Origin of the sequence: Devosia sp., assembly GCF_035944845.1 — a bacterium.
In the GTDB taxonomy this organism is placed as follows: Bacteria; Pseudomonadota; Alphaproteobacteria; order Rhizobiales; family Devosiaceae; genus Devosia_A.
Genome location: NZ_DASZAW010000062.1, coordinates 1 through 57,225, shown reverse-complemented (window position 1 = coordinate 57,225; position 57,225 = coordinate 1). Strand labels below are relative to the sequence as shown.

Here is a 57,225-nt window from a genome sequence, read left to right as displayed (position 1 = left end):
GTAAGCGAAGCGGTGACGCCGCCGTCAGTGGTGCCGGTCACCGTGCCCTCGAGAAAGTTCATGCGCGGCGAGCCGATGAAGCCGGCGACGAACACGTTATCCGGATCGTCGTAGAGTTCGATCGGCGTGCCCTGTTGCTCGATCTTGCCGGCGCGCAGCACCACGATGCGGTCGGCCAGCGTCATGGCCTCGACCTGGTCGTGCGTCACGTAGACCATGGTGGCGCCGAGCTGCTGGTGGAGCTTGGCGATTTCGATGCGCATCTGCACCCGCAGCTCGGCATCGAGATTGGAGAGCGGCTCGTCGAACAGGAAGGCCTTGGGCTGGCGGACGATGGCGCGGCCGATGGCGACGCGCTGGCGCTGGCCGCCCGAAAGCTGGCGCGGTTTGCGGGCCAGGAGCTCGGTCAGCTCCAGCGTGCCGGCTGCATTGGCGACGCGCTGGGCGACCTGGTCGGCGGGCATGCCGCCCATCCGGAGGCCGAAGCCGAGGTTCTGTTCCACCGTCATGTGCGGATAGAGCGCATAGCTCTGGAACACCATGGCGACGCCACGCTCGGACGGGTCGTAATCGGTGACGTCCTCGCCGCCGATCAGCACCTGGCCCGAGCTCGGTTCTTCGAGGCCGGAAATGGTGCGCAGCAGGGTGGATTTGCCGCAACCCGAGGGGCCGACGAACACCACGAACTCGCCATCGCCGATATCGAGATCGACATCGTGGATGACCTTGATGGCGCCGAAGCTCTTGTTGATGCCGCGTAGCTGCAGTTCGGCCATCTGATCCCCCTACTGCCGTGCCGCCCAGAGCGCGCCGCGCTCGAACATGGTCGCCATCTGAGGCACCGCGAACTCATCGGCCACGTGCCCCAGCGACGAATAGAACACCCGGCCCTTGCCGAAGCGCCGCTTCCAGGCGACCGGCATCACCACGCCTTCGAGTTCATCGAACAGATCGCCCTTGAAGGTGGTGGTCGCCAGCACTTCGTTGGAGGGGTCGACATGCATGTAGTACTGCTCGGAGCGGTAGGGGAAATCGGTGATTCCCTGCATGATCGGATCGTCGGGCCGGCTCACCTCTACCGTGTAGTCGATGATGTTTCCGGGATGGGCGACCCATTGGCCGCCAGTCATGAACTGGTAGTCCGGCTCGTTGCGGAAGCTGTCGCACATCAGCCCGTGGAACCCCGCGAGCCCGGTGCCGGCCCGCACGCTGGCGATGAGGTTGGTGAGCTCCTCCTTCTCGATCCGCGACATGGTGATGACGGGGACGATCAGGTCGTTTTCACCCAGCCGCTCGTCGGCAAACGCCTCGGTGGTGGAATCGATCGTCACGTCGAAATCATGCCGCCCGAGCAGGTCCGCGACGATGCCGGCAGATCGCTCCGGGGTGTGCCCGTCCCATCCGCCCCAAACGATCAAGGCCTTCTTGCCCATCAGAACTCTCCCTTATGCGGCCGTCCAAGGCGCGCTGTAGATGTCGCGCAGCATGAGGGCGGCCGCACCGCGGGCCCACATCTGGTCGTCGAGCGTGTGAAAGATCAACTTGGTCGCCGCCCAATGGGCGGGAAAGCTGTTGGCGGCGAGGCTGTCGCGCAGCGCCGGCTCGAGCAATTGCCCGTAGCGCGGCATATCCACGGCGACGATGATCTTCTGAGGGTTGATGAGGTTGACCACATGGCTCAAGCCGAGGCCGAGTTTTTCGGCGTGCAAGGCGAGGATCCGCGCGGCTGCCGCGTCGCCGGCATCCACCTCTTCGGCGAGGCTCGCAAGCATCGCGGCGCCATTGCGCGCCGGTTCGACCCGAAGCCCGCCAACCGTCTCCAGCTCGGGTATGGTCAGGTAGGTATTCAGGCAGTCGGTCTGCCCGCAACTGCACGGGCGCCCCTCGTTGCCGACCTTGGTATGGCCGAAGGCCGGCCCGAGGCCGCTGGCGCCGCGGTGGATTTCGTCCTCGATCCAGAGCCCGAGGCCCGCCGTTCGGTCGAGCGTGACCACGGCGAAGCTGTGGTCTTTCTGGGCGTAGCCGAACCAGCTCTCGGCCAGCGCCACCAGATGCGCCGATTTGTCGATCTTGACCGGCATCCCCATGCGGGCTTCGAGCATCTGGGCCAGCGGCACTTCGCGTTCGCCGAACACCGGACTGGCGTGGCTGCGGCCGGAGCGCGGGTCGACGATGCCATGCACGCCGATACCGACACCCTTGATGCGGGCGACGTCGACGCCGCTGCGGGCGATGCAGTCGCGCAGCGCATCTTCGATCAGGTCGGCGATCACCTCCGGCGCCTGGCGGGCGAGGCGGATCGGCAGTTGCAGCGCGGCAACCGTCTCGCCGCGAAAATCGGCGATGGCGGCAGTCATCTGGGTTTCGGAGATCTTGACCCCCGCGACATAGGCGGCGTCGGCAACGAGGCCGAGCAGCACCCGGGGGCGACCGCGCTGGCTGTCATTGGTGGGGGCGGTGTGGATGGCCTCGATCAGGCCTTCCTCGATCAGCGCCGCGGTGATGGCCGATACCGTGGTGCCGCTGAGCAGGGTGCGTTCGGAGATCTCGACCCGCGAAATCTGGCCATGGCACCGGATCGTCTCCAGCACATGGTACTTATTGATTTCCCGCATCAGCAGCGGATCTGCGATCTTTACGGTCACGAACTCGCCCCGGGCGTCTGGTCAGTCAATTGCTTTGTAACCCGTACAAAAGGCGCGAACGGCACGATCGTCGAATAGCCGATACTCAGCGGCAGAGTATCGAAAAACAGGTCGCCCTCAAGCGTCTATCCGCAGACCGAGCTGTTTATGCGGTGCTGAGGTACGTGCCTCTTGCTTCCTTTAATAAGGGATGCTTAGAAAGTAGCAAGTGGTGATTGCGGTAGGGACCGCGTCTGCCGCTGCGGCCGACTGCGCCAGAGCGCCCGGCTGCCCAGAGGAGGAGGAAACCCATGAAGCGAATTGCGCTTGCCGCAATGCTCGGCCTGATGGCGCTCGCGCCGGTGCAGGCCCAAACAGTGGTGAAGTACCTGAACATCGCGTCCATCCCGGACGAGGTGAAACTGATGACCGAGGCGGTGGCCGAGTACGAGGCTGCCAATCCGGGCGTGAAGATCGAGCTGCCGTTCCTCGAGAACGAGGCATTCAAGGCCAAGCTGACGACGCTGCTGCAATCTGCCGATGCGCCCGATGTGTTCCACTCATGGGGCGGTGGGGTGTTCTACGAGCAGGCCAAGGCCGGCGTGCTGCGGCCGATCGAGGGCGTCCTGTCGCAGGAAGCCAAGGATGCCCAGGGTACGGCGGGCGTGGCAGCCTTCACTGCGCCTGACGGCCATATCTACGGTATCGCCCGCGACGTGGCCGAAGTGGTGCTGTGGTACAACAAGGCATTGTTCACCCAGGCCGGCGTCGACCCCGAGAGCCTCAAGACCTGGGACGGGTTCCTCGCTGCCGTGCAGAAGTTCAAGGATGCCGGCATCACCCCGCTGGCGATGGGTGGCAAGGACAAGTGGCCGGCGCACTTCTGGTGGAGCAAGCTGGTGGTGCGTCTGGCCGGGCAGGACGGCTTCAACGCCGCGGCGCGCGGCGAGGGCGACGGCTTTGCCGGCGAAGATTTCGTCAAGGCCGGTCAGCTCTTCCTGCAGCTTGCTCAGCTCGAGCCGTGGCAGGAGGGCTTCCAGGCCGCGACCTATGGCGATGCCTCGGGCTATTTCGGCGACGGCAAGGCCGCGATGCACCTGATGGGCGACTGGGACTACGGCGCCATGAAGGACAACTCGGCGACCAAGCAGGGTATCCCTGATGACCAGCTCGGTATCCTGCCGTTCCCGACCATCGACGGGGGCAAGGGCGACCCGACCGACACGCTGGGCGGCCTGTCGGGCTACCTGTTCTCCAAGAACGCCTCCGACGACGCGGTCAAGTTCATCGAGTGGTACAACGCCAAGCCGGTGCAGTCCCGCTTCGCCAATGCCGGCTACTACATCCCGATCGTCAACGGGGCGGCCGACGGCATGACCAACCCGTTCAAGGTGATGGTGGCGCAGGATATCAACAAGGCCCACTGGCATGCCTTGTTCTTCGACCAGGCGCTCGGGCCGGCCGTCGGTGGTGTGGTGAACGATGTGTCGGCGGATCTCGCCGCCAACGCGATCAGCGCCGAAGACGCCGCCCAGCAGGTCAAGGAAGCCGTGGACGACGCGGCCAACTAAGGCGTTGGCCTTGAGGCCGGCGGGGCAACGATTGCCCCGCCGACCGCATCTGCCTCGAAGGGAAGCGAGTATGGCAAGCATCACGACCGGAGTTGCCGCGGGCACAGGTGTCGCCGTCCGCCGGCGCCGCTACATGGATCGAAAGAGCCTGGTCCCGCTGCTGATCTTCCTGCCACCCTCGCTGATCCTGTTCACCGTGTTCGTCGTCCTGCCGATGGTCGATGCCGGTACTTTCTCGTTCTTTCAGTGGAACGGTTACGGGCCGATCACCGATTTCGTCGGCTTCGAAAACTACGCCGACGTGATCAACCATCGCAATTTCGGCACCGCGGTGCGCAACAGCCTGATCGTGGTGGCCGTCTCGCTGCTGATCCAGTTGCCGCTCGCCATGTGGTGCGCCATCGCCCTGTCGGAGCGCTCGGTCAGCATCAACATTCTGCGGACGATCTTCTTTTTGCCCTTCATGCTGGCCGAGGTGGCGGCGGGGCTGATCTGGAAGTTCGTCTACGACGGCAATTACGGGCTCCTGCCGATCATCGGCGACACGCTCGGCACCAAGATGCCGTTCGTCCTGGCCGACAAGTTCTGGGTCATTCCGGCGATCATGCTGGTCATCACCTGGAAGTATTTCGGCTTTCACATGATGATCTTCATTGCCGGCCTGCAGTCGATCCCCAACGAGGTGGTCGAGGCGGCGCGGCTCGATGGCGTCAAGAAGTGGCAGATCGTGCGCCACATCAAAATCCCGATGATCCGCTCGGCCATCGTGGTCTCGGTGTTCTTCGCCATCACCGGTGCGCTGCAGCTGTTCGACATCATCATCCCGCTCACCAATGGCGGCCCCTCGCATTCGAGCCACACCATCGTGACCTTCCTCTACCAGTTCGGCATCCTGCGCATGAAACTGGGTTTTGGTGGTGCGGTGAGCGTGCTGCTGTTCATCGCCTGCGTGATCGTGGCGCTCGCCTATCGGCGCATTCTCTTCAGGGTGGAGCAGAACTGATGGCCACGGCATCGAGGAAACGTCGCCCGGCCATCTCTGTCGTGCAATGGATCACGCTATTGGTGGTCGCCGCCTTCGTGATCGTGCCGTTCTACACCACGGCGCTGGGCGGCTTCAAAGAGATCGGCGAATTGCGCGTCAATCCGTTCGGGCTGCCGCAGAGTTGGGACCCGGTGCGCTTCGCCGAGATCATCGGCGGGCCGCGCTATGTGTCCTCGCTGCTCAACTCGCTGCTCGTGGCGCTGGGCTCGGTGGTGCTGTCGACGCTGCTCGCCTCGATGACGGCTTTCGCCTTCGCCCACATCAAGTTCTTCGGCAGCCGGTTCCTGATGAGCTACCTGATGCTGGGGCTGCTGTTTCCATCGGCCACCGCGATCCTGCCGCTGTTCATCAAGATGCGCGACCTGGGGCTGCTCGACAGCCACCTGGGTATCATCATCGCGCAGGTGGCGTTCTCCATCTCGTTCTCGGTGCTGCTGTTCTACAACTTCTTCAAGGAGTTGCCCAAGGAACTGATCGATGCGGCGCGCATGGACAATTGCGGCTATATCCGCATCTACTGGTACGTCACGCTGCCGCTCTGCCTGCCGATCATCGCCACGGTCGGGGTGTTCAATTTCGTCGGCAGCTGGAACAGCTTCCTGTTGCCGCTTATCGTGCTCAACTCCGATGCCAAATACACCTGGCCGCTGGGGATCATGCAGTTCCAGGGCCAGTACGGTTCGGACTGGCCGCGCATCCTGGCGTTCCTCACCCTCTCGATCCTGCCGGCCATCGCGTTCTTCCTCCTCGCCCAGCGCTACGTGATCTCCGGGCTGACCGGTGGCGCGGTGAAGGGCTGACGCGGCCGAACGCCGACTTCGCGATCTCCAAGCCGACTGCTCGTCTCGATGGGCTGCTCTTCCGGTGCGGTCCTCAACTCACCGCAACGTGGCATGCGTAGTTCGAGAAATCGGGCCGTCATGCTCGTCCGACAATGGCATTGGCGGTTGCCTTGGGGACGACGGCGCCATCCGGGCGGCGCGGGACGGCGGCTTCGACCTCTGCCCTGAGTATGGCCATCAGCGCCTCGGGGACACGCTGCAGGGCGGCGGCGATACGGGGGGACGTGACGGCGGTGCGCCAGTAGTCGTCGAAGTCGACGAACTGCCGGGTCACCGTCAGTGCGCGTTGTCGGATGTCGGCCAATCCGGCAAGCTCCCATGTCTGTCTGAGTTCCCTGGGATCGGCGGCCGCGGGGCTGGGTGGAGCGGGCGGTGGGTAGCCGGACGATGCCATGCGCGAATACAGATCGTCGTATGGGAAGCCGCCACCGAGCAGGTCCCACGAATAGGCGGCGACCAGCCCGCCCGGCTTTGTCGCGCGCGCCATCTCCCGGACACCGGCGGCAGGATCGGGCATGAAGTGCACCACCAGAGCCGCAACCGCGATATCGAACGTGCGGTCAGCCACCGGCAGCGAGGTGGCATCGCCGGGCTCGAACCGCGCCAGCGGCGGAAGGCCACGCCCGCGGGCGAAGTCGAGCTGGGCATGCGAGGGATCGACCCCCAGCACCGAGGCCGGGGCGCAGGTTTCAACGACGAGGCTGGTGAACGCGCCGCTGCCGCAACCGACATCGATCCAATCGAGGTCGGCCGCAGGGTCAAGCCAGTCCAGGAACAGTTCGCCGACGCTGCGGCTCCATGGCCCCATCATCAGGTCATAGCTGGCCCCGTCGCTGAACCTTACCTCTGCCACAACTATGCCCCGACGCTATCTCGCGAGAAGCAGCGTCGGCCTCGTGGCGGGCGAGGTCAAGCCGTCGCTGGCCTCTGGCCCCAGAGCGTGACGAAAATTGCCCCGATCGCAATCGTGGTCGCGACAAGGAAGGTCGCCCTCATGCCAGCCTCTGCGCCGCCCGGCAACTGTGACGCGCCAGCAAAGACTGCGCCCATCACCGATGCGCCGGTGATCAATCCGAGGTTCCGCGCCAGGCCAAGCAGGCCCGAAATGGCGCCTCGCCTTCCACCTGCCGCGCTGGTCATGACCGAGGTATTGTTCGCCGACTGGAACAACGCGTAGCCGGCGGTGATCGCCGACAGGCTGGCGAGGTAGCCGGGGATGCCGGCGCCGGACGGCAGGAGGGCCATCAGCATGGCGCCGATTGCCACACTGGCCAGGCCGATGAGGGCAACCCGCCGGGCGCCGATGCGATCGACAAGCCGCCCGGCCGGTACGCCGGCCATGGCGGCAACGGCCGGTCCCACCGACATGATCAGGCCAGTCGCCAGGGGATCCAGCGCGAGGCTGTGCGATAGGTAGAAGGGACCGACCACCAGCGTCGACATCATGATGACCGAGACCAATCCGATGGAGACGAGGCCGGCAGCGAGTTCGCCATTGCGAAGTTCTCCGAACTGGACGAGCGGTGCGGCCGCAGCCCGCTCGATCAAGACGAATGCGGCGAAGGCGGCGAGCGAGACGGCGGCGAGGAGGGCGCTGGTCTGGAGATCGGTTTTGACCGTGGTCGCCAGGGCGTAGGCCCCCAGGGCGATGGCCAGCGTGCCGATGCCCGGAATATCCAGTCCGATGCGCGGGCCCGCGGTTTCCCCATCGCGGGGCAGCACCAGCAGCCCGAGACCGAGCGTGACGGCGCCGAGGGTCGCAAGGAACGCGAAGACCGCCTGCCAACCCCAGACAGCGATGAGGGCACCGCCAAGCGATGGGCCCAAGGCCGTGCCGATCGCCGAGACACTGCCGAGCATTCCCATTGCGGCGCCGGCCCGCTCTCGAGGCATCAAATCGCCTATGGCGGCGACGGCCAGCGCCATCATGGCGGAGGCGCCGAGCCCCTGGACCGCGCGGGCGAGGACCAGCAGCCAGAGGGAGGGCGCCAGCATGGCTGCGACAGATGCAGATGTGAAGACGGCGACGCCCAGCAGCAGGACGCGACGGCGGCCGAGCATATCGCCGAGGCGGCCCGCAGCGACGATCAGCGTGGTGGTGGCGAGCAGGTAGGCGATCACCACCCACTGCACGTCCTGGCTGCCCGCGCCGAAGGCGGTCGCCAATGTCGGCAGGGCGACATTGGCGATGCTTGTTCCTGCCGAGGGCAGCAGCATGGCGAAGCCGAGAGCTGCCAGCCGCCAGCTTTGGCCGGTGGTGGAGAGTGTTGTCATTCTCGATCAGTTCGCGCGGGCAGCCGGCGCCTTGACAAGGAGGCCGACGAGGCGCCGGGCGATAGGCGCGACGACGAGGACCACCGGGAAGGCGATCAGCCAGGACGGCAGCCAGGCGCCGACCCAGATGCTGAGGAAATCGTCGACGAAGCCGGCATTGCGCAAGGTCGCGATGCCCGAAACCAGCAAGGACATCAGTGCGGAAAGGATGAAGCCGAAGAGGACGGGGGCGAAACGGGCAGGCATTGGAAACTCCTGTTGTTTGGAGCCTCTCACCTATGGGCTTGCCGACTATTGCGGAACGCGCACCGTTCGCATCATATTCGTGCATGTGACGCTATGTACCAGAGCCATCCGATGCCCGACTTCAACCTTCTGGTGACCCTCGATGTCCTGCTTGCCGAGGGCAGCGTCGCTGGAGCGGCGCGACGCCTGAGGCTCAGCCCCTCGGCAATGAGCCGCGCCCTGACGCGGCTGCGCGAGGTGACCGGCGATCCGCTGCTGGTGCGGGCAGGGCGCGGGCTTGTCCCCACGCCGCGGGCGCTGGAACTGAGGGGGCAGGTCGGACCCCTGGTGGACAGTGCCAATTCCATCCTGCGGCCGGCGGAGAAGCTGGACCTCAAGACCCTCAACCGGCGGTTCACATTGCGAACCAGCGAGGGGTTCGCCGAGACATTCGGGCCACGCCTTATCGCCGAAGTGGGCAAGGACGCGCCGGGGGTGTTGTTGCACTTCCTCGGCAAGCCGGACAAGGAAAGCGCGCCCCTACGCGAGGGCGAGGTGGATATCGAGACCGGCGTGATCGACCAGACGACGGCACCCGAAATGCGAGCATTCCCGCTGTTCGATGACCGCTGGGTCGGCGTGGTGCGGGACGGCCATGCCTTGCCGCGGACGCGCGTGGCGGTGGAGAAATACGCCGCGGCAGATCACATCCAGATCCTGCGACGCGGCCTCCATAGCTCCGAAATCGACGAGGCCATAGAGGCCGCGGGCCACGAACGGCGGATCGCCGCAATCGTCAGCGGCTTCGCCACGGCAATTGCCCTGGCGCGCGACACCGACCTCGTCGCAACCGTCCCCGAGCGGCACACCGAGGGGTTGCGGCAGGGCGTCCGCACCTTCCCACTGCCGTTCGATGTCCCGCGCTTCACAATATCGATGCTGTGGCACCCACGGCTCGATGGCGACCTGGCGCATCGCTGGCTGCGGTCGTGCCTCCGCACTGTGTGCTCACGAACATCCTGACATAGCGTCTGGTGCACGGATGAAGTGCAGATGCTGCGCGTTCCGCAACATTTGCCGGTGTCCTACCAAGGTGGCGTTCGCAACCACCAACCCATGAGGGCACTAGATGACTACGATCACTACGTCGGCCCCTGCCGTCGACATCTTCTCCGCACCTGCCGCCGTCTCCGGACGGAGCGCCGCCAAGGACGCCCAGCTGCTTGGCCGGCTCACCGGCCTGTTCTTCCTCCTCACCTACGCCACGTCCATTCCGCCCGTGCTCACGCTCTATGTCCCGGCACTGAGCGATCCGGCCTTCGTACTGGGCGGTCCGTTCGATGCGGGTGTTTCGTGGGGGGCCATTCTCGAGCTGCTGCTCATCGCCGCCAACATCGCTTCGGCGCTCACGCTCTACCCGGTGCTCAAGCGGCGTTTCCCCGTCCTGAGCCTTGGCTTCGTCGCGGCGCGTATCATGGAGAGCGCCTTCATCGCGATGGGCATCATCTCGGTTCTCGCTCTCGTCACGTTGCGGGCGACTGCCGGAGACGCCGACCCAGCCGCGCTTGCCGTGGTCGGGCAGGCGCTGGTCGCCGTTCATGACTGGACGTTCAAGATGGGGCCCGGTGTCGTGGTCGGCGTCGGCAATGGCCTGATCCTGGGGTACATGATGTGGAAGACCCGGCTGCTGCCGCGCTTCCTCTCGATCCTCGGTCTCATCGGCGGCCCGGCTCTCCTGCTCGGCAGCTGTGGCGTGATGTTCGGCCACTTCGACTTCGGCTCGACCGCCCATAGCCTTTCCGTTGCCCCGGAGTTCTTCTGGGAACTGCTCCTTGGCATCTGGCTGCTGGTCCGTGGGTTCAACCCCGCGGCGCTGGCGGCCCTCGATGCCCGGCAGTCGTGAGGTCGGCCAGCGCGACATCACCATCCGACGGCCAGCGATGTCGCGTCTCGTCGTAGCGAGGCATCGCCGACCAAACGACTGGAAGGGGAGGGCAAGCGTCCTCCCCTTCGACATTGAGCGAGGCGCAAGGCTTGCTTTCTACAGTGGCCCCAAGTCAGAGTTGTCCTATGGTTGGGCCGCTAATCGCAACGAAACTGCACGTTCCGGCCGCACGACCAGGCGTCGTGGAGCGCTCGCGCCTGCGCAAGATGCTCGATCGGGCATGGGACACCAGACTGACGATCCTGTCGGCGCCGGCCGGGTTCGGAAAGACCACTTTGCTTGCCGAGTGGCTGGCACGCTCGTCGCGTACAGGCCGGGCAGTCGCCTGGCTGTCGCTCGATCAGACGGATAACGAGGCAACATCCTTCTGGGCGCATTTGGTTGCCGCCATTCGAAAGGCAGTCCCGGCTGTTGGCAACGCCGCCCTCCAGGTTCTGGAGTCGGGCCAACAGCCCGACGACGACATCCTCGTCGAGCTGCTCAACGAGCTTGGGTTGAGCGAGCAAGAATTCTACATTGTTCTCGACGACTATCATGTCATCGACCTCCCGGTGGTGCATGCCACGATGGCGTTCTTCGTGGAGCATTTGCCGCCCAACCTGCATCTGGTGATCAGCACGCGGGCAGATCCGGCGCTGCCGTTGCCGCGCCTGCGGGCGCGAGGAGAGCTCTGCGAGATCCGGTCTGCAGACCTGCGGTTCACCGACGAAGAGATCTCAGCCTATCTCTTGGGTGCCGTGGACACAGCCCTGACCGAGCGAGACATTGCAGTCCTTGGGGACCGAACCGAAGGCTGGATCGCCGCGCTGCAGTTGACGGCGCTCTCGATGAAGGGGCGAACCGATGTCGCCGCTTTCATTGCGAGCTTCGAGGGCAGCGATCGCTACATAGTGGACTATCTGGTTGAGGAGGTGCTGCAGCGCCAATCGACCGAGACTCGCACCTTCCTGTTGCAGACCTGCTTTCTTGAGAGGCTGTGTGGATCGCTGTGCCGGACCGTGACCGGCTCAAGAGCCGCCGGTGAGATGCTGCGGTCACTGGATAGGAGCAACCTGTTCCTCGTGCCGCTCGACGATCGCCGCGAGTGGTACAGGTACCACCATCTCTTTGCCGATGTACTGCTGACGCACTTCTCCGATGAGCTGCAAGAGTTGCTGCCGGGGCTGCATCGTCGTGCCAGCGCCTGGTTCGAGCAGAATGGTGACCGTCGCGAAGCGATACGTCATGCCTTGGCCGGCGGGGACTTTGAAAGTGCCGCGGGGCTGATCGAACTCGCCATTCCCGAATTGCGCATGCACCGGCAGGATGCGGCAATGGCAAAGATGATCCTGGCGCTTCCCGTCGATCTTGTGAAGCGGCGGCCGGTGCTGAGCGTCGGCCTTGCCGGTGCACTGGTGTCGGTGGGTGGGTTCGGCGAAGTCGATGCGCTTCTGCGGGATGCCGAGCATTGTTTGACAGCTGGACAAGGCTCGGTGGGATCCGCGATCTTCACTGACCGGGATCAATTCGAGCAACTACCTGGCGCCATTGCGCTCTTCCGATCGGCGTTGGCTCAGATGCGCGGCGACATGGATGTTGTCATCGCGCAGTCACAGCGTGTGCTCGCGGTAGCCCCATCCGAGGATCACCTCACCCGCGCCGGAGCTTCGGGATTTCTTGGCATTGCGTTCTGGACGCGGGGCGACCTCGCCTCGTCGATTAGGGCATGGAGCCACTGCCTGGCCGGGCTGCGGCGAGTCGGGCACGTCGCCGATGTGCTCGCCTCGAGTGTCGCACCGGTCGATATCTGCATCGCACAGGGGCGGCTCGATGAAGCGTTCAGGCTTTGTGGGGCCGCGCTGGACCTGGTTGTGGACGGCACGCCCGTGACGCGCGGCATCGCGGATGTTCACGTTGCGCTCGCAGAACTGCATGGGTTGCGCGGCGACCTCGCTTCGGCCCGGAGGCATCTGCTCGCGAGCGAGGACTTCGGTGAGCGGGGCGCCACGCCACGCTACCCGGCCCGCTTCCGCATTGCCAAGGCGCAGCTTGCTCGCGCGGAGGGAGACGGGCAGGGGGCGATTGCCCTGCTTGCCGAGGCGGAGCGGGTCTACGTTGCCGATTTCTATCCTGATGTCCGGCCGATCAGCGCGATGATTGCGCGGGCCGCGATCATGCAGGGACAGCTGGCAGAGGCATCTCATTGGGTGGCGGCTGCCGGGATCAGCGCCGATGACGAGTTGAGCTACCTGCGAGAGTTCCAGCACATCACACTCGCCAGACTGATGCTGGCGGAAGGCAAGACGGGCTCGGCGACGATCGATTTCCTCGACCGCCTGCTGCAAGCCGCCGAAAGTGGTGGGCGAATCGGAAGCGTCATAGAGCTCCTGATGCTCAGGGCGCTGGCTTGCCAGGGTACCGGCGATATGGCCGGTGCAATTGCCACTCTGGGACGCGCGCTGGCCTTGACCGAGCCGCAGGGTTACGCCCGGGTCTTCATCGACGAGGGTGAAGCGATGGCGACACTTCTCAAGTCCGCGATCAAGCACCGCATCGCGCCGCAATACGCCAGGAGACTGCTCAAGGCGCTGGGTCCGCGGGAGCTGGAGCCCACAACGCATCCTGACCTGCTCGAACCGCTGAGCGAGCGCGAACTCGACGTGCTCCGGCTGTTCCGCGGCGATCTGGGCGGGCCGGAAATTGCCCGTGAGCTCGGGATTTCGCTGAACACGCTGCGCACACACACCAAGAATCTTTTCGAGAAGCTGGACGTGAACAATCGCCGCGCCGCCGTACGCCGGGCAGAAGAACTCGGCCTGCAGCGCCGCTAACCTACAAGAAAATCGTCCGAGCTCACCACATGTGGTGAGCCGGTCTCACCACATCGGCGCTCATGAGTGTCCGCGGCGAACGACCTCGCCCGAACACAAGAGCCGACGATGAGCGACCAACCAGCCAAGCCCGCAGCCAAGCACGAGTCCGGGACCTACGAGATCCGTCTCGGTGGCCATCTCGACGCGCGCTGGGCGGAGCGGCTGGGTGTGCCGAACCTCACCCATGAAGCCGCAGGAACGACGCTCCTGCACGGCATCGTGGCGGACCAAGCAGCCCTGCATGGGCTTCTGCAACGCATTCGTGACCTCGGGCTGCCGCTGATCTCGGTCGTTCGTATCGACGCCAAAGCACACACGCACTGATCCATCGCAACCAAGGGAGATATCCATGGCCATCAACGGCAAACAGTCCCAACCCAACGCCGCTTCCATCATCCGCTGGTCCGGCCTTGCCGCGATCGCCGGCGGTCTGATCTTCGCCGGCATCCAGCCAATCCATCCCGCCGACTACCTGACATCGGTCACGACCGGCACCTGGGCGGCCTTCATGTATGCCAAGCTCGCAATGTGCTTGTTCTTCCTCGTCGGGATCACCGGGATCTACGGCCGCCAGGCGAACCGCGCCGGCTGGCTCGGCCTCGCGGGCTTCGCGCTGCTGATCGTCACGTGGTTCCTGCAGGCTGTCTTCATCTTCACCGAGGGGTTCATCCTGCCGATCGCAGCCGGCGTCGCGCCGCAGCTCGTTGAGAGCTTCCTCACGCTCGCCAATGGCACACAGCCGACCATGGATATCGGCCCGGCGGGAGCCGTCTATAGCATTGCCGGCCTCTGCTACATGCTCGGCGGCCTGCTGTTCGGCATTGCGACCGTGCGAGCCGGCATCCTACCAAAATGGGCCGCCATCCTTCTCGCCGTCGCCGCTGTGGTTACGCCTGCGGCCGCCTTGCTGCCGCATGAATTGCAGCGCCTTGCCGGTATCCCGGTCGGCCTGGCCGTCGCCTGGCTCGGCTACGGCGTGTGGTCCTTGCGGCAGTCCGTATTGGCCCACGCTTCGGCAGAAGCCGGCCTCGGCCAGGCCGTCCGGTAACACCGGGCACCCCATGTCACAGGCGACCCTCGGGCCACCTGTGACCTTCCTCTGGAGGAAAGAATGGGCCTGGAGCAATCGAAGATGAGAACTGCGCCCTGGTTGGTCGCCCTTTCTCTGATGCTCGTGTCCGCCATCCCGATCGCAGTTGGCATTTACGTCATCGTCGAGTTGGCAGCCGGTCGCGTCAGGCCCGTAACCATCCGGCATATCGCTTCGCCCAGTCCGGTCGTCCTTCATGTGCTGGCGGCCGCCGCCTTCGCCACCCTCGGCGCTCTTCAGTTCGTAGCTGCATTCCGGCGCCAGTCTCCCGGTTGGCATCGCGGCGTCGGTCGGGTGCTGATGATGTGCGGACTGATCGCCGGGCTTTCTGGCATGTGGATGACCCTGTTCCATCAGCGTCTCCCCGATACCAACGATCTTCTGTTTGCGATCCGCCTCGTGTTCTCCAGCGCCATGCTCGTGTTCATTGTGCTGGGGTTCGCGGCCATCCGGCGCCGCAACGTCCCCCAGCATCGTGCCTGGATGATGCGCGCTTATGCCATTGGCTTGGGTGCCGGCACTCAGGCGCTCGTGTCCATGGCCGCCGAGGGCGTGGCAGGGGCTCCCGATCAAATGGGCAAGGCGCTTCTGATGGGCACAGCCTGGCTGATCAATCTGGCCATAGCGGAGCTCGTCGTCCGGCGAGCCCGGCAATGGCATCCCGTGCAGGAATTGAGTGCAAATGCTGCGCATTCCGCGCTCGCGAGTCGAAATCTATCCTCACCCAACTCGGCCCTACCAAACCAGCAAGGACCAACACTATGAGCGACCTCTTCGAGACCATTGCCATCATCGTCATCCACACGCCGCTTTGGGTCTGGCCGCTATACGCACTCCTGATTTTCCTCGGCTTCCAGCGCACTCGCGACCGCACCTTGCCCCTCTGGCGTGAGCTGATCCTGCCTCTGGTCGTTACGATCCTCGCAATCCTTAACATCATCGCCACCGGGCCAAGCTCGCTGCCCGCCGCAGTACTGGTGCTGGTCATCGGCAGCGCTGCGGCCTGGCGGCTTGAGCGACCTGACGCCACCCGGCGTCTGCCGGATGGCTCGATCTGGCTGCGTGGCGAATGGTGGTCACTGGTCCAGATCGTGTTGGTTCTGGTGTTCCGCTACGCCACCAGTATCGTCTCGGCCATGGCCCCTGCGCTCAACGCAGACATGACTTGGCATCTGGGAACCCTATTCACCTCCGCGCTGCTCTCGGGACTCTTTCTCGGCCGCACCGCGGCAAGGCTGCGGGTATACTTTTCAACCTCGCGAGAAATTGGCATGCACCTTAGCTAGGACGATTGGCCCGTCGCATAACGAGTGAAGCGTTCTTGGACTACGCATCGATTTAACCGGCGCAGAAGCGCTAGGTGCCGCGGCGGTCGAAATCAGCAAGACACTTGGGGCGGGTTGACGGCGCTTCGCACCGACCTGGAAATTGCGCTGCCTGATTTCGCAGAGCCCTCAATCCCGTCCTTGGAGTTAAGTCCCGCCTTCTAGCACGACAAGCTTCTGACGCTAGAAGTGCTCCGCGGTGTTGATGAGGATACTGGTGTAGCTCCCAGCTACAAGCCGTACGAGGTCGAGGCTCTCGCGGCCTAACGGGGAACGTCCTAATCCGGGCGGGCTGGCGTGTGGTTGGCTGGCCTCAATTTCGATCAGTCAAAGCAGCGCAAAACAAGGCTCAGCCGTCCACACATGGCCCAATCCGGCCACTCAATCCGGTGCAACGCTCGCAGGCCTTTCCGCTCCCGGCATTACCGCCTTACGAAATCGGCTCGAAGCCAGTGCCGCCGCCGATATGAGTATGATTGCGCCACCGATCCCCAGTGCGACACGATCACCGAAGGCGTAAGCCAGCCAACCACCAAGCGGCGCCGCGACCGCCATCAACCCCCAGTTGAATGACCGGATTGTCGTGTTCATCCGACCGCGCAGTTGCGGCGGGGTCACGGCATTGCGGAAGCTTCCCGACAGCGGGCCGGTGGCACCGAAGCCGACACCATAGAGGACCTGTCCGGCACAGATCACCCACAGCGCAGTGTCGCCAACTGGTGCGATCGCAATGAGGAGCCAACCGAGGCCGGTGCAGAAGTCGGAAACCGCTACAACAACACCCAGTCCCAGCCAGGTCGCAGTCTTCTCTGCCATGGCCGCGCCAAGTAGTCCGGCCACACCCGCACAGGCCAGTGTCAGGCCAATCGTCGCGCTGTCCAGCCCGATCGAAGCGGCACGGAACACGAATACCGTGCCGGCGACGCTGTTACCGATGAACCAGGTGTGCAGACTCAGCGCGTATGGCGCCAACGTGGGGTGGCGGTAGACATAGCTGAAGCCCTCCCTGAGGTCAGACAGCACCGACTGCCGCGTCGGCACCCGCTGGCTGTCCACGTCCGGCACACGCAACATCAATAGCGCTGAAAGGGCATAGGAGATGGCGTTTGCCACCATGGTGAAAGGCGCTCCTACAAGGCGCACCAACAAGCCGCCAATGACGGGGCCCAACGTCTGCGCGACAGTATAGCTTTGGCTCAGAACCACGTTGCCTTTGGTGAGCAGGTGCGCTGGCAGAAGGTCCGCCACGAAAGACTGATGTGTGCCTCCGTTCAACACGGTCACCAAGCCCAGGGCGAATACCAACACCATCAATACGGGCACCGTAAGGACGCCGCCGATGGCCAACCCTGCGATCAGGAAGATAAGGATCGAGCTAGAGATATCCGTCCCCACCAGCAAATGCTTGCGCTGGACACGATCAGCGATCACACCAGCAATGAGGCCGAACAGCAGGAACGGCAGCCACTGTGCCGAGCGGACCATTCCGATCTCGATCTGGTTGCACCAATCACGTCGATTAACAGAAACTGCAGGGCCAGAGAGAACGTGAATACACCTAGATTAGAAAGGCCGTCGGCGATCCAAAGTGGTAGGAATCCAGGCTGACGTATCAGCGCTCTGAACCCGACATGTTCGGTCACGACCGTCCCCCCACACCGTTGAGGCTTATGCCACAAGACTTAGGTTCGAACCATCTTCGTCAGAGTGCCGGCAGGGAGAGTGCGTCCACTTTCGGCGCGATCGCACACCGGCAATGACGGCTTGTGGCACTAGGCCGCCATTGGCGCTGCCGCTTCCAGAAGAGCGCCGATAGACCCCGATTGACATTCCCTCCGATCGGAGCAATGACGCGGCAAGCTGGAGCAGGTTCTCTCCGGTTGCACCGAAGACTTCGGGTCCCTTGGTAACGGACAGTGGTCGTCGTCAGACATTGGCATCGTTACACCGCGCGCTCTCGACAAGCGCTGCTGATGGCCAAACGCATCTGCGATGCTCAACTCACACCAAGGAAATCAAATGTCGACGTCCGTCGCCAAACTCGAGACTCATCGTTTTTTTGCCCGAGCCACCTCCACCGAGGTCGAGTACAAGACACTTGTGCCGGCTCATATCCCCGCGGCGCAACCGCTACCGCTAATTCTCCATCTGCACGGCGCAATGTCGTCCGCCGCGTCACTGGAAATGGCTCGAACGGCATACGAAGCCGCTTGGGTTGCCGGATACTTGCCCCCAGTGATTGTTGCCTGTGCCTCAACGCCAACCCAAGGTGGTTTCTACATCGACTATCCTGGCGGGCCGCTGTGGGAATCTATGGTGGCGTGCGAGTTGCCGGAGCATCTGGCAGAACGTCACCGGCTCGCTTCCCACAGGGCCGCCATCGGTTTCTCAATGGGCGGTTACGGAGCACTTAAGATCGCTCTGAGGCGTCCGAACGCCTATCAAGCGGTAGCCGCGCTTTGTCCAACTGTGTTTCCAGCTGAGGATTTGGAGAGTGTGCCAGCGCGGAACCGGTCGGCGGTTCTCGATGAGCTAAATCGGGCCATGGGGTCAGGTGGCTACGAAACATGCAGTGTCTACGGCATTCTGCGCAACAACCTCGTTGCGCTACGCGCTGCGGACGTTGGCATTTTCATTGATTGCGGTGAGTTGGACGAGTTTGCGCTGTATGACGGCGCAAGGTACCTGCATCGTGTGCTAACGGAACTTTCTGTGCCACACGAGTTTCGTCCGATCCCCGGCGCAGGCCATGCTGACGCCCACGCGGCAGAGCGCCAGGCTGCAGCAATCAGGTTCATCGGCAATGCGCTACGCGTGGCAGCCTGACCTTTGCTTGGCTGCTGTTAAGCGAGCGCGCTCGTAACGGCAGCTTACAAACCAACACCCGCGCCCCTTGAAATGGGCGTGGGTGTTCCAAAAGTCGCGCGGAATCTCGTCTGCGACCGCGCCGGATAGGATGGACGTCCGCTGGTGGCGCTGCGCGGTCATTGAGCGCCGCCGGCAGACGAGCAGCTGCAAGCTGGGCAAACTACCCTGCGCCCCCCGTTCCCGAGGTCGAGCGGATCAGCGTCTGCTTGGCCGGGCGCGGTGCTTGCGGCAGGGGGCGATGGCGGGTCGGGAGCGGCTCAGGAGTGCGTCGATACAGGTGAGGTGCTCGCGGATGGCGGCTTCGTTGCGCTCGCGCTCGTCGCGCTTGTTCCACTGGGGGTGGTCGTGAAAGAACAGGGGGGCGGTATCGTAGAAAGCCGTCGATGAGCGGGTAGCCGGAACCGGTAACATTCCCCACCTCCCGTTGAGAGCGACTGGACGGAGAGTGCTCGGCCACCGGCGCACTCTGCCTTCTGTTCGCTGGGCGCGTGCTACGGACGACTGCCTGTGGCCAGATTCGACTTTGGAGGTTACCCCTTCAGTCGAAGCAGCGTCGAAGCAATTGCAGGCCCGGCTCGATGTCGGCCACTGCGATGCCGCCGCAACCTAGAACGATGCCGGCCTGAGGGGGGCGGCCGAACTCGAACGAAGACAACTGGTTGATCTCGACGCCCAGGGCGGCGGCCCGAGAGGCGGTGACAGCGAGCTGCTGAACGTTCGCGGATTTCGCCAAGGCGGTGAGGGTCAGCCCGGTGTGCGAGGGGACCAGTTCGAGGTGGTCCAAAAAGTCGCGGCGGATAATTTCGGCAATAAGCCGATGTCGTGCCCGGTAAGCGCCGCTCAACCTGCGGACATGCCGAGCGAAACTTCCACTCTCGATGTATTCGGCCAGCACGGATTGCTCCAGCAGCGGGCCGTGCCAGTTACTGACATACTTGGCCTTCCGGATCGCCGTCCGCAGGGTTGGGGGCACCAGCACAAATCCCAAACGCAGGGCCGGCAGCAGTGTCTTTGAGAAGGAGCCGACGTAGATGACGCGACCGTGGCTATCGAGCGTTTGCAGAGCTTCAAGAGGGCGCCCCTCGAAGCGAAACTCGCCGTCATAGTCGTCTTCGATAATTGCTGCGCCGTGCAAATCAGCCCAGTCAAGCAGTGCCCGCCTGCGTGACATCGACATAGTGACCGTCATTGGATATTGGTGCGAGGGCGTCACGTAGATCGCCCGAACGTCGCGGGGAATTGCTTCCACCACGATGCCCTCATCATCTACCGGAACGCCGACCACGTCCGCGCCGGCGGCTTCGAATGACCGTCGCGTTGCCTCGTAACCAGGTGTCTCCACCGCCACGCGATCTCCCGGCTCCAACAAGACGCGAGAGACCAGGTCGATTGCCTGCTGTGTACCGCTGGTAATGACCAGATCGTCCTCACTCGCCGTGATGCCGCGCGACACGCCGATGTGTCGCGCAATCGCCGAACGGAGGCGCGGATGTCCGGCAGGGGTGTCATATTTCCCCTGCGGGTTAATCTCGGCGATGCGCAGAGCTCTATTTACGAGACGTCGCCATTGACGGTGCGGAAACAGCGACGCGTCCGGCAGGCCCGTACGAAAATCATAACGTGCCTCGGCGTCGAACGCAGTCGGCAATGAGATGGCGTTCCAAATCGAGCGTGGCTGGAGTGCCTGCTGCCTCTCCCTCTCGTCTGACTTACGAGCATCTGGCTTGGACCAGGTGTTCACAAACGTGCCGGCGCCCTGGCGCGACTGCAGAAAACCTTCTGCGGTCAGCCGCTCGTAAGCGGTAACCACAGTCGCTCGGGCTACGACGAGTGTGCGGGCCAACTCCCGACTGGCCGGTAACCGATCGCCGGGACGAAGAACGCCATCAACAACGCCTCGGCGGATCTGACGATAGATGGCACCGCCAAGATCGTCGTTTTCGGCAAGGCTGATGTGAAACATTCCGACGCCTCGAAGTGGTCTGGTCAACTTCTCCAGAATTGGACCTGTCTGTAGTCCAATCGGGCCCCTATCACCAGAAGCAATACGATGCCGGTGGAGTTAGAGGTGATAGAAGGTCAGCGCCCTGGCCAGGCGGCGAAACTGTATGGCGGAGAGCAACGACACACTGCAAACCTGCCGAGGACTCGAGCGACATACTCGTGGCGCCCGCCTTTTGAGGGGGTATCACGCACCCAGCCCAACAGGCTCGAGGTGGTCTTTTCTCACCATGACCTCGTAGCGGTCGAGCAATGCGGAAAGACGTATGACGTGGTCGCGCGGCCAGGCGCGTTCTACGTGGTTGGCGAAGAGCCCATGACCCTACTCAGGGTGCGCGAACACAGCGACACCTTGGAAATCTATCCAGACATGGACTTCATCGAAGCCTCTGTCGGTCGCAGAGTGATCCTTGAGCCTACCTTGGGACGTACAGGAGGGCTCCAGCAATTCTGCACCCATGGGGCTATGTTGGGTATCGCACACGTCCTGCGCGAGGTGTGCTTGGGTGTGCGCGAACTCACGCCGATAGAGTCGAGCAGCCTGGAGCACGCAATTGCCAATCAGCTTGCCGGTCGTGGCGGGTCCCGGCGCCTCACTGTCCTGTCCAGCGCTGCCATCCGGCGCACCACCAGCTACGTCGAAGAAATGCTGGACCAACCCATCACCCTGGAGGCGCTAGCGTCGCAGGCTCGTTTGAGCCAGTTCCACTTCGCCCGTGCGTTCAAGCACACGGTTGGTCTTCCACCGCATCGCTACGTCATTGCCCGAAAGCTGGAGCGGGTGAAAAACCGGATTCTGACGAGCCGAGATCCAATAGCCGATATCGCGATTTCCGCAGGCTTCGAGAACCTTCACCACTTCCGGCGGCTTTTCCAGAGACAGTTTGGCGTGCGGCCCGCGGAAATGCGCGCAGCGGCCATGTCGTCGCCCTTCATATCGATCAGCTCGCCTCGCGCAGCCTGAGCGCACCATTCAAACTGAGAGACAGAAAATGGCCAGTACCGTGTTCCGACGCCTGCATTGGGCCTGGGCGATACCTATTGGCCTTCTCCTGGCTGCTGCCGCAGCCAAGGGCATCATGATGCTGCTGCCCGTGCCCGCAAATCTCGATCTTTCAACCACTCGGGTCAGCGAGCGCGGCACTTTCACCGCCACGGTCGTGACCGGTCCCGTTGTCGTGGGGGAACCGATGAGTTGGGCCTTCAAGCTGAAAGCAAGTGATGGATCGGTGATCGATCCCTCGACACTCTCGCTCGACGGCGGCATGCCACAGCACGGCCACGGTCTGCCGCGTGCGCCGAGTCAGGCGAGTGCGACGAATAACGGCACATTCGTGTTCTCTGGAATAGAATTCAGTATGAGGGGCTGGTGGGTGATCAATATTCACCGAACTACCGCTTCGGGGGCGGACCAGGCAGTTTTCAACTTCCAGCTCTGATCGATCCTTTCTTGGTCACTTTCGGACCGACGGGAGATCATAGTGCAATCGTGTGAGGCGCCTGGGCGCAAATGTGGGCCAGCAAGTCCACTGATCAGCACCTTCAGATGATGGTCCAGAGCGACGTACACGCACCCGGTGTGTACCGCGCCGTCGCAGCGCTTCAACACGTCGACGCCTTCTATGAGGCCTTCGACATCAAGGAAGGCGACCCCATGTGGCTGGCGCCTGAGAAGCGGGTGACAGCTTGGTAGGCCAGCCGTCCGTCGCCGTGATCAGGCGGATCATCCGCTTGAGCAGACGCGAGAGCAGCAGTCCGGCGAGCCAGGAGAGCGCGAGGATGATCAGCGCGCCGAGACTTTCCGACAGTTAACTTGCTTCCTGCCCTGATCCCGGCGATCGTGTTTGCCGCATGCCCCGGCATAGTAAGCAGAAGACCTTGATTGACTTACCTCGTGGATTTTGCGCCGGGCGGCCCGGGAATTCCCTCCCGTTGGACCTCCAGTGCCAAGAGTGGCGTAGGGACGGCGCTATCGGCGGAGTCGCCGGTATGGTTCACGCTCAGCCACGGGATACTCAACGAGGTCTACTACCCGCGGGTCGACAGTGCCTGCACGCGCGACATGGGCCTGTTGATCACCGGGCCCGACGGCTACTTCTCCGAACAGAAGCGCGATTGCACCTCGGTCACGCGCCATGTCGAGCCCGGCATTCCCGCCTTCCACGTCGTCAGCACGGCGCGGGACGGACGCTACCGCCTCGAAAAGCAGATCATCTCCGATCCGACCCGTCCGACCGTGCTGCAGCGCATCACCTTTACCCCACTCGTTGGCACGATGGCCGACTACAGGGTCTACGCGCTGCTCGCGCCGCATCTGGTCAATGCCGGGATGAACAATGCCGGCTGGATCGGCGAGCATGCCGATGCGACACTGCTCTTTGCCAGTGGCCGCTCCCGCTATCTGGCCCTGGCATCCTCGCTCGGCTGGTCGAGCCTGTCGGTCGGCTTTGTCGGATCTTCCGACGGATACCAGCAGCTGGCCCATGATGGCAGGCTCTCTTCGCAATACCAGTGGGCCGACGACGGCAATGTCGCCCTCACCGGCCTGATCGCGTTCTCGGACACAACACCCTCGGCCGTGCTGGCGCTGGGCTTCGGCCAGTCGGAAACCGAAGCGGGCGCTCATGTTCTGGGCAGCCTCGAGGACGGTTTCGATACGGCTCTCAAGGCCTATTGCGCCAACTGGCAGCGATGGCAGCAGCGCCTCCATCCACTCGATCAGGTGTCGCCAGGCGGCGGCGATGCCTATCGCGTCTCGACCGCGGTGCTGGCGTCGCACCGCGCGGCAGACCGACCGGGGGCAGTTGTGGCGAGCCTTTCCATTCCATGGGGCGCCGCCAAGGGCGACGATGACCTGGGCGGCTACCACCTGGTGTGGCCGCGCGACCTGGTCGAGACAGCCGGCGGCTTTCTTGCTGCCGGAGAGCCCGCGGAGGCGCTGGCCATTCTCGATTATCTCCGTCAGGTGCAGCTTGCCTCCGGTCGTTGGCCGCAAAATCTCTGGCTCGACGGCCGGCCTTATTGGCTTGGCGTGCAAATGGACGAGTGCGCCTTTCCGATCCTCCTCGCCGACCTGCTGCACCGCCATGGACAGCTCGACGCGCTGCTCGTCCGGTATCTGCCGATGATCCGCCGGGCCGCCGGATATCTTGTCGCGAACGGTCCGGCGACCAGCCAGGACCGCTGGGAAGAAGACGGCGGCTATTCGCCGTTCACCTTGGCCGTGGAAATCGCGGCCCTGCTGGCAGCTGCCGATCTGCTCGACATCGAGGGGGATAGGGGCGCGGCGCAGCACCTGCGGGAGACGGCCGATTGCTGGAACGAGCAGATCGAGAACTGGACATTCGCCGGTGACCCGGACATCTGCGCGGCCGCAGGTGTGCAAGGCTATTATGTGCGGATCGGCAGCAATGCGGCCACCGATCTCGCCAGCGCCCGCGTTGGCGAGACGGCCATTCGGAACCAAGTTGCCAGCAAGTCCCTGCTTCCGACCCGCGACGTGCTCAGTCCGGATGCACTGGCGCTGGTCCGTTTCGGCCTCCGCTCGGCCGACGATCCGCGCATTGTGGACACGATCAAGGCCATCGATCACACGCTCAAGGTAGAGCTGCCGCAGGGGCCGCTCTGGTATCGCTATACCGGGGATGGCTATGGTGAACATGCCGATGGCAGCGCGTTCGACGGAGTCGGCAAGGGCCGCGCCTGGCCCTTGCTGGCGGGCGAGCGGGCACACTACGAACTCGCCGCCGGCAACAAAGAGCAGGCGATGGCGCTGCTGCAAACCCTCGAGGCCTCGGCCGGCGCCGAAGGACTTCTCCCCGAGCAGAGCTGGGACGCTCCCGACATGCCGGAGCGCGAACTGTTCTTTGGCCGGCCGGCCGGCAGCGCCATGCCGCTGGTCTGGGCGCATGCCGAACACATCAAGCTGCTGCGCTCGATCGCGGATGGGGCGGTGTTCGACATGCCGCCGCAAACGGTGGCGCGCTATGTCACCAGCAAGACGCCATCGGCGCTACGGATCTGGCGCCTGAACAACCGGCTCACCACGATTCCGCGGGGCAAGATGCTGCGCCTGGAGTTACCCGCGGCTGGCGTGGTCCACTGGACGTTCAGCCAGTGGCAGGATGCGGCCGACAGCGACACGCACGACAGCGGCCTGGGCACGCACTTCGTCGACCTCGATACCTCGTCCCTCGACGCCGGGAGGTCGGTGGTCTTTACAGTCTTCTGGAAGGACGGCGAGCGGTGGGAGCACACCGATTTCACCGTCAAGGTCGTCGCATAGAAGTCGCAGCGGCATCACATAAAGGTGGACGTACAGGAAACGGGAAACGCGAATGCAACTGGGGATGATCGGGCTTGGGCGCATGGGCGCCGACATGGTGCGGCGCGACAATGATGAGTTCGCCAACAAGCTGCTCTCGGCCATGCGCTATTGCTTCGGCGGGCACGTCGAACAGCCGGAGCAGAAGCCAGGGGAGCAGTCGTCGTGACCACGGCGCAATCGGATGCGCTGGTGGTGTTCGGTGTCACCGGCGATCTCGCGCACAAGATGATCCTGCCATCGCTCTACCAGATGGTCCGGCGCGGCCATCTCGATACGCCGGTCATCGGGGTGGCGCTCGACGACTGGAGCGTCGAGCAGCTCGCGGCTCGCGCCCGGGACGCCATTGTCGGCAAGTTCGGCAACATAGACGAAGCGGTCTTCGCGAGGCTCAGGGCACTGTTGCGCTATGTCAGCGGCGACTACCAAAGCGCCGCGACCTTCGAACGGTTGCGGGCCGAGCTCGGCGTGGCGCGCCAGCCGCTCTACTACCTCGCCATTCCGCCATCGCTGTTCGGAACCGTCATCAAGGCGCTCGATGCTGCCGGGATCGCCCAGGGCGGACGGCTGATGGTCGAAAAACCGTTTGGCCACGACTTTGCATCGGCGCAACGCCTGAACGGCGTGCTGCACACCGTTTTCGAAGAAGCGGCGGTGTTCCGGATCGATCACTTCCTCGGCAAGGAAGCCATCCAGAACCTGATCTATTTCCGCTTTGCCAATGCTTTCCTCGAGCCGGTCTGGAATCGCACCTATGTGGAAAGCGTCCAGATCACCATGGCCGAGAACTTCGGCATTGCCGGGCGCGGACGGTTCTATGACGAGGTCGGCTGCATTCGTGACGTGATCCAGAACCATCTGCTCAACGTGCTGCTGCTGCTCGCCATGGAGCCGCCGGTCAGCAGCGGGGCGGAGGACCTGAGCGATGAAAAGGTCCAAATCCTCAAGGCCATGCGGCCGCTTGCCAAAGCCGAAGTGATCCGCGGACAGTTCGAAGGCTACGACGATGAACCCGGCGTCGCCCCGGGGTCGAGGGTTGAGACTTTCGCGGCGATGCGGCTGTTTGTGGATACCTGGCGCTGGAAGGATGTGCCGTTCTACATTCGGGCGGGTAAACACCTTCCGGTGCAGGCAACTGAAGTCGTTGTCCGCTTCCGGCGTCCGCCGCTGATGCTGTTCGACAAGATCGCCGCGGCCGACGGCAACTATCTGCGTTTCCGTGTCGGCCCGCAGGTGGCCATCGGCATCGGCGCGCGACGCAAGGCGGCGGGCGGCGACATGACGGGCGAGGACGTCGAACTGGCTGCTGTCGACGACACCACCGACGACATGATGCCCTATGAGCGGCTGATCGGCGACGCCATGGCGGGGCGACGCCAGCTCTTCACCCGACAGGATGCCTCAGAACTGGCGTGGCGGGTGTTCGATCCGATCCTGGCACAGACCGATCAGCCCGAGCCTTACGCGCCTGGGACGTGGGGACCGGTCGACGCCATGGTCGGCTTCGCTCCGGCGGGCGGCTGGGTCGATCCGAAAGCGTGAAGGAAACGGCGATGACCGGCGAAGCCCAAACCGTTCTTGCGATCGACATCGGCGGGTCGCACGTCAAGATCATGACCAGCAACGGGCAGGAGGAGCGGAGAGCCGCGTCCGGGCCCGGAATGGATGCCGCGGCGATGGCCGACGCCGTCGAGAAGCTGGCCGACGGCATCGCGTATGACGTCATTGCCATTGGCTATCCCGGCCCGGTGATCCACAACCGCATCTTCGCCGAGCCGCACAACCTCGCCAAAGGCTGGGTCGGCTTCGATTTCGCCAAACGCTTCGGCAAACCAGTCCGCATCGTCAATGATGCCTTGATGCAGGCCATCGGCAGCTACGAGGGCGGCCGCATGCTGTTTCTCGGACTGGGCACCGGACTTGGCGCGGCGATGATCGTTGATAACGTGGCCCAGCCGATGGAACTCGCGCATCTGCCCTACCGCAAGGGACATAGCTTCGAGGATTATCTGGGCGAGGCCAGCCTCGAAAAGCGGGGGCGCGCCAAGTGGGAAAAGCACGTTCTCGATGCCGTGGCCCAGCTCAGCGCCGCGCTTGAGCCAGACTATGTGGTGATCGGCGGCGGCAATGTCGCAAAGCTCAAGAGCCTGCCCCCCAACGCCCGCCGCGGCGACAACGCCAACGCCTTCAAGGGCGGCTTCGCCCTGTGGCTGGATCCGAATATCGTGTTCTAGATCAGCCCCCCTGTCGCCGAACAGGTGACGGCATCTGGCGCGAAGCGGTCGCTACCAACTGTCTGCTTCTGGCCCAAAGCGGACGCTTGGGTGCTCTACGCTTCCACGATGAACCCGAATATCTCCGCGTTATCGATCTCGAAGACGAGCTTGCGATACTGGTCGGGCACAGCGGCTGGCATGATGTCGTTACCCGTCCAGCGGCAATTCTGGCGGATTGCATCACCGGTGAATGGGACACTGTCCTCGATGCCGAAGCCGGGCAGCGGGGCGCCGCTGGCATCTGCTAGACCGACACGAATGCTGCCGTTGCCGCGGACCCGGGCATTGATGAGCAGCGTGCCGCCATCGAAGCTCAGCGGTCGCGTAACCAGACGTCCCGCGCGCGGCGGTACTGCGTCGATCGACACCACGCCCTCGTAGCGCAAGGCCGCAACGCCGAGGCCAAAGCGAACTTCGGTGCGCGGATCTCGGGCCTCGTCGTGGTCCAACTCATGCGGGCCAGCCCACCAGTAGTCGTGATGAGCCCACGAGCCACCATGGTAGAAGTACCACTGGTCCCCGACCCGCACCGGCGGACTGACGATCGACACCATGTGGCGGTCCCAGTTCTGGCCGCGGCGTGGCGCGAGAAAGGCTCGCCCGGCGTCCGTCGGCTGCCAGTTGACCCCGTCGTTGCTGGTGATTAGCCGCACTTCCATTTCGTTGTCGACGTAGTTGAGCACTCCCAGTGTGCCGAAATGCCTCGCCCCGATGCGGAACTGGCCGACGCCATAGTGGGCGCTGTCGAGGTTGTCGAAGGTCTCGTCCGGGGTGGAGATCGGGATGAGATCTTCCCAGTGGATGAAATCGGCCGAGACGGTCCGGAACACCCGCCGCTTGTTCATCAGGTCCGGGCGACCGGGGAAATAGGTGTTGAAGCGCGCGCCCTCCGTCGAGCGTCGTCCGGGCGATGCGGGAGGGATACCGGCACTCATCATCCGGCCATGGCGGGTATATTGCAGGAACAGCCGCGAGCCCGGATCGTAGGTGATGGTCGACACGTCCGACAGGTGCCCGCCGGCTATGCCGAAGCTCGGCTGTTCGTCATAGGGCGCCCAGGTGATGCCGTCGGCCGAATAGGCACACTGGATGCGGTGCCCTCCGGCGGCTCCGGCGCGCGAGAAGAGCATGCGGTAGCGCTGGTCGATGCTGTCGGGCCGGATGACCACCGCGGCCGAATGTACGCCGATATCGGCCCACGGATAGGATGCGTCCGACGCCATGCCCTCGACATAGCCGGCAAAGATGTTGGTGTCGTGCCCATCGATGCGGACCTTGCCCAGCCCCGGCTTTTCGAAGTCCACGCCGTTACTGCTCACGGCATAGAGCATGCGGTTCTTCCACGGGTGGCGCTGGTGTGGCGAGAGCGGGCCGAGGTCCTCGTACCAGCACTTGATCAGCCCGTCCGTCGGGTCCTTGAGCACGTTGAAGTTGGAGTAGGTGAAGTACGGGGTGTGCTCCCATGGGCGGTCGGCGCGGAGCACTGGTTCGGGCGTCACCCGCTGCGGCTTGTGCCAGCGGCGGGTCAGGCTGTCGGTCTGCTCGATCAGGCTGTTGTCGACAAAGACCTGCGAATTCCTGCCGATCTGAAGCATCGTGGCGTCGTACATCGTGGCTATCCTATGGGGGCAGGGGTTATTTCTCGGCGCCGCTGGCGAGGCCGGAGACCAGGTATTCCTGGGCAAGGTAGGCGATGATGACGGGAGCGGTGGACATCACCGAGGCTGCGAAGGCGTAGTGATACTGAGTGGTATCGGTGCCGAAAAAGCTGAACAGCCCGACGCTCATCACCGCTACCTCGCGCGAGTTGGCGAGCACCAGCGGGATCAGGAACTCCCCCCAGGCGGCAAGGAAAATCAGAAAGCCCGCGGCCGACAGGCCCGGCAGGCTCAGCGGCAGGATGATGCTCCAGAACACCCGGAACATCGAGCAGCCGTCGATCACCGCCGCCTCGTCGAGGCTGCGGGGCAGGGTGTCGAAGAAGCCCTTCATGATCCAGATGGCGAAGGGAATGTGGCTGGCGGTGTAGATGATGATGAGCGCTGCATGGGTGTTCAGCAGATGCAGCCAGTTCATCATCATGCAGTAAGGCACGATGTTGACCGTGCTGGGGATCAGCTGCAGCACCAGCAACAGCACGAGGATGGTATCCTTGAACCGGAAGTCCCACCGCGAGAAGCCGTAGGCGGCAACCGTCGCGAAGCCGAGCGACAGCACCAGCGTGAAGCCCGTCACGATGAAGGTGTTGAACAGGTAGGTCGGCAGCGCGGTGCGGCGGATGACATCGCCGTAATTGGTCCAGGTGAACTCGCGCGGCCAGAAGCTGGTCGGGTAGGCAAAGATCTCGGACGGGTTCTTGAACGAGCCCAGCAGCACCCAGGCAAGCGGCAACAGCACGATCAGCGAGAGCAGTGCGTAAAGGCCGTAGGTGATCAGCCGGTCGGCGGCGCGGCCGGCCCGAAAACGCACGCGACTGCGGTTGATGTTGTTCGGCAGCGAGGCAGCCCCCCGGTCAGGTGCGGACATTCTGGCGGCTCCTCAGGAGGCGAAGGTAGGCGATGGTCAGGACGAGGTTGATCACCAGGATCACCGTCGCGATGGTTGAGGCGTAGGCCGCGTCAAGCTGCTGGAACCCCTGCTTGTACAGGCTCAGGGCCAGCACTTCGGTGGCGCGGCCGGGGCCTCCGCCGGTCAGCGCGATCGGGATGTCGACATGGTTCAGCGTGCCGGCCGTCGCGAGAATGGCATTGATCAGCAGTATGGGCTTGAGCTGCGGAATGGTGATGTAACGCAGCACCTGCCAGCGTGAGGCGCCGTCGATGGCGGCTGCCTCGTAGAGATCCTTGCCGATCGTCTGCAGGCCACCCAGTTGCAGGATGATCGAGAGCGGCACCCCGCGCCAGACCAGCGACAGGATCATCACCACCATGGCTTCGCTGGGGTTGGCGAGCCACGACCGGCTATCGTACCCGAAATAGCCGATCAGCGTATTCATGATGCCCAGCCGGCTGCCGCTGAACAGTTGCTGGAACATCAGCCCGATGATTACAGCCGGGATCACCCAGGGCAGGATGGCGATCGAGCGCATCAGCCGGCGCCCGAAGATGGCGCGGTTGAGCAGCAGCGCGATCAGCAGCCCCAGGCCGAGCTGCAGCACCACCACCGAGCCGACGAACACCACGGTGTTCGTCGCCACCTGCGGCAGGGCATTCCAGGTGAAAAAGTGCACGTAGTTGGCAAAGCCGACGAACTTCCAGTCGGGGTAGGCGAAGTGCATGTTGGTGAAGCTGATCACGACGCCGTAGAGCGCGGGATAGGCGGTGAACGCCAGGACCACCGCGATCGCCGGTCCGATGAACAGCACGAATTGGTGGCGCGTCAGCCAGCCGGAGATGTTCGTCCGTGCCATGATGGCTCCGTTGGAGTGCCGGGGAGGCGGCAGACCACCTCCCCGAAAGGCTTCAGCGCGTGCTCAGCCGGTCGTACTCGGTCATCACCTGGTCGCGGGCATTGTCGACCGCCTGCGCCGGAGTGATGTTGCCGGCCAGCACGTCGGCCATCTGCTGCGCCCAGGCGCCGGTGATGCTGGGATAGATTGGAACGGCCGGACGGGCACGCATGCCGCCGGTATCGAAGATGCCCTTGAACTGCAGCATCAGCGGGTCGGTCTTGTAGAAGTCCTGGTCCCAGATCGACTGGATGACGGGCAGGTGGCCGGCGGCGGCATTGAGCTTGCCCAGGTTCTCGGGCTGCAGCACGAAGTCGACGAACTTCCAGGCGGCGGCCTTGCGCTCCGGGTCATCGGTGAAGATGCCGTAGGTCCAGCCCACCAGGATCGGGGTTGCCGTGGCGCCGCCCGGCAGCGGGTAGTTGAAGGCGCCCAGGTTCCCCTTTAGGTCCGGCACGTCCGCATACATCTGGGTCACGGCCGATGAGGATTGCGCCGTGAGCGCGTTCTCGCCCGAATAGAAGAACGGCCGGATCGCCGCCTCGTCCATGGTCGACACGTCGAGCGGCATATAGCCTTTCTCGACCAGTTCGCGGTACATCGAATAGACCTGCTCGAGCGCCGTGCGATTGGCGCCGTCGAAGAATACCGGCTTGCCGGTGTCGTCGACCAGGTTGCCGCCGAGCCCCCAGTACATCGACAGCATGTGCAGCGCCGTCAGTTCGGTGCCCGAACCGGGGAACATCACTGCGCTCATGCCCGCCGCCTTAGCCTTTTCGGCATAGGCGAGGAACTCGTCCCAGCCGGCTGGCGGCGTAGTGTAGCCCAGCTTGGCCAACGTATCCTTGCGGTAGTAGAGGCCGCGCCAGGCGTTGTGGAACCAGGCGGCGTAGATCTTGCCGTCGAAGGTCACCGCGTCGAGGACCTCCTTGTAGAATTTCGACCGCTCGGCTTCCGGCCACAGCTCGTCGAGCGGCTGCAGCTTGCCGGTTTCTTTCAGCCGCGCGATCCAGAAGCCGTCCAGCACCGCGAGGTCCGGCAGGTTGCCGGCGTTGGCGGCCGTGAGGATCTGCGTCAGCGCCTCGGTGCCGCCCGGCAGCACCTCGAACTTCAGCGTAATATCCGGGTTCGCCTGCTGAAACCGCGTGTAGAGGTCCTGGTAGGCGTCGGCGATCGCCGGCAGGCCGGCCTGCGGCGTGAACGAGGGCGGCGCCCACAGGGTGAGCTCCACCGCGCCGGCCACATTTGCGAGCATGGCGAACGAACTCGCCAACACGGTTGTCTTCATTAGCCGCGTCATGGCGGACGCGAGCCACAGGCCCTTCGGCCTGGCGGTGATGTGCATGGATGTCTCCTCCCAGCCGAGGCCAAGCCCTCGACGCTTGCCCAATACTCGTTCTCACAATCGGCCAGAGTCAAGCGATTTTGCGAAACGTTTTTCAGGGGTGGATTGACCTAAATTGTAGCATATGCTGTATGCTTCTGGGATATGCAGCTACGAACCAGTGAAACGTTTCTCGAATCGACGGCCGTCGCCCGTCTGTCGGCCGCTGCTTTGAGGAGTTCGACGCCGTATGCCGAGGTCAGTTCCCACCATCAAGGATGTGGCCCGCGAGGCGGGGGTCTCGATCTCGACCGTGTCCTCGGTGGTGAACGGCAACAAACCGGTGTCGGAGGCGCTGGCGGCGCGGGTCCGCGAGGCGATTGAGAAACTCGAGTTTCATCCCAACCACATGGCGCAGTCGCTGCATGCGAGGCGCACCCGAACCCTGGCCTACCTGACGCCGGACGTGACCAACGTCTCCATCCTGCGGACCTTCAAGGCGGTGGAAGCGGCGGCGCGTGCCCGCGGTTATGCGGTGTTCCTGCTTAGCACCGACGGTTCAGTCGAAACGACGCGCGAGGCAATCGACCGGGTCATCGGCCTCAGGATGGATGGCGCGTTCCTGTCGCTGAGTTGGGTCATGACCCGGCCCGAGATCCGGCTCGACCGACTAACCGAGCGCGGCATCGCGATGGTTGGCCTGGCGGGTTCATACGATATCCCCGGCATCGACTGTTTCCTTCACGACGAGGAGGGCGGTGGCCGGCAGATCGGCAGCTATCTCCATCGCCTGGGCCACCGGGGGGTGGTTTGCGTCGGACCAACCAACAGCCGCGCCGCCGAGACGCGCTGGAGCGGTTTGCGGGCTTCCTACGCTGAAGCGGGGGCGGGCAGCGATGGCGACATCGAGACGATCGTCACCACCGGCTATACCGCCGGTGCCGCCTACGACGCAGTGCAGGCTATGCTCGGGGCCGGGAGGGGCAGCTTCACCGCGATGGTTACCTTCAACGACGCCGTGGCAACGGGAGCGTTGGCGGCGCTCTCCGACAACGGCCTGTCGGTCCCCGATGACGTCTCGTTGGTCTCGTTCGGCAGCGGCCATCGTGACTTTGCCCGCCCCCAAATCACATCGGTGACCTTCGACGAAGAGCGGATCGCCGCGTTGGCAGCCAATAGGCTCGTCGATCGCATCGAAGGTGCCAACTCCGAGGCGCCAGGAAATGAGTATTTACCCCTAACACTGGCGGTACGGGCATCCTCAAGACGCCTGTTGTGACACGAGCTCGACCTGCTCTGGGGAGCGTCCGCTTTTGATGCTGTGGACGGCTCCTCCGCCGGCATCGCGATGTGCCACGTTGCGGTGTCCTGAGGACCGCACGGAGAGGAGCCGCCCATGGAGGACGCGCATTCTTGTGGACGTTCATTCGGGGAGCTCCGCTGAGCGTTGGTTGGCTTTGCAACCCCAGCTTCTCAGTCCCTCCTCGAATGAACAACCTTCATAGCTTCCACACCTAGCGCACCGACAACACCCCGAATGACCACTATTGGCGCTATGCGGACCTTGAGCGCCGCCGGCAGGTGGGCATCGTCAATTGGAGCAACTACCCCTCCGCCCCCGTTCCGGAGGTCGAGCGGATCAGGGTTTGCTTGGCCGAGGCGAGGTGCTTGCGGCAGGCGGTGGCGATGGCGGGGCGGGAGCGGCTCAGGAGCGCGTCGATATAGGTGAGGTGCTCGCGGATGGCGACTTCGTTGCGCTCGCGCTCGTCGCGTTTGTTCCACTGGTAGTGGTAGTGAAAGATCAGGGTGATGATGTCGTAGAAGCCGTCGATGAAGCGGTTGGGCGCCGCGGCATTGACGAGGCGATGGAAGCGGCTGTCGAGGTGGGAGAAATCCTGGAAGCGCGCGTCGAGTTCGCCCAAGAGGTCGACATGGGCTGCGCGCAGTTCACGCAGTTCGTGCCAGAGCGGCGAGGTCTCCGGCAGATCGGCGAAGGCTTTGGCTGAGCGCAGTTCGAACATTTCGCGGATCTCGATCAGCTCGAGCGCGAAGCTGCTGGTAAAGCCCTGCAGCACCCAGCCGCCACTGGGGCGACGCTCGATCAGCCCGAAGCGGTGGAAGCTGTTGAGGAACTCGCGAATGACGGTCGTTGCGACACCGAACTGGCGGGCAAGCTCGAGCTCGTTGATCAGCGAGCCGGCCTTGGCGTCGCCGCGCAGCATCCATTCCATGAACTGCTTTTCCACCTGAACCGAAGCGGGAACCGTTTCGGCCTGGGGGAACGGCGCCGCGGCAGCGGTGGCGATCCGGACGAAGCGCTGCCGGCCGCCGCCGCCCACCACCCCCTGATCGGCCAGAGCCGCGAGGATCTTGCGCACCGTCGTGCGACTGACCGCAAGGCGGGCGGCGAGCAGGGTCTCGGAGGGGATCGGTTCGCCCTCCTGCAGTTCGGCGGTCAACAGCAGCGCATCATTGTAGGCCCGCTTGAACAAAGCATCCGTCTTCACTGGCTGGTCCCCGCTGCAGTCACTGTTCTGTAACCGATAAAAAACAATTTGACGATCTGCGGCAATGAAGGTTTTTTGTACATAAGGGACTGCAGGGAGGGGGCGGTGCTGGTGGACGGACAGCCAGATACAGGTGGAGCTGAGGTACGTGCCCGGTCGCGGGACGGCTCGATGCTGGGTATCGCACTGCGGCTGCTCAGTGTCGGGCCGCTGCTCATCCTGATCGTCCTCGTGGCCGGGATCAGCCTCGCCACGCCCAATTTCCTGAAGCCGGTCAATATCGGCAACATCCTGGCGCAGACCGCGGTGATCGCCATCGTCGCCATCGGGCAGCACCTGGTGATCCTGACCCGCGGCATCGATCTTTCGGTCGGCGCCAACCTGGCGCTGGCCACGGTGGTGGGTGGGCTGGCCTACCGCATGGCGGACTCGGCGCCGCTGGTGATGGCGGCCATGCTGCTCAGCGGCGGGCTGGTCGGCGCGGTCAACGGCATCGTCTATGTGTTCGGCCGGCTGCCGCACCCTTTCATCATCACGCTGGCAACCCTGAGCATAGCCCGCGGCCTGGCGCTCGAGTTGGCCATCGGGCACACCACGATGCGCGGCATGCCGGTGGAGATCGCCGTTATCGGCGGCGGCACGACGCTGGGCGTGCCCAACTCGTTCTTCGTGGTGTTTGCCGTTGCCGCGGTGGTGCTGGTAATGGCCCGCGCCATGGTGTGGGGCCGCTGGATCTATGCGGTGGGCGGCAAGCCCGAGGCCGCGGTGCAGATGGGCATTCCGGTCAAATGGGTGCTGGTTTCGGTCTATGTGATCTCGGGGCTGTGCGCCGGGATCGGCGGCATCGTCCTCGCCGGCCGCACCGAAGCAAGCTCGCCGCTCTATGGGAACCTGCTCGAGCTCGACACCATTGCCGCGGTGATCATCGGCGGGGCGAGCTTTCTGGGCGGGCGCGGCCATATCGGCCATGCACTGGTGGGCGCGGTGATGATCGGGGTGATCCGCAACGCGCTGAACCTGCTCAATGTCGATGTGTTTTTCCAGATGATCGCCATCGGGCTGATCATCGTGGTCGCCGTCGAGGCGGACGTGCTGCGCAACCATCTGGAAGCGCGGGTGCGCGTCATGCAGTCGGGGAGGGCGTCATGAACGCCGTCGCGTCCGCCTCGCCGGTGCTGGCCGTCCGCAATGCGATCAAGCGTTTCGGCGCCGTCGAAGCGCTGAAGAGCGTCAGCCTCGAAGCCTATCGCGGCGAGGTGCTGGCGCTGTTGGGCGATAACGGCGCCGGCAAATCGACGCTGGTCAAATGCATCAGCGGCGTGCACGCGCTGGATGGCGGGCAGATCCTCGTCGATGGCCAGCCGGCCCAGCTCCACAGCCCGGCGGCAGCGCGCAGCGCCGGCATCGAGACGGTCTACCAGGACCTGGCGCTGTTCGACAATCTGACCCCGGCACAGAACTTCTACTGCGGGCGCGAGCTGTCGTTCCCGCGCTGGCTGCCACGCGGCCTGCGGCTGCTCGACCGGCGGGCGATGGACCGGGAAGCGGCCGCCGTCATCGACCGGCTGAAGGTCAGGCTGCCCAGGTTCGATGCGCCGGTCGCCCTGATGTCGGGCGGGCAGCGCCAGGCGATTGCCGTGGCGCGGGCGACGGTGTTTGCGCGCAAGCTGGTGTTGCTGGACGAGCCCACCGCGGCGCTCGGCCTGCGCGAGGCGCGCAAGGTGCTCGACCTCGTCGCGCAGCTTCGCGACGAAGGGAACGCGGTGATCCTCATCACCCACAACATGGAACATGTCGTCGAACTGGCCGACCGCGCCGTGGTGCTGCGGCAGGGGCGCAAGGTCGGCGAGCTCAAGCCGAACAAGGCAAATCAACACGAACTGGTCTCGCTCATCGTTGGAGCCGAGGCCTGAAGGCTCGATCCGGGAGGGATCGAATGTCGGGCCGCTCCAGCCGGAGCGGTCCTAATGGGAGGAAGACGATGAAGCTCAAACTACTGCTGGGAGGCCTGGCGCTCGCTGCTGCGATCGCCGGACCGGCCCTGGCGCAGGACAGTGTAAAGCTCGGGTTCATCACCAAGTTCCCGGTGCCGTTCTTTGCCACCATGGAAAACGCGGCCAAGGCCTACGCCGCGGCCAATCCCGGGGTGGAGATCATCTACGGGCAGGGCACCTCGGCAACCGACATCGAGGGGCAGATCGCCCAGATCGAGTCGATGGTCACCCAGGGCGTACAGGGGATTGCGCTGACCCCGGTCGATCCGACCGTGGCGCCGGCGCTCGACAAGGCCATCGCCCAGGGGGTGAAGATCGTCCTGATGGACAACAACATCCCCGACTGGAAGGGACTGACCTCGCTCGCCACCACTGACAATTACGCGGCTGGGGTGCTCGCCGGCCAGTACCTGAAATCGGTGCTGAAGGCGGGCGATACGCTCGGTATCCTCGAAGGCGTCCCGGGCGTTCCGGCGCTCGACGACCGCGTCAACGGCATGCTCGAGGGCCTCAAGGGCGTCGAGGTCAAGGTGGTCGGCCGCGCCGGCACCAACTGCACCGAAGAGCTCGGGATCAACGTCGCGCAGGATCTGCTCACGGCCAATCCCGATCTCAAGGCGATCTATGCAGCTTGCGGCCCTCCAGCCGCAGGCGCTGCGCAGGCCATCAAGAACGCCGGCATCGCAAGCGACGCGATCGTCCTGGTGGGCTTCGATTTCTGCTGCGGCGAAGCGGAAGCCCTGACGGCAGGCATCGAGGACGCGACCGTCGCGCAGTTCCCGGCGAAGATGGCCGAACTCGGCGTCGATGCCCTGGTCAAGGCCATCCGCGGCGATGAGGTCCCAATCCTCATCGACTCCGGCGCGGCGCTGGTGACCAAGGACACCATGTCCCAGTTCCAGTGACGCGCCACGAGGGCCGGGCGTTCGGTCTCCCCGGCATCCGGCCCTCGCACCATTTCTCTCAGACGAAAGCAGTCGACTATGCATGCGCTTGTTTGCCGCCAGCCCGGGATGCTCGAGCTCGAGACGAGGCCCATTCCCACCCGCGGCGAAGGCGAGGCGCTGGTGCGCCCGCTGAGGGTGGGGATCTGCGGCACCGATTATCACATCTACGAGGGCAAGCACCCGTTCCTCGAATACCCGCGCGTCATGGGCCACGAGCTCGCCGTCGAGGTGCTGGAGGCACCGCCCGGCTGCGGCTTCGAGGCCGGCGAGATCTCAGTGGTCAACCCTTACATTTCCTGCGGCAGCTGTATCGCCTGTCGTAGCGGCAAGCCGAACTGCTGCGTACGCATCGCGGTGCTCGGCGTGCATCGCGATGGCGGCATGGCTTCGCTGCTCGGTTTGCCGGCGGCTAACCTCGTCAAGGCCGATGGGCTGAGCGTCGATGCCTGCGCCACGGTGGAGTTTCTCGCCATCGGCGCTCATGCGGTGCGGCGTTCTGGTGCCGGAACGGGCCAGCGTGGACTGGTGATCGGGGCGGGCCCGATCGGGCTCGGGGTGGCGCTGTTTGCCGGCATTGCCGGAGTCGAGCTCTCGATGCTCGATCTCTCGCCGGAACGGCTCGAGGTGGCTCGTGCACTCACCGGCGCGTCGAGCATCGTCGCGGGTGTGGACGCAGCGGCGGCGGCAGCGGCACTGACCGGTGGCGAGGGCTACGACGTGGTGTTCGATGCCACCGGCAACGCCAACTCGATGCAGAAGGGCTTCGACTTCGTCGCGCATGGCGGCACCTACGTGCTGGTCAGCGTCGTGAAGGGTCCGATCAGCTTCGAGGATCCGGATTTTCACCGCCGGGAAATGTCACTCCTGGGCAGCCGCAACGCCACGTCCGAGGATTTCAGCCGGGTGATTGCGGCGATCGCGGGAGGCAGGGTGCCGGTCGACAAGCTGATCACCCACCGCACGACGCTTGCCGGGGCGATAACCGACCTGCCGGTCTGGGCGACGCAGAAGCAAGGGCTGATCAAGGCGGTGATCGAGATCGCGGCGTAGCGGTGCTGCGCCGGTCTCTCGGTGGTCCTCCACCGTGAAACGGGGGAGGGGGACCAGCGAAGCTGGTGGAGGGGGCGGCAGGATGCGCCGGTGTTTGTGGTCGCCCCCTCCACCGCCTCCGGCGGTCCCCCTCCCCCGCTACGCGGTGGAGGACCACGGAGAGACCGGTGACTGTTCGCCCACCGCGGGGAGAAGGCGGATGAGGGCAGAGATCCTCGCCGCGGGGCCGGATGAAGTTTAGCGCCCTCACCGGGAGGTATGAAGTTGTCCGGCGGTTTCCCCACGCAGAACGATTTTTCAGCGGGCACCGCCAGAATCCGGTTGCCGAGGTCAACTTAGATGATAACGTTTCAACTTACTTGACGAGGGAGAAGGGCTGCAAACGGCCGACGTCAAGCAGGAGGAACATCAATGACCATGAGTGCACGAACGCGCGGCATTGGCCGGCGCGCTGTCCTGGCCGGCATCGGCCTTGCTGCCATGCTGGCGGCTGCCCCTGCATCGGCGCAGGATCTGAGCGGCGAGCTCGTCATCCTGCAGTGGCAGGGTGGTACCGATGCCGAGATGTGGCAGAAGCTCGAAGCCGATTTCACTGCCAAGAACCCGGGTGTCACGGTGCGCGAACTGGTGGTGACCGGGCAGGGCGACATGCGCGGCCCGATGCGCACGGCGCTGCTGGGCGGCGAGAAGGTCGATATCATCATCAATACCTGGCCGGCCTTCCGGGCCGAGCTGGCCGATGCCGGCATCCTGAGGCCGATCGACGAGCTCTGGGGCTCGGCCGGGCTCGATGCGGTGCTGGACCAATCGTGGAAGGATCTCGGCTCCACCAATGGCGTCACCTTCGGGGTGAACTACACCTACGGCGATCGCTCGGCGGTCTGGTACAAGAAGGCGCATCTCGAAAAGGCCGGGATCGAGCCGCCCAAGACCTGGGAAGAATTCCTCGCTTCGATCGACAAGCTGAAGGCCGCCGGCTTTGCCGCGCCGATCGCCATGCCGGCCAAGTACTGGGCGCATGGCGAGTGGTTCGAAACCCTGCTGCTGCGCACCGGTGGGGTCGAGGCGGCATCCAAGCTCGCCGCGCACGAAATCCCGTGGACCGACGAGATCGTCAAGACGACGCTCAAGAAGTACGCCGAGCTCCTGAAGGCGGGCTGCTGCGGCACGCCCGAGCAGATGTTCGCCGGCGACTGGGACTATTCGGCCGACCAGATCTTCACCGCCGATGCGTCGAACTACCTGATGATCGGGATGTGGATGAACGCCCGGGCGCGCAACGACTACAAGCTCAACGAAGGCGTCGACTACTCGATCTTCCAGTTCCCGGCGCTGGGCCTCGGCCATGACGACACCTCGAGCGTCGATGCCAAGGAAGTGGCGGTCACCGCCAATGGCGCCAATCCGGCGGCGGCCGACGCCTTTGCCGTCTACATGGTGAGCAAGGACGCTGCCGATATCCTCGCCTCCTATGGCTATGCCTCGCCGAGCAAGAACGCCGATCCGTCGCTGCTCGGTCCGGTGCAGCAGATCGCAACCGCGGCCGTGGCACAGTCCAAGGTGCAGTTCGTCCTCGGCGACCTGCTGCCCGGCGACCTGGTCGACGAGTATCGCGTGCAGTTGCAGAAGTTCCTGCAGGATCCGTCCGACGCCACGATCGACACCGTCACCGCGGCGATCGAGGCCAAGGCGATGGAACTCTATTGAGATGCAGGACTCCGTAGCCCCCGAGTCGGCGGGCGCGCGGGCCGGCCTCTCCTCCCGGCTTCCGGGCGAGCAGAGCAATCTGCTCGCCCGGAGGCGGAAGGCGGGTGACTGGCCGGCAGCCTGGCTGCTGCTCACCCCGGTGCTGATCCTGTTCGGTATCGCGGTGGTGTTTCCGCTGATCGACACGATCCGGCTCAGCTTTTTCGACATCAAGGGGCTGGCCAAGCCGAAGTTCATCGGGCTCGGCAATTACCTGAAGCTGTTCACTGATCCGGCGTTTCGCAACACGCTGGTGACGACGCTGATCTTTACCGTCTCCACCACCATCCTCTCGGTGGGGCTCGGCTGGATGCTCGCCATGGTCAGCGCCTTCGCGCCACGCCAGACGCTGCCCTTCCGGGTGATGATCTTTGCGGCGTTCGGCATTTCCGAAGCGGTGGCCGGTTACATGTGGATCGGCATCCTGAGGCCCGATGCGGGCGGCCTGCTGAACGCGGCGATCGGCTTGTTCCAGCCCGGCTTCGCGCAGCCCTGGCTGGGCGATCCGCGTACGGCGCTCTGGGTGCTGATCGTCGCGGCGTCATGGGGCGGGGTCGGCCTGCCGCTGATGCTCTGCTTTGCCTCGGTGCAGTCGATCCCCAAGACGCTGTTCGAGGCGGCCTATATCGACGGGGCGAGCCACGGGCAGGTGATGCGCAACATCATGATGCCGCTGTCGCTGCCGGGGGTGCGGGTCGCCATCTTCATCAACCTGCTCGGGGCGCTTCGCGCCTTCGACATCATCTACATCCTCACCGGCGGTGGTCCGGTGCGCAGCACCGAAACGGTCGGCTACTTCATGTACCGGGAATCGATGACGCAGTTCAAACTCGGCTACGGCGCCGCCGCCACCGTGGTGCTGCTGGTTGCCGTGCTGGTGGTTTCCATCCCCGCCATCATCCAGAGAACGGCAGGTGCCAGATGATCGGACGTGCTCCCCGCTGGCCCACCATCGTGCTGGGCGTGTTCGGCTTCATCTGGATCATCCCGATCGTCGGCATCGTGATGACCTCGATCCGGCCGCTCTCGGAAACCGCGCGCGGCTGGTGGCGGACCGACAGCTTCACCCTCACGCTCAGCGCCTGGCAACGCGTCTGGGAGGCCTATCCGCTGGCCCCGGCCTTCGTCACCACGGCGATCCTCGCGGCGCTCGCCACCGCCGGCACCATGCTGCTGACGCCGGCCGCGGCCTATGCCTTCCACTTCCTCAAGTTCCCGTTCCGCCGGCTCTTGCTGATCATCATCATCAACGCGTTCGTACTGCCGCAGCAGGTGGTGATCATCCCGCTGTTCCAGCTGTGGCGCGAACTGGGGCTGATCGACAATTTCCTCGCGGTGCTGATCCCCTATGTGGGCCTGAGCTTTGCCTGGTCGATCTTCCTCGTCAAAAACTTCCTCGAGGACTTTCCGACCGAGGTGGTCGAAGCCTCGCGCATCGACGGCGCCGGACCGGTGCAGACGTTCTGGCATATCGTCCTGCCCAACAGCCTGAGTTCGGTGTTTGCCACCGGTATCCTGCAGTTCCTGTGGACCTGGAATGCCCTGCTGCTGCCCTTGCTCTATCTCAGGACCAATGTGCCGCTGCCGGTGATCCTCGCGCGCGTCAACGGCACCTATGAACTCAACTGGGACCTGCAATCGGTGGCGGCAATCGTCACCACCGTGGTCCCGTTGGCCGTCTTCCTCATCTTCCAACGTCAATTCGCCGCCGGGGCCGAAACCCGTACCGGCGCCAAGGATTAGTCATGCCCGCTACCAACAAGCCGCTGCGCTACCGCCAGATCCACCTCGACTTCCACACCTCGGAGCACATCCCCGGGATCGGCTCGGCCTTCGACCCCGACGACTTCGTCAGGACGCTGAAGGCGGCGCATGTGGATTCGATCACCATCTTCGCCAAGTGCCACCATGGCTGGTCGTACTACCCCACCAAGGTCGGGGCGCCGCACCCCAATCTCGCCCGGCCCGACCTGATGGGCGACATGGTCAAGGCGCTCAGCGCCGCCGATATCGAATGCCCGATCTACATCTCGGTGCAGTGGGACGAGCGGAACGCCCGCATCCATCCGGAGTGGCGGGTGCGCAGCGCGTCGGACAACCGCTTCGATCCCGACCAGTTGACCGCCGGGTGGCACACGCTCTGCCTCAACCACGCGGCCTATCGTACTGAGCTCTTGGAGCAGGCGCGCGAGGTGGCCCGCAATTACGAGACAGTTGGTATCTTCTTCGACATCGTCCTGACGCCCGATTGCGTCTGCGCCGAGTGCCTTGCCAGCATGGCCGAGCATGGCCTTGATCCGGAAAACCCCGACGATCGGTTGAAGAACGATGAGTGGGTAAACGAGCGCTTCCGCGCCGAAACCAGCGCCGCGCTCAACGCCGAGTTCCCGGGGATGCGGGTGTTCTACAATTGCGGCCACATCCATAAGCAGGGCCCGCAGCGCTTTTCGACCTATACCCATCTCGAGCTCGAAAGCCTGCCGACCGGCGGCTGGGGCTATGACCACTTCCCCTCGAGCGCGCGCTATGCGGCGACGCTCGGGCTCGACATGGTGGCCCATACCGGCAAGTTCCACACCAGCTGGGGCGAGTTCGGCGGCTTCAAGCATCCCGATGCCTTGGAATTCGAGGCTGCGCAGATGGTGGCGCTGGGGGTGAAATGCCTGGTCGGCGACCAGCTGCATCCGGATGGCTCGATCAACCCCGACACCTATGCCTCGATCGGCCCGGCCTATGCGCGGATCGAAAAGCTCGAGCCCTATCTCGAGGGGGCGAAGCAGGTGTCGGATGTGGCGATCCTCACGGCCGAATATTTCCACCCGGTGGGCGCGCGCAACAACCACAGCGACGATGGTGCGGCGCAGATGCTGCAGGAGCTGCAGCTGCCCTTCGACGTGATCGACCCCTCGGCGACGTTCGAGGCCTATAGGCTCCTGATCCTGCCCGACGAGATCCCGGTTGATGCCGGCCTCGCTGCCCGGCTCAAGACCTACACCGATGCGGGTGGCAAGCTGATCCTCAGCGGCAGCTCGGGGCGCAATGCCGATGGCAGCTTTGCGCTCGATGCCGGCATCCGCAGCACGGGGCAGGTGGGTTTCAACCCCTCCTATATCCGTGGGGCGCGGGGGCTCGATGCCGGACTGACGACCTCCCCCTTCGTCATGTACGGAGCGGGCGAGGCGATCGTCGCCGATGGCGCCGAGGTGCTGGCCGAGATCGGCCCCTCCTATTTCAACCGCAGCTACAAGCATTTCAGCTCGCACCAGCATGCGCCCGATGATCCCGCGGCGGCCTCGCTCGGGGCGGCAGTGACGCTCAAGGGCGGCATCGGCTACATCGCCTATCCGATCTTTCGGATGTACCACGCCATGGGGCAGCCGCTGTACAAGTACCTGGTGCGCGGGCTGATCGACCGGCTGTTGCCGAGCCGCGCCGTCGTCACCAACCTGCCCTCGTCCGGCCGCGCAACGCTGACCCGGCAGGCCGAGCAACAGCGGCATGTGCTGCACCTGCTCTATGGCGCGCCGCAGGTCCGCGGCAAGGCGGTGCCGGCAGGCGAGGGCCACACCCGGGTGATGGAGATGATCGAGGATATCCCGACGCTCGGGCCGGTCACCGCCTCGGTGCGCTTGCCGCGTGCGCCAGCCCGCGTCTATGACGCTATCACGGGGGAGGACGTGCCGTTCACCAATGGTGGCGACCGCGTCGAAGTGCGGCTCCCGAGCCTTCGCATCCACTCCGCGCTGGTGTTCGAGGGAACGGCTTGAACGATACGGACGAAACCGACGACACCGAGAGCGGCCGGCGGCGCCACGCCACCATCGTCGAGGTGGCCGAGCGCGCCGGCGTCGCTATCGGCACCGTGTCGCGCTACCTCAACGGCCATCCGGTGCGGCGCGGCAACCGCGAGCAGATCGAACAGGCGATCGGCGAATTGGGCTATCGGCGCAACGCCATCGCCGCCGCCATGAAGGCCGACCTCACCAACACGGTCGGCTTCATGGTGCCTTCGCTGTCGGAGTTCCACGCGCCGGTACTGGAGCAGCTGAGCCGCACGATGCGCGGCAACGGCCGGGCCTTGCTCACCTATTGCCACGGCGCCAATGCCGCAGCGGTGGCCGACGCGCTCGAATTCTTCGTCGCGCACCGGGTCGATTGCCTGATCATGGATGGGCGCAACGATGTCGATGAGCGCATCCTCGAGATCATCGGCGACGGCACGCCGGTGATCTTTTATGACAATGGCTGGCCCGGCCTGCCGGTCGATCGGGTGGTGGTGGAGAACCGCGCGGCAAGCTTTCGCGCCGTCACGCACCTGCTCGATATCGGGCACAGCCGCATTGCCGTGCTCACCGGCAACGTTACCGACTGGACCGGTGGCGAGCGCTTCGAGGGCTACCGCCAGGCGCTGCTCGGTCGCGGCATCGAGGTCCGCCCCGAATATGTGCTCGATACGCACTGGAACGAGACCGAGGCCTATTCGGGCATGCTGCGGCTGTTGTCGCTGCCCGAGCCGCCCACGGCGCTCTATTGCTGCAACTACAACATGGCGGTCGGGGCGTTGCGGCTGTTGCGCGAGCACGGGCTGAAAGTGCCCGACGACATTTCGCTGGTCAGCTTCGACGACGTGCCGCTGTTTCAGTTGCACGAAACCGGCATCACCGCGGTGGCCCAGCCGGTGGCCAAGATCGCCGAGACCATCGCCTCGATCATGGCATCGCGGCTCTCCGAGCGCGGCATCCGGCACGAGCCGCACACCATTACCCTCAACTGCGACATTATCCTGCGCGGCTCGACCCGGCGCCTCTTGACGCTACAAACCCTCGGCTCGCGCTGACGCCGGCCACCTGCCTTTGATTTTGTCACGCTTTCGAACCGGAAAAGTCTGCAACTTTTCCTGAAAACGCTCCCCAGGACCAGACCATGCCTCGCTATTGCCTTGACCTCGACAGCCCGGCCAAAGGGTTCATCGACAGTTTCCTCATCGGTAATGGCTGGCTCGGCGCCACGCTTGGTGGCGGCGTCGGCACCGAGCGGTTCGACCTCAACCTCGATACGGTGTGGTCCGGCGGGCCACTGGCGCCTGAGACCGGCGAAGTGCCGGCCCGGTTGATGGCCGAACTGCGAGAGGCGATCGGGCAGCGCGACTACCTCAGGGCCGACGCTTTGGGGCGGCAGCTGCAGGGCAGGGCATGGACGCAATCCTACCAGCCGCTCGGCGCCATCGAACTCAGCTATGCCGATAGCGACGCCGGGGGGTATCGGCGCCGGCTGCACCTGGGGGAGGCCGTGGCGACGACGGTTTACGGCGAACGGGCCGACGACACCGTCCGGCTCGACAGCTTCGTGTCCAACCCCGATGGCGTGCTGGTGGCGGTGGCCGCGGGGGCAGGGGTGCGCTCCATGGCCAAAGCGGAGCTCAGTTTCCGCGCGGCGCATCCGGACACTCAGGTCTCGCTCTCCGAGGAACATGGCACGGTGTGGCTGGTGGCGACGGCGCGGGTGCCGATCCACGTGCTGCCCAACTACGTCAAGGGCGATACCCCGGTGGTCTACGACGCGGCGCCGCCGGCGGCGGACGAAAGCGTGGCGGCCGGCATGGGCTACGCCGTGGTGGCCGCGCTGCAGCGCGATGGCGACAAGCTGAGGCTGATCGCTTCTGCCGCCTCAGGCTTTCGCGGGCACGCCCAAAGGCCAAGCGCCGATTTCGCTGCCCTGGTGCTCGAGGCGCGTGGCCGGGTGATGAAAGCGCTGGAGCAGAGCACCGAAACGCTGAGTGTGCGGCATATCGAGGATTACCGCAGCCTGTTCAACCGCGTCGATCTCGATCTCAGGGCTTCAGGGGCCAACGCGGCGCGGGCCGAACTGCTGTTCCATTTCGGCCGCTACCTGATGATCGCCAGTTCGCGCGACGGCACCGAGGCCTCCAACCTGCAGGGGATCTGGAACGTCGACGTTCGTCCTGCCTGGTCAAGCAACTACACCATAAACATCAACACCCAGATGAACTACTGGCCGGCCGAGGCGACGGGCCTCAGCGACCTCGCCGCACCGATGTTCAAGCTCACCCGCGAATTGGCGGAGGCGGGCGCCGCTACGGCCCGGCACTATTACGGGGCGGCCGGGGCCACGGCGCACCACAATGCCGATCTCTGGCGCTTCACCGCGCCGGTACCCGGCATTCCGCAATGGTCGAACTGGCCGGCCGGGCTCTACTGGATGGCGGCGCATCTGCAGCATCACCTCGACCACGGCAACGCGTCGCCCGACTTCGCAGCCGAGACGGCGCTGCCGGTGTTTCGTGCCGCGGCGGCATTCGCGCTCGACCTCCTCGTCGAGGATGCGGGGGGCGCACTCGTTGCCAGCCCGTCGACCTCGCCCGAGCACAGTTTCCTCGTCGAGGGCAAACCGGTCGCCATTACCGCGGGGACGGCGATGGACCAGGAACTGATCCGCGAAACGCTCGAAAACTATGTCGGCCTCGCTGACCCCACCGAGCCGCTCGCCGCCGAGGCCCGAACAGCGCTCGCCCGGTTGCGCCTGCCGCTCATCGGGCCCGGCGGGAACCTCCTCGAGTGGGACGACGACAAGCTGCCGGCCGAGCTCGGGCATCGCCACCTGTCGCACCTCTATGGGCTCTATCCCGGTATCCGCATCACCGAGGCCGGCACCCCGGAGGCGTTCGAGGCGGTCCGCCAGGCCCTCAAGCTGCGGCTCGAGAACGGCACCGGCTATACCGGCTGGAGCCAGGCCTGGGTGCTGTGCCTTGCCGCCCGGCTGCGCGACCGCGCGTTGGCCGAGCGCTCGATCGGCGGGTTGCTCGACCAGCTGACCTCGCGTGCGCTGCTGGTGCTGCACCCGCATGACGATCGACCGGAAGGTTTCGTGTTCCAGATCGACGGCAATTTCGGCGCCGTGACGGGGCTGACCGAACTCGTCGTCCAGAGCCACGAAGGCGCCATCAGCCTCGTCAAGACCTTGCCGCCGAGCTGGCCCAACGGCAGCATCACCAATATCCGGTGCCGCGGCGGCCATCAGGCGAGCCTCGGCTGGCGCGATGGGGCACTGACGTCGGCCAGCATTGTCGCGGGGCGGGATGGCGAGCTGGTCGTCGAGCTGCCCGATATCGGCGTCATCGTCAGCGGCCCATCAGGTCCGGTGGCCACGCGCCCGGCTGCCGGCAGCGTGGCGGGGCGTCGGCGGATCGCCTGGCACGCCAGCCGCGGAACGCGCTACAGCATAGCTTCGATTTAGGTGTTGCGCCGGCGCGTACGCCGCAGGGCAGGGTGCAGATGATCAGGGTCAGGCCGATCACCGAGGCGGATATCCCCGGTTTCCACGCGGCGCTCGATGCGGTGGCGCGGGAAAGCCGTTTTCTCAGGGGCAACGCGGCTCCGGCGCTGGACGATGTGGCGAGCTTCGTTGCCAGCAACATCCGGCATCGAAACCCGCAATTCGTCGCCGTTACCGACGAAGGGCGCGTCGTCGGCTGGTGCGACATCGTCCGGGCACGCGGCGACCACGAGCGGCATCAGGGCGAGCTGGGCATGGGCGTCATCGCCGAGTGGCGCGGCGTCGGCGTCGGCAAGCAACTGCTGGCCGAGACGGTGGCGAATGCCGATGCAGAAAAGTTCCTGCGTATCGAACTCAGCGTCCATTCTGACAACGAACGGGCGATCGCGCTCTACCGTGGCTTCGGGTTCGTCGAAGAGGGGCGCAAGCACAAGGCGCGCCTGAAGCCGTCCGGGCCGGTGGACGTGCTGCTGATGGCCCGTCTCAGGCCCGCAGAGGAATGGCCGCAGGGGTAAGCGCCGGTGCGCCCGGACCGAGGCGCATTGTGCAGGTCAGTTGCAGGCGTTGGCCTCCGCCGCCCATGGCGCTTCGGTCGGGGCATCGAGGAAGTACCACTGGCTGGTGCTGAGCTTGCAGCGGATGAGGTGCGAGCGCATGGCGTGCCGGGCGTCGTCGGGCTCGCCCGCAACGATCGCATCGTAGACCAGTCGGTGCTGCTCGTTGATGGCCGCGAGTTTCTTCGTCACCTTGAGGCCCGAGGGGGTGCGGGCGAGCAGCATGCCCTCGTAGATGGTGGCTTTCAGCGATTGCAGGGCGCTGACGAAATAATCGTTGTGCGAGGCTTCGGCCACGGCGAGGTGGAAGGCAAAATCCTCGTCAAGGCCGAGGGGCGAGGTGTTCTCTCGCTCGAGTTGGGCGATGACATCGGCGAGGCGGATCAGGTCGGCCGAGTTGCGGTTGCGGGCGGCGAGATAGGCGCATTCCCCTTCGATGCCGACGCGATATTCAAAGCAGGCCTTGCTCTCATCGGGCCGCAGAACCTGGGTGCTGATCATCTTGCTCCTCCTCTGAGCGCCGCATCAGGTGTTGGCTTACCGGGCGTTACCCAGGGGCACCACCCGGACGGTGATTATCGTCGTGCGCGTCACGGCCGAGCAGCAGCTTGGAGCGCGCCCATTGCAGATGCGTTCGCATGGCGGCGCGTGCCTCCTCCGGCAGGCGCTTTTCGATCGCCTCGATGATGGCGCGATGGTGCTCGGCGACGGTGCCGCGGAATTCCGGCTGGGTCCCCGAGAAGCTCCACTCGAGGTTGAGCCCGACCATCAGGTGTTCGCGCAGCGACACCAGGCTGTTGGCATAGAACGAATTGTTGGAAGCGGCGGCTACTGCGAGGTGAAAGGCGTAATCGTTGCCAGCGTTCGAGGTATCGGATGCACCGCCTGCAACGCGCATCGCGGCCTCGCGGATCTGCTGCAGCTGCGCTTCGGTGTGGCGGCGGGCGGCGGTGGCGGCGGCCTCGACCTCCAGGCCCTCGCGGAAAGTCAGAAAGGCGTCGAGGTCGGCAAGGCTCAGGATCGGCGGAAACTGCGGCTCGATCGGCTGCGCCGGCTGGGCGGTGTCCCGCACAAAGCTGCCCGAGCCCTGGCGCGACTGGATCAGCCCTTCCTGCCGCAGCCGGGCCAAGGCCTGGCGGATGACCGGTCGCGACATCGAGTACTGACGCGCCAGCTCCAGCTCGGAGGGCAGGCGCATATGCGCTGGCCAGGCGCCCTCGCGGATGCTGCGGGCCATCTCGTCATATGCCACCTCGGCCAGGGTACGCCCGGGGCCGATGCTTAGGGTTCTGGGGTTATCGACGGTCATTGCCCTCTGGCTGTCCTCCCTGAGGCGCGTTGGCATATTGGGCAACACCCTTCGTCGTGAACGGGTCCCCGCTCAAGCGGCGTAGCACACCAGCACTTGAACGACAATAGTTGTAAAATAGGTCATCGCCTGTAACCTTCAGGCGTCGCCGATAGCGACGTGCCCCCCAGCACCGGAGACTTCGATGCCCCCCAAGGTCCTCCTGATGACCAACCTGCCGTTCAGCGGCGCAGCGCTCGATCGATTGCTGGTTGCCGCCGGCGACGATGTGGTGCGGGTCGAACCTGACGACGATGCCGGGATCCGGGCGGCGCTCGAGACGGTGGAAGTCGCCGTGCTCGCCGGCGATCTCGATGCCAGGCACCTCGGCGCGCCGCGCCTCAAGTGGGTGCATTGCGACCATGCCGGGCTCACCCGGTCGGCGCGACCCGAAGTGTTCGAGCGGGGGCTGATCGTCACCGGCTCGGCCGGACGGAGCGGTCCGGCGCTGGCCGAGCATGTGATGCTGTTCGCCCTGCTGCTGACCGGCGGTTTCCTGCAGTTCCATGAGGCGCAGCGGCGCGGCGAATGGCTGCGCACACCCGAGTTATCGGCGCTGCGGGCGTTGGCGGGCCGAACCATGGGGATTGTCGGCATGGGGCATACGGGGACGGCATTGGCCAGGCGGGCCAAGGCCTTCGAAATGCAGGTGCTGGGCTATCGCCGACGCGATGCCGAGCCGCCCGAGGGGGTCGACGAGATGTTTGCCACCGAGCGTGGCGACACGATCGATGCCATGCTGCCGCGCTGCGAGATCCTCGCCCTGGTGGTCAATCTCTCGGATGCGACCAGTGGGTTGATCGGTGCACGACAACTGGCGCTGCTGCCGCGCGGCGCCATCGTCATCAACCTGTCGCGCGGCGAGGTGATCGACCAGGACGCGCTGGTCGCGGCGCTCAAGAGCGAGCAGTTGGGTGGGGCAGGGCTCGATGTCACGACACCCGAGCCGCTGCCGCCGGGCCATCCGCTATGGTCGACCCCCAATGTGCTGATCACCCCGCATTTCACCCCGGCCCTGCCGGACAAGTCGGATCGCTCGCTCGAGATCATCCTCGACAACTTCGCCCGCTACCGCGCCGGCACCGCGATGCGCAACCGGCTCACACCCGACGACGTGTACAGGTCATGAAAGTGGTAATTACAACATTGACAACTGACTGACCCTGCGCGAAGGTCGCCCGCAACAGAACGCGGCGGCCTTTGGAGGAGGGGAGCACTTGCGGGATTTGGTATCTATCGGCATCGGTGGAGCAGGACCTGGGGTGGCACTGGCACCCTCAATGATGGTCGCGGCGCATGACGGCCGCTGACATCGTGGGACCGCTGACCCGTTCCGCCGCCCAGCCGCGCCCCCGACGCCGGCAGAGCCTCGTCGGCTACCTGTTCCTGCTGCCCTGGTTCGGCGGGGTGATCCTGCTGACGGCTGGGCCGCTGCTGGCTTCGCTCTACCTGTCCTTCACCAATTTCGACCTGCTGCAGGCGCCCGACTGGGTCGGCCTCGAAAACTACATCCGCATGTTCACTGCCGATACGCGTTTCATGCGGGCGCTGTGGGTGACGCTGACTTATGTGCTGCTCGGCGTGCCGCTGAACCTCGCCTTCGCGCTGCTGATCGCGGTGCTGCTGAACCAGAAGGTGCGCGGGCTCGGGCTGTTCCGCGGCATCTACTACCTGCCGTCGCTGCTCGGCGGCAGCGTGGCCATCGCCGTGCTGTGGCGGCAGCTGTTCGGTCGCGATGGCGTGGTCAACGAGGCGCTGTCGGTGTTCGGCATTGTCGGGCCGAACTGGATCGGTATGCCGCAATACGCGCTCTATACGCTGATCCTCCTGCATGTCTGGCAGTTCGGCTCGGCCATGGTGATCTTCCTCGCCGGCCTGCAGCAGGTGCCGGGCGAGCTCTACGAGGCGGCCGATATCGACGGCGCCTCGAACTGGCGGAAGTTCTGGAGCATCACGCTGCCGCTGATCACCCCGGTGCTGTTCTTCAACCTGGTGCTGGGGATCATCAACTCGTTCCAGGCCTTCACCTCGGCCTACATCGTCAGCGGCGGCACCGGCGGTCCGGCGGACTCGACGATGTTCTACACGCTCTACCTCTACCAGCAGGGTTTCTCGAATTTCCGCATGGGCTACGCCTCGGCCATGGGCTGGGTGCTGCTGGCGATCATTGCCGCCTTCACCGCGGTGAACTTCCTCGCCTCGCGCAAGTGGGTGTTCTACGGAGACGAGCGATGACTGACATCCCGGCAAGCGGCGCCGGCACGCGCCTCGGCATCCGTCCCAGGCGGGTCGTCACCTACGCCATCCTGATCGCAGGCGCGTTCCTGATGATCTACCCCTTGGTGTGGATGGTGTTCAGCTCGTTCAAGCTCGACCGGCAGATCTTTTCCGATCCGACCGGCCTGCCATCGAGCTGGAACATCGCCAACTATTTCGAAGGCTGGGTCGCGACCACACCGAGCTTTACCCGCTACTTCGTCAACTCGTTCATCGTGTGCCTCGGCGCAGTGATCGGCAACGTACTGGCCTGCTCGCTCACCGCCTATGCCTTCGCCCGGCTCGAGTTTCCGTTCAAGCGCACGCTGTTCACCGCCATGTTGCTGACGCTGATGCTGCCCTCGCACGTGTTGCTGATCCCGCAATATGTGCTGTTCGTGAACCTCAGCTGGGTGAACACCTACCTGCCGCTGATCGTGCCGAAATTCCTCGCCACCGATGCCTTCTTCATCTTCCTGATGGTGCAGTTCATCCGCAAGATCCCGCGCGAACTCGACGAGGCGGCGATCGTCGATGGCGCCGGGCCGTTCCGGGTGTTCACCAGCGTGATCTTCCCGCTGCTGCAGCCGGCGATCATCACCACCGTCATCTTCACCTTCATCTGGACCTACAACGACTTTTTCTCGCAGCTCATCTACCTGACCTCGCCCGACCAACTGACCGTGCCGGTGGGGCTGCGCTCGCTCGTCGACTCCTCGGGCGGCAGCTACGGGCAGTTGCTCGCCATGTCGGTCCTGAGTCTCGTTCCGACGTTCGTGGTGTTCCTCATCTTCCAGCGCCGGCTGGTCGAGGGCATCGCGACGTCAGGACTGAAGGGGTAGGGGGCTCCCACATAGAGTCGGAAAACCGCTCCAGAAGTTTGATTTATCACGCGTTTCGAACGGAATTCGCAACTTCCGGAAAGCGCTCCAGGCCTGCAACCGTCGTTACAATGAGGAGGATACCATGACCACGAACGCTCAATTCAGACCATCACGCCGCAGCGTCTTGCTCGGCGGCTCGGCCGTCGGCGCGATGATCGCACTGTCGCCCGGCCTCGCTTTCGCGCAGGGCGCGCCGCTCCGCTTCGGCATTTTCGGCAGTGCCACCAAGCTCGAGATCCGCGGCAAGTCGATTGCCAAATATGCCGAGCTGCACCCCGAACTGAACGTTGTGTTCGAGGGCGTGCCGAGCGATGCCTGGCCCGACAAGATCGCCGCCATGGTGGCGGGCGGCAACGCCCCCGACGTGATCACGCTGGGGATCGAGGATATGGGCCAGTACGCTACGCGTGGCGCCCTGCAGCCGCTCGACGAATATGCCGGCGGGCTGCTCAACACCGACAATTTCGATGCCGCGGTGCTCGATCTCGGCCGCTATCAGGGCAAGCTCTACGGCCTGCCGATCGCGGTCAGCATCCAGGGGTTGGGCTATAACGAGACTATTCTCGAACGGCTCGGGCTGGGCGCACCGCCCACCGACTGGACGCGCGAGGAATTCGCCACCTACTGCGCCGACATCCACAAGGCCGACCCGACCATCTATGGGTCGCATGACTGCGGCGGTCGCCTCGGCGATTTCCAGATGACGCTGGTTGCCGACGGCAAGCAGCTCTACACGCCGGAAGGCACGCTCGGCGCTACTGTCGACGAGGTCGCTGCCTGGCTCGAATACTGGAGCAAGATGCGCGAGAGCGGCGGGGCGGTGCCGGCTGACATGCAGGCGCAGTTCACCGGCACCGAATGGCCGAACGCCCCGCTGGTGCGCGGCACGGCCGTGTTCGCCTCGATGGCGTCGCAGGATATTGCCAGCGGCTACCAGGCGCTGACCGAGGACAAGCTCAACCTCACCGCGCCGCCGATCGCCGCCAATGGCACTTCGGGGCTCTATCCCAGCCCGACCAGCTCGGTGACGCTGAACGCCAAGAGCGCCAACAAGGACGAGGCGGTCAAGCTGATGAACTGGTTCGTCGCCGATCCGCAATCGGCACTGATCCTCGGGCTCGTCAGCGGCCCGCCGGCCGCCCGGCCGGCGCTCGAGGCGGTGCTGACGCTGCCGGAACTGTCGGAGATCGACGAGAAGGTGCTGAAATACGCCCAAAGCATGTTGCCCACCGCCAACCCGGCGCCGCTGGCACACCGGGCCGGTCGCGCCATGAACGACCTGATGCGCCGTACCAACGAGAATGTCGGGTTCGGTACCGTCAGCGTGCAGCAGGGCGCCACCGACTTCATGACCGAGGCCGCTTCGCTGCTGCAGCAGGGCTGATCGCACAGTCGGTGGAGAGCCGGCGCATCTCCTACCAAACAGCCACTCCCCGGGATATCCCGGGGAGCTTCCCCCAGCATTGATCCTCGGAGACTTCGATGACTTCGCCTTCGTCCGACCCCAAGCGCGGTTCCCCCGATGGCTGGTGGCACAAACCGTTTTCGGTGTTCCAGACCAACCTGCAGGAGGTCGATGCGACGCTCGATGTGGAGACGGTTCTCGATTTCATTCAGGGGCACGGCGCCGACACCTGGCTGATCAACACCGGCGGCATTGCCTCCTTCTACCCCTCGGAGTTGCCGTTCCAGACGCGCGTGCCTTTCCTCGTCGACCGCCCGTCGGGCGACCTGATCGGTGACGCCGTCGCCGCGGCGCATAGGCGCGGCGTGCGGATCCTGTCGCGCTGCGATTTTTCCAAGATGTCGTCGCGCATCGCGGCCGAGCATCCGGAATGGCTGTTCGTCTCTCCGACCGGCAAGCCGCAGATCTACAACACGCTCTACAGCGCCTGCCCCTCGGCCGATTACTACCAGCACCGCTCGCTCGACATCCTCGACGAGATCATCGCGCGCTACCCGGTGGATGGCTTCTTCTTCAACTGGTTCGGTTTTTCCGAGCGCGACTATAGCCGCGTCTATCATGGCGTCTGCCATTGCGAGAAATGCCAGGCGAGCTTTGCGGAGTATAGTGGCGGCAAGCCGCTGCCGGACAACCCACAGCACCCGAACTACCCCGAGTGGCTGCGCTTTTCGAGCGGGGTGATCCGCACCCTCGCTACCAAGATTTCCGACCACATCTTTTCGAAGCGCCCTGACGCGGCGCTGGTGCTGAGCCGTGGCGCGCCAGTGCTCTATCACGAAGCGAACAACGCTTTCGGCCGCGAGCTGTGGCCGCACCAGACTTCGGAGGCGGTGAGCGCCCACAATACCGGGCTGCCCGAAGTGCCGGTCATGATCAACTCGGTGTCGTTCGTCGATATGCCCTACCGCATGTCGGGCGAGCAGCCGGAACTGTTCGCGCAATACCTGATCCAGGCGATCGCCCGGGGCGGCAACCCATCGACCTACATCATGGGTGCGCCGGGCCGCATCCCTTACGCCAACCTGCCGCTGGCCGGCGAAATCACCCGCTTTCACAAAGCCAACCGCGAACTCTACGCCCAGCTGCAGCCGGGCTCGAGCGTCGGGGTGGTGCGGCAGGATACGCTGCGCAGCGCCAGCCCGGGCTATGACGAAACGGTCAAGGAATTCCGCGGCATCTACAGCATGCTGAAGGAACGCCACATTCCGTTCGACGTGCTGTCGGCCGACCTCGTGGCCAAGATGGCGGAGGAGGGCAATCTCCTCCGCTACGCCATGCTGATCCTGCCCGACCTCGGCAGCCTCGGACCGGAAGCGGCGGATGCGCTCGATGCCTATGTCGCCGGCGGCGGCACACTGGTGCTCACCGCGAGCAGCGGGATCGGCGCCGAAGGCGGAATCGAGCTCACGAGCAGCCCGGCGATCATGCGGGTGGGCCAGCCGCTGAGCGGCGAGGCGCTGTGGTCGAGCTTTGTCACCGATGCCGAGCAGCCAGAGATCGGCGACTACCGCTACGCCAAAACGGTGATCCCGGTCTATGGCAGTTACGCCCAGTTCGTCTGGCGCACCAGGATCGACAAGCGCGGCAGCTACCTGCCGCAGGCGCCGTTCGGACCACCCGAAAAGTGCTACGGCCATGCCGGCAGCGATCAGCCCGGAGTGGTGGTGCGCGAAGTGGGCGAGGGCCGGGTAGTGATGTTCCCGTGGAGCGTCGGCCGCACCTACCATGAGTTCGGCACCACCGAGGTGCGCGATTATTTCCTCCGCGAGATCGACGGCATGACCGGCCAGGTGGTGTCGGGCGAGTTGCCCGAGCAGGTCGAGCTGATCGCCGGCCGCGATGTCGAGGGCCTGGTGTTGCACCTCATCAACCAGACCGGCGGCCGGCGGAAATCGTTCGGGCCGCACGTGCCGATCAGTGGTGCGACGCTGCGCGTCCGTGGCGCAAGCGGGGCTGCAGAGGCGCTGGTCTCGGGCGAGCAGCCATCGGTGCGGCGAGATGGCGACGACCTGGTGATCGAGCTGCCGGTACTCGAGTTGTTCGAGGTGCTGCGGGTGCCGCTCGCGGCGGTTTAGGCGGATTGGAGTTTACAAATATGCGTGTTGGATTCATTGGCCTGGGTGTCATGGGACGCCCGATGGCGGAGCGGCTGGTGAAGGCCGGGAACGGCCTCGCGATCAACCGCGTCAAGGCGGCGTCGCAATATCTGGTCGAGCTGGGCGCCACCAGCCTCGATACCCCCAGGGCGGTGGCACAGCAATCCGATGTGATCATCATCATGGTGCCCGATACCCCCGATGTCGAAACGGTGCTGTTCGGGCCGAGCGGCGTGGCCGAGGGTCTCGCACACGGCAAGCTGGTGATCGACATGAGCTCGATTTCACCGGTGGCGACCAAGCAGTTTGCCGAACGGATCGAACAGCTCGGCTGCGCCTATCTCGATGCGCCGGTGTCAGGTGGCGAGATCGGCGCACGCAACGGCACCCTGTCGATCATGGTCGGTGGCACCAGGGCGGCGTTCGAGCGGGCGCTGCCGCTGTTCGAGGCGATGGGCAAGAACATTACCCTCGTGGGCGGGGTCGGCGATGGACAGACCGCCAAGGTGGCGAACCAGATCATTGTCGGGCTCAACATCGAGGCAGTCGCCGAAGCCCTGATTTTCGCCGAACGTGCCGGGGCCGATCCGGCCCGGGTGCGGGAAGCCCTGATGGGCGGCTTTGCCTCGTCGCGGGTGCTGGAAGTGCATGGCGAACGGATGATCAACAAGACCTTCGATCCCGGCTTCCGCATCCGGCTGCATCGCAAGGACCTGTCGCTCGCCGTCGATGCCGCCAAGGCACTGGAGCTGACGCTGCCCAACACCGCCGCGACACATCAGCTGATGGACACGGCGTTGGCCGAGGGCGACGGGGAGAAGGATCACTCGGCGTTGATCCGCACGGTGCAGGGGTTGTCGGCGGCCTAGGGGGCGGTTGCAAGACGGTCGAGCTATCGGTGCCCTCCAACGCCCCCTTGCATGTTGATTCTCGCCGACTCGTAGCAGGTTCGGTGATCCCCGGTCGGTGGCCGCCGGCCGGGGATCGGATGGGCGGGACCGTCACCCCCTGGGCATAGCACCGTAAGAGAGCTTGGTCCGTTCGTCCGTGT

At 64.7% G+C, this 57,225-nt stretch carries 52 protein-coding genes (1 of these 52 only partly in view); 36 read left to right on the top strand and 16 right to left on the bottom strand.

Annotation, left to right across the window (positions count from 1 at the left end):
- The 3 genes in view from VGV07_RS10700 to VGV07_RS10690 are tightly spaced (at most 12 nt apart) and all read right to left on the bottom strand, a layout consistent with a single transcriptional unit that may run on beyond the window.
- A protein-coding gene (locus tag VGV07_RS10700) for a sn-glycerol-3-phosphate ABC transporter ATP-binding protein UgpC (protein ID WP_326868673.1) crosses the window boundary here: on the bottom strand, positions 1-776 show its 5' portion. Its footprint begins 313 nt before the window's first position; the window shows 776 of its 1,089 coding nt (coding positions 1-776); its start codon is at positions 774-776; the stop codon falls past the left edge of the window.
- Between the two features lie 9 nt (positions 777-785).
- Positions 786-1,433: a ThuA domain-containing protein gene (locus VGV07_RS10695; RefSeq protein WP_326868672.1), complete on the bottom strand. Its 648-nt coding sequence runs from the start codon at positions 1,431-1,433 to the stop codon at positions 786-788.
- Between the two features lie 12 nt (positions 1,434-1,445).
- Entirely contained in the window at positions 1,446-2,645 is a 1,200-nt protein-coding gene (locus VGV07_RS10690; RefSeq protein WP_326868671.1) for an ROK family transcriptional regulator, read from the bottom strand.
- Positions 2,646-2,935: 290 nt separating this feature from the next.
- On the opposite strand from VGV07_RS10690, the gene VGV07_RS10685 reads away from it, so the two are divergent.
- The 3 genes from VGV07_RS10685 to VGV07_RS10675 all read left to right on the top strand — a co-directional run bounded on the left by VGV07_RS10685 (position 2,936) and on the right by VGV07_RS10675 (position 6,040).
- Positions 2,936-4,195 (top strand): extracellular solute-binding protein, encoded by a 1,260-nt coding sequence (locus VGV07_RS10685; protein ID WP_326868670.1) that lies wholly within the window; start codon positions 2,936-2,938, stop codon positions 4,193-4,195.
- Between the two features lie 70 nt (positions 4,196-4,265).
- Positions 4,266-5,198, top strand: coding sequence for a sugar ABC transporter permease (locus VGV07_RS10680; protein WP_326868669.1), 933 nt, complete (start codon positions 4,266-4,268; stop codon positions 5,196-5,198).
- On the top strand, positions 5,198-6,040 hold the full coding sequence (locus tag VGV07_RS10675; protein ID WP_326868668.1) for a carbohydrate ABC transporter permease: 843 nt from the start codon (positions 5,198-5,200) through the stop codon (positions 6,038-6,040). The genes VGV07_RS10680 and VGV07_RS10675 overlap by 1 nt, the downstream gene beginning before the upstream one ends.
- A gap of 118 nt (positions 6,041-6,158) precedes the next feature.
- Here the strand turns inward: VGV07_RS10675 and VGV07_RS10670 are convergent, their stop codons facing one another.
- From VGV07_RS10670 to VGV07_RS10660, 3 genes are read right to left on the bottom strand one after another with little or no spacing between them, the layout of a single operon-like run.
- On the bottom strand, positions 6,159-6,935 hold the full coding sequence (locus VGV07_RS10670; RefSeq protein ID WP_326868667.1) for a class I SAM-dependent methyltransferase: 777 nt from the start codon (positions 6,933-6,935) through the stop codon (positions 6,159-6,161).
- Between the two features lie 56 nt (positions 6,936-6,991).
- On the bottom strand, positions 6,992-8,356 hold the full coding sequence (locus VGV07_RS10665; RefSeq protein ID WP_326868666.1) for an MFS transporter: 1,365 nt from the start codon (positions 8,354-8,356) through the stop codon (positions 6,992-6,994).
- Positions 8,357-8,362: 6 nt separating this feature from the next.
- The gene (locus VGV07_RS10660; protein WP_326868665.1) at positions 8,363-8,602 is read right to left on the bottom strand and encodes a DUF2798 domain-containing protein; all 240 of its coding nucleotides are present in this window, start codon (positions 8,600-8,602) and stop codon (positions 8,363-8,365) included.
- A gap of 111 nt (positions 8,603-8,713) precedes the next feature.
- Here VGV07_RS10660 and VGV07_RS10655 point away from each other — a divergent pair, with 111 nt between their 5' ends.
- The 7 genes from VGV07_RS10655 (at position 8,714) to VGV07_RS10625 (ending at position 15,754) form a co-directional block, all read left to right on the top strand.
- Complete coding sequence (locus tag VGV07_RS10655) at positions 8,714-9,604, top strand: LysR family transcriptional regulator (RefSeq protein ID WP_326868664.1); 891 nt, start codon at positions 8,714-8,716, stop codon at positions 9,602-9,604.
- Positions 9,605-9,710: 106 nt separating this feature from the next.
- The gene (locus VGV07_RS10650; protein WP_326868663.1) at positions 9,711-10,484 is read left to right on the top strand and encodes a DUF4386 domain-containing protein; all 774 of its coding nucleotides are present in this window, start codon (positions 9,711-9,713) and stop codon (positions 10,482-10,484) included.
- Positions 10,485-10,708: 224 nt separating this feature from the next.
- A complete protein-coding gene (locus VGV07_RS10645; protein ID WP_326868662.1) occupies positions 10,709-13,336 on the top strand; it encodes a LuxR C-terminal-related transcriptional regulator in 2,628 nt (875 codons plus the stop codon).
- Positions 13,337-13,444: 108 nt separating this feature from the next.
- Complete coding sequence (locus tag VGV07_RS10640) at positions 13,445-13,702, top strand: hypothetical protein (protein ID WP_326868661.1); 258 nt, start codon at positions 13,445-13,447, stop codon at positions 13,700-13,702.
- A 25-nt stretch (positions 13,703-13,727) separates the two neighbouring features.
- Entirely contained in the window at positions 13,728-14,426 is a 699-nt protein-coding gene (locus VGV07_RS10635; protein WP_326868660.1) for a hypothetical protein, read from the top strand.
- A 63-nt stretch (positions 14,427-14,489) separates the two neighbouring features.
- Positions 14,490-15,233 (top strand): DUF2306 domain-containing protein, encoded by a 744-nt coding sequence (locus VGV07_RS10630; protein WP_326868659.1) that lies wholly within the window; start codon positions 14,490-14,492, stop codon positions 15,231-15,233.
- Positions 15,230-15,754 carry a DUF6622 family protein gene (locus VGV07_RS10625; protein WP_326868658.1) on the top strand — a complete coding sequence of 175 codons (525 nt, stop codon included), beginning with the start codon at positions 15,230-15,232 and terminating at the stop codon, positions 15,752-15,754. Before VGV07_RS10630 ends, VGV07_RS10625 begins: the two co-directional genes overlap by 4 nt.
- A 420-nt stretch (positions 15,755-16,174) precedes the next feature.
- On the opposite strand, the gene VGV07_RS10620 is transcribed toward VGV07_RS10625, so the two are convergent.
- Positions 16,175-17,284 carry an MFS transporter gene (locus VGV07_RS10620; RefSeq protein ID WP_326868725.1) on the bottom strand — a complete coding sequence of 370 codons (1,110 nt, stop codon included), beginning with the start codon at positions 17,282-17,284 and terminating at the stop codon, positions 16,175-16,177.
- Between the two features lie 528 nt (positions 17,285-17,812).
- Here VGV07_RS10620 and VGV07_RS10615 point away from each other — a divergent pair.
- Positions 17,813-18,619 (top strand): alpha/beta hydrolase, encoded by an 807-nt coding sequence (locus VGV07_RS10615; protein WP_326868657.1) that lies wholly within the window; start codon positions 17,813-17,815, stop codon positions 18,617-18,619.
- A 237-nt stretch (positions 18,620-18,856) separates the two neighbouring features.
- Here the strand turns inward: VGV07_RS10615 and VGV07_RS10610 are convergent, their stop codons facing one another.
- Positions 18,857-19,072: a hypothetical protein gene (locus tag VGV07_RS10610; RefSeq protein ID WP_326868656.1), complete on the bottom strand. Its 216-nt coding sequence runs from the start codon at positions 19,070-19,072 to the stop codon at positions 18,857-18,859.
- Between the two features lie 127 nt (positions 19,073-19,199).
- Entirely contained in the window at positions 19,200-20,624 is a 1,425-nt protein-coding gene (locus tag VGV07_RS10605; RefSeq protein WP_326868655.1) for a PLP-dependent aminotransferase family protein, read from the bottom strand.
- Positions 20,625-20,978: 354 nt separating this feature from the next.
- Between VGV07_RS10605 and VGV07_RS10600 the strand changes: the two genes are divergently transcribed.
- The 7 genes from VGV07_RS10600 to VGV07_RS10570 all read left to right on the top strand — a co-directional run bounded on the left by VGV07_RS10600 (position 20,979) and on the right by VGV07_RS10570 (position 27,220).
- Entirely contained in the window at positions 20,979-21,626 is a 648-nt protein-coding gene (locus VGV07_RS10600; RefSeq protein WP_326868654.1) for an AraC family transcriptional regulator, read from the top strand.
- A 28-nt stretch (positions 21,627-21,654) separates the two neighbouring features.
- On the top strand, positions 21,655-22,101 hold the full coding sequence (locus VGV07_RS10595; RefSeq protein WP_326868652.1) for a FixH family protein: 447 nt from the start codon (positions 21,655-21,657) through the stop codon (positions 22,099-22,101).
- 71 nt (positions 22,102-22,172) lie between these two features.
- The gene (locus VGV07_RS10590; RefSeq protein WP_326868651.1) at positions 22,173-22,355 is read left to right on the top strand and encodes a M13-type metalloendopeptidase; all 183 of its coding nucleotides are present in this window, start codon (positions 22,173-22,175) and stop codon (positions 22,353-22,355) included.
- 189 nt (positions 22,356-22,544) lie between these two features.
- Complete coding sequence (locus tag VGV07_RS10585; RefSeq protein WP_326868650.1) at positions 22,545-24,947, top strand: glucan 1,4-alpha-glucosidase; 2,403 nt, start codon at positions 22,545-22,547, stop codon at positions 24,945-24,947.
- 52 nt (positions 24,948-24,999) lie between these two features.
- Positions 25,000-25,155, top strand: a complete 156-nt coding sequence (locus VGV07_RS10580) for a hypothetical protein (RefSeq protein WP_326868730.1) — start codon at positions 25,000-25,002, stop codon at positions 25,153-25,155.
- Positions 25,152-26,528: a glucose-6-phosphate dehydrogenase gene (gene zwf / locus VGV07_RS10575; RefSeq protein WP_326868649.1), complete on the top strand. Its 1,377-nt coding sequence runs from the start codon at positions 25,152-25,154 to the stop codon at positions 26,526-26,528. Before VGV07_RS10580 ends, zwf begins: the two co-directional genes overlap by 4 nt.
- 11 nt (positions 26,529-26,539) lie before the next feature.
- Positions 26,540-27,220, top strand: a complete 681-nt coding sequence (locus VGV07_RS10570; RefSeq protein WP_326868648.1) for an ROK family protein — start codon at positions 26,540-26,542, stop codon at positions 27,218-27,220.
- A gap of 95 nt (positions 27,221-27,315) precedes the next feature.
- Here the strand turns inward: VGV07_RS10570 and VGV07_RS10565 are convergent, their stop codons facing one another.
- Genes VGV07_RS10565 through VGV07_RS10550 form a run of 4 tightly spaced genes read right to left on the bottom strand, consistent with a single transcriptional unit; the run spans position 27,316 to position 32,055 of the window.
- Positions 27,316-28,872, bottom strand: a complete 1,557-nt coding sequence (locus VGV07_RS10565; RefSeq protein ID WP_326868647.1) for a hypothetical protein — start codon at positions 28,870-28,872, stop codon at positions 27,316-27,318.
- A 25-nt stretch (positions 28,873-28,897) separates the two neighbouring features.
- Complete coding sequence (locus VGV07_RS10560) at positions 28,898-29,788, bottom strand: carbohydrate ABC transporter permease (protein WP_326868646.1); 891 nt, start codon at positions 29,786-29,788, stop codon at positions 28,898-28,900.
- Positions 29,775-30,671, bottom strand: a complete 897-nt coding sequence (locus VGV07_RS10555; RefSeq protein WP_326868645.1) for a sugar ABC transporter permease — start codon at positions 30,669-30,671, stop codon at positions 29,775-29,777. Before VGV07_RS10555 ends, VGV07_RS10560 begins: the two co-directional genes overlap by 14 nt.
- A 52-nt stretch (positions 30,672-30,723) precedes the next feature.
- Complete coding sequence (locus VGV07_RS10550; protein ID WP_326868644.1) at positions 30,724-32,055, bottom strand: extracellular solute-binding protein; 1,332 nt, start codon at positions 32,053-32,055, stop codon at positions 30,724-30,726.
- A gap of 229 nt (positions 32,056-32,284) precedes the next feature.
- Here VGV07_RS10550 and VGV07_RS10545 point away from each other — a divergent pair, with 229 nt between their 5' ends.
- On the top strand, positions 32,285-33,313 hold the full coding sequence (locus VGV07_RS10545; protein ID WP_326868643.1) for a LacI family DNA-binding transcriptional regulator: 1,029 nt from the start codon (positions 32,285-32,287) through the stop codon (positions 33,311-33,313).
- Between the two features lie 325 nt (positions 33,314-33,638).
- Here the strand turns inward: VGV07_RS10545 and VGV07_RS10540 are convergent, their stop codons facing one another.
- The gene (locus tag VGV07_RS10540) at positions 33,639-34,541 is read right to left on the bottom strand and encodes a GntR family transcriptional regulator (RefSeq protein WP_326868642.1); all 903 of its coding nucleotides are present in this window, start codon (positions 34,539-34,541) and stop codon (positions 33,639-33,641) included.
- 171 nt (positions 34,542-34,712) lie between these two features.
- On the opposite strand from VGV07_RS10540, the gene VGV07_RS10535 reads away from it, so the two are divergent.
- The 11 genes from VGV07_RS10535 to VGV07_RS10485 all read left to right on the top strand — a co-directional run bounded on the left by VGV07_RS10535 (position 34,713) and on the right by VGV07_RS10485 (position 48,086).
- Positions 34,713-35,690: an ABC transporter permease gene (locus VGV07_RS10535; RefSeq protein WP_326868641.1), complete on the top strand. Its 978-nt coding sequence runs from the start codon at positions 34,713-34,715 to the stop codon at positions 35,688-35,690.
- Complete coding sequence (locus VGV07_RS10530) at positions 35,687-36,454, top strand: ATP-binding cassette domain-containing protein (RefSeq protein WP_326868640.1); 768 nt, start codon at positions 35,687-35,689, stop codon at positions 36,452-36,454. Before VGV07_RS10535 ends, VGV07_RS10530 begins: the two co-directional genes overlap by 4 nt.
- Before the next feature lie 68 nt (positions 36,455-36,522).
- Positions 36,523-37,440, top strand: coding sequence for a sugar ABC transporter substrate-binding protein (locus VGV07_RS10525; protein WP_326868639.1), 918 nt, complete (start codon positions 36,523-36,525; stop codon positions 37,438-37,440).
- 78 nt (positions 37,441-37,518) lie between these two features.
- Entirely contained in the window at positions 37,519-38,532 is a 1,014-nt protein-coding gene (locus VGV07_RS10520) for a zinc-binding alcohol dehydrogenase family protein (RefSeq protein WP_326868638.1), read from the top strand.
- Positions 38,533-38,943: 411 nt separating this feature from the next.
- Positions 38,944-40,239 (top strand): ABC transporter substrate-binding protein, encoded by a 1,296-nt coding sequence (locus VGV07_RS10515; RefSeq protein WP_326868637.1) that lies wholly within the window; start codon positions 38,944-38,946, stop codon positions 40,237-40,239.
- 1 nt (position 40,240) lies between these two features.
- Positions 40,241-41,203 carry a sugar ABC transporter permease gene (locus tag VGV07_RS10510; protein ID WP_326868636.1) on the top strand — a complete coding sequence of 321 codons (963 nt, stop codon included), beginning with the start codon at positions 40,241-40,243 and terminating at the stop codon, positions 41,201-41,203.
- The gene (locus VGV07_RS10505) at positions 41,200-42,021 is read left to right on the top strand and encodes a carbohydrate ABC transporter permease (protein ID WP_326868635.1); all 822 of its coding nucleotides are present in this window, start codon (positions 41,200-41,202) and stop codon (positions 42,019-42,021) included. The genes VGV07_RS10510 and VGV07_RS10505 overlap by 4 nt, the downstream gene beginning before the upstream one ends.
- Positions 42,022-42,023: 2 nt before the next feature.
- Entirely contained in the window at positions 42,024-44,045 is a 2,022-nt protein-coding gene (locus VGV07_RS10500; protein WP_326868634.1) for an alpha-amylase family protein, read from the top strand.
- Positions 44,042-45,115: a LacI family DNA-binding transcriptional regulator gene (locus VGV07_RS10495; protein WP_326868633.1), complete on the top strand. Its 1,074-nt coding sequence runs from the start codon at positions 44,042-44,044 to the stop codon at positions 45,113-45,115. The genes VGV07_RS10500 and VGV07_RS10495 overlap by 4 nt, the downstream gene beginning before the upstream one ends.
- Before the next feature lie 86 nt (positions 45,116-45,201).
- A complete protein-coding gene (locus VGV07_RS10490; RefSeq protein ID WP_326868632.1) occupies positions 45,202-47,532 on the top strand; it encodes a glycosyl hydrolase family 95 catalytic domain-containing protein in 2,331 nt (776 codons plus the stop codon).
- A 38-nt stretch (positions 47,533-47,570) separates the two neighbouring features.
- Complete coding sequence (locus VGV07_RS10485) at positions 47,571-48,086, top strand: GNAT family N-acetyltransferase (RefSeq protein WP_326868631.1); 516 nt, start codon at positions 47,571-47,573, stop codon at positions 48,084-48,086.
- A 36-nt stretch (positions 48,087-48,122) separates the two neighbouring features.
- Here the strand turns inward: VGV07_RS10485 and VGV07_RS10480 are convergent, their stop codons facing one another.
- Together VGV07_RS10480 and VGV07_RS10475 are read right to left on the bottom strand one after the other, a co-directional pair.
- Complete coding sequence (locus tag VGV07_RS10480; RefSeq protein ID WP_326868630.1) at positions 48,123-48,626, bottom strand: FadR/GntR family transcriptional regulator; 504 nt, start codon at positions 48,624-48,626, stop codon at positions 48,123-48,125.
- 46 nt (positions 48,627-48,672) lie between these two features.
- Positions 48,673-49,434: a FadR/GntR family transcriptional regulator gene (locus VGV07_RS10475; RefSeq protein ID WP_326868629.1), complete on the bottom strand. Its 762-nt coding sequence runs from the start codon at positions 49,432-49,434 to the stop codon at positions 48,673-48,675.
- Positions 49,435-49,618: 184 nt separating this feature from the next.
- On the opposite strand from VGV07_RS10475, the gene VGV07_RS10470 reads away from it, so the two are divergent.
- The 6 genes from VGV07_RS10470 to VGV07_RS10445 all read left to right on the top strand — a co-directional run bounded on the left by VGV07_RS10470 (position 49,619) and on the right by VGV07_RS10445 (position 57,043).
- Entirely contained in the window at positions 49,619-50,602 is a 984-nt protein-coding gene (locus VGV07_RS10470) for a D-2-hydroxyacid dehydrogenase (protein ID WP_326868628.1), read from the top strand.
- A 167-nt stretch (positions 50,603-50,769) separates the two neighbouring features.
- Complete coding sequence (locus VGV07_RS10465) at positions 50,770-51,708, top strand: sugar ABC transporter permease (protein ID WP_326868627.1); 939 nt, start codon at positions 50,770-50,772, stop codon at positions 51,706-51,708.
- A complete protein-coding gene (locus VGV07_RS10460; protein WP_326868626.1) occupies positions 51,705-52,571 on the top strand; it encodes a carbohydrate ABC transporter permease in 867 nt (288 codons plus the stop codon). The genes VGV07_RS10465 and VGV07_RS10460 overlap by 4 nt, the downstream gene beginning before the upstream one ends.
- Before the next feature lie 124 nt (positions 52,572-52,695).
- Entirely contained in the window at positions 52,696-53,997 is a 1,302-nt protein-coding gene (locus VGV07_RS10455; protein ID WP_326868625.1) for an ABC transporter substrate-binding protein, read from the top strand.
- A gap of 98 nt (positions 53,998-54,095) precedes the next feature.
- On the top strand, positions 54,096-56,153 hold the full coding sequence (locus VGV07_RS10450) for a beta-galactosidase trimerization domain-containing protein (protein WP_326868624.1): 2,058 nt from the start codon (positions 54,096-54,098) through the stop codon (positions 56,151-56,153).
- A gap of 20 nt (positions 56,154-56,173) precedes the next feature.
- Complete coding sequence (locus VGV07_RS10445; protein WP_326868623.1) at positions 56,174-57,043, top strand: 2-hydroxy-3-oxopropionate reductase; 870 nt, start codon at positions 56,174-56,176, stop codon at positions 57,041-57,043.
- Positions 57,044-57,225: the final 182 nt, after the last annotated feature.

Coding starts and splice junctions, on each gene's coding strand:
- VGV07_RS10695 (WP_326868672.1), bottom strand. CDS start 1,433: ATGGGCAAGAAGGCCTTGATCGTTTGGGGCGGATGGGACGGGCACACC.
- VGV07_RS10685 (WP_326868670.1), top strand. CDS start 2,936: ATGAAGCGAATTGCGCTTGCCGCAATGCTCGGCCTGATGGCGCTCGCG.
- VGV07_RS10680 (WP_326868669.1), top strand. CDS start 4,266: ATGGCAAGCATCACGACCGGAGTTGCCGCGGGCACAGGTGTCGCCGTC.
- VGV07_RS10675 (WP_326868668.1), top strand. CDS start 5,198: ATGGCCACGGCATCGAGGAAACGTCGCCCGGCCATCTCTGTCGTGCAA.
- VGV07_RS10665 (WP_326868666.1), bottom strand. CDS start 8,356: ATGACAACACTCTCCACCACCGGCCAAAGCTGGCGGCTGGCAGCTCTC.
- VGV07_RS10660 (WP_326868665.1), bottom strand. CDS start 8,602: ATGCCTGCCCGTTTCGCCCCCGTCCTCTTCGGCTTCATCCTTTCCGCA.
- VGV07_RS10655 (WP_326868664.1), top strand. CDS start 8,714: ATGCCCGACTTCAACCTTCTGGTGACCCTCGATGTCCTGCTTGCCGAG.
- VGV07_RS10650 (WP_326868663.1), top strand. CDS start 9,711: ATGACTACGATCACTACGTCGGCCCCTGCCGTCGACATCTTCTCCGCA.
- VGV07_RS10640 (WP_326868661.1), top strand. CDS start 13,445: ATGAGCGACCAACCAGCCAAGCCCGCAGCCAAGCACGAGTCCGGGACC.
- VGV07_RS10635 (WP_326868660.1), top strand. CDS start 13,728: ATGGCCATCAACGGCAAACAGTCCCAACCCAACGCCGCTTCCATCATC.
- VGV07_RS10630 (WP_326868659.1), top strand. CDS start 14,490: ATGGGCCTGGAGCAATCGAAGATGAGAACTGCGCCCTGGTTGGTCGCC.
- VGV07_RS10625 (WP_326868658.1), top strand. CDS start 15,230: ATGAGCGACCTCTTCGAGACCATTGCCATCATCGTCATCCACACGCCG.
- VGV07_RS10615 (WP_326868657.1), top strand. CDS start 17,813: ATGTCGACGTCCGTCGCCAAACTCGAGACTCATCGTTTTTTTGCCCGA.
- VGV07_RS10610 (WP_326868656.1), bottom strand. CDS start 19,072: ATGTTACCGGTTCCGGCTACCCGCTCATCGACGGCTTTCTACGATACC.
- VGV07_RS10605 (WP_326868655.1), bottom strand. CDS start 20,624: ATGTTTCACATCAGCCTTGCCGAAAACGACGATCTTGGCGGTGCCATC.
- VGV07_RS10600 (WP_326868654.1), top strand. CDS start 20,979: ATGACCCTACTCAGGGTGCGCGAACACAGCGACACCTTGGAAATCTAT.
- VGV07_RS10595 (WP_326868652.1), top strand. CDS start 21,655: ATGGCCAGTACCGTGTTCCGACGCCTGCATTGGGCCTGGGCGATACCT.
- VGV07_RS10590 (WP_326868651.1), top strand. CDS start 22,173: ATGTGGGCCAGCAAGTCCACTGATCAGCACCTTCAGATGATGGTCCAG.
- VGV07_RS10580 (WP_326868730.1), top strand. CDS start 25,000: ATGCAACTGGGGATGATCGGGCTTGGGCGCATGGGCGCCGACATGGTG.
- VGV07_RS10570 (WP_326868648.1), top strand. CDS start 26,540: ATGACCGGCGAAGCCCAAACCGTTCTTGCGATCGACATCGGCGGGTCG.
- VGV07_RS10565 (WP_326868647.1), bottom strand. CDS start 28,872: ATGTACGACGCCACGATGCTTCAGATCGGCAGGAATTCGCAGGTCTTT.
- VGV07_RS10560 (WP_326868646.1), bottom strand. CDS start 29,788: ATGTCCGCACCTGACCGGGGGGCTGCCTCGCTGCCGAACAACATCAAC.
- VGV07_RS10555 (WP_326868645.1), bottom strand. CDS start 30,671: ATGGCACGGACGAACATCTCCGGCTGGCTGACGCGCCACCAATTCGTG.
- VGV07_RS10550 (WP_326868644.1), bottom strand. CDS start 32,055: ATGCACATCACCGCCAGGCCGAAGGGCCTGTGGCTCGCGTCCGCCATG.
- VGV07_RS10545 (WP_326868643.1), top strand. CDS start 32,285: ATGCCGAGGTCAGTTCCCACCATCAAGGATGTGGCCCGCGAGGCGGGG.
- VGV07_RS10535 (WP_326868641.1), top strand. CDS start 34,713: ATGCTGGGTATCGCACTGCGGCTGCTCAGTGTCGGGCCGCTGCTCATC.
- VGV07_RS10530 (WP_326868640.1), top strand. CDS start 35,687: ATGAACGCCGTCGCGTCCGCCTCGCCGGTGCTGGCCGTCCGCAATGCG.
- VGV07_RS10525 (WP_326868639.1), top strand. CDS start 36,523: ATGAAGCTCAAACTACTGCTGGGAGGCCTGGCGCTCGCTGCTGCGATC.
- VGV07_RS10520 (WP_326868638.1), top strand. CDS start 37,519: ATGCATGCGCTTGTTTGCCGCCAGCCCGGGATGCTCGAGCTCGAGACG.
- VGV07_RS10515 (WP_326868637.1), top strand. CDS start 38,944: ATGACCATGAGTGCACGAACGCGCGGCATTGGCCGGCGCGCTGTCCTG.
- VGV07_RS10510 (WP_326868636.1), top strand. CDS start 40,241: ATGCAGGACTCCGTAGCCCCCGAGTCGGCGGGCGCGCGGGCCGGCCTC.
- VGV07_RS10505 (WP_326868635.1), top strand. CDS start 41,200: ATGATCGGACGTGCTCCCCGCTGGCCCACCATCGTGCTGGGCGTGTTC.
- VGV07_RS10500 (WP_326868634.1), top strand. CDS start 42,024: ATGCCCGCTACCAACAAGCCGCTGCGCTACCGCCAGATCCACCTCGAC.
- VGV07_RS10490 (WP_326868632.1), top strand. CDS start 45,202: ATGCCTCGCTATTGCCTTGACCTCGACAGCCCGGCCAAAGGGTTCATC.
- VGV07_RS10485 (WP_326868631.1), top strand. CDS start 47,571: ATGATCAGGGTCAGGCCGATCACCGAGGCGGATATCCCCGGTTTCCAC.
- VGV07_RS10480 (WP_326868630.1), bottom strand. CDS start 48,626: ATGATCAGCACCCAGGTTCTGCGGCCCGATGAGAGCAAGGCCTGCTTT.
- VGV07_RS10475 (WP_326868629.1), bottom strand. CDS start 49,434: ATGACCGTCGATAACCCCAGAACCCTAAGCATCGGCCCCGGGCGTACC.
- VGV07_RS10470 (WP_326868628.1), top strand. CDS start 49,619: ATGCCCCCCAAGGTCCTCCTGATGACCAACCTGCCGTTCAGCGGCGCA.
- VGV07_RS10465 (WP_326868627.1), top strand. CDS start 50,770: ATGACGGCCGCTGACATCGTGGGACCGCTGACCCGTTCCGCCGCCCAG.
- VGV07_RS10460 (WP_326868626.1), top strand. CDS start 51,705: ATGACTGACATCCCGGCAAGCGGCGCCGGCACGCGCCTCGGCATCCGT.
- VGV07_RS10455 (WP_326868625.1), top strand. CDS start 52,696: ATGACCACGAACGCTCAATTCAGACCATCACGCCGCAGCGTCTTGCTC.
- VGV07_RS10450 (WP_326868624.1), top strand. CDS start 54,096: ATGACTTCGCCTTCGTCCGACCCCAAGCGCGGTTCCCCCGATGGCTGG.
- VGV07_RS10445 (WP_326868623.1), top strand. CDS start 56,174: ATGCGTGTTGGATTCATTGGCCTGGGTGTCATGGGACGCCCGATGGCG.